General features: G+C 46.0%; 39 protein-coding genes and 2 pseudogenes. 26 read left to right on the top strand and 15 right to left on the bottom strand.

Annotation, left to right across the window (positions count from 1 at the left end; all coding sequences use genetic code 11):
- Nucleotides 1-14 precede the first annotated feature (14 nt).
- The 7 genes and pseudogenes from K2P83_RS10370 to purL all read right to left on the bottom strand — a co-directional run.
- Nucleotides 15-581: pseudogene (locus K2P83_RS10370) on the bottom strand (OsmC family protein); the annotation flags it as partial.
- Between the two features lie 173 nt (nucleotides 582-754).
- The gene (locus tag K2P83_RS10365; RefSeq protein ID WP_292928900.1) at nucleotides 755-1,603 is read right to left on the bottom strand and encodes a transposase; all 849 of its coding nucleotides are present in this window, start codon (nucleotides 1,601-1,603) and stop codon (nucleotides 755-757) included.
- A 77-nt stretch (nucleotides 1,604-1,680) separates the two neighbouring features.
- A complete protein-coding gene (locus K2P83_RS10360; RefSeq protein WP_292928898.1) occupies nucleotides 1,681-1,962 on the bottom strand; it encodes a DUF768 domain-containing protein in 282 nt (93 codons plus the stop codon).
- Between the two features lie 305 nt (nucleotides 1,963-2,267).
- Nucleotides 2,268-3,092: a DUF2971 domain-containing protein gene (locus K2P83_RS10355; RefSeq protein ID WP_292928896.1), complete on the bottom strand. Its 825-nt coding sequence runs from the start codon at nucleotides 3,090-3,092 to the stop codon at nucleotides 2,268-2,270.
- A 45-nt stretch (nucleotides 3,093-3,137) separates the two neighbouring features.
- The gene (locus K2P83_RS10350; protein ID WP_292928894.1) at nucleotides 3,138-5,222 is read right to left on the bottom strand and encodes a M1 family aminopeptidase; all 2,085 of its coding nucleotides are present in this window, start codon (nucleotides 5,220-5,222) and stop codon (nucleotides 3,138-3,140) included.
- Nucleotides 5,223-5,240: 18 nt separating this feature from the next.
- On the bottom strand, nucleotides 5,241-6,470 hold the full coding sequence (locus K2P83_RS10345) for a ChaN family lipoprotein (protein WP_292928892.1): 1,230 nt from the start codon (nucleotides 6,468-6,470) through the stop codon (nucleotides 5,241-5,243).
- A gap of 115 nt (nucleotides 6,471-6,585) precedes the next feature.
- Complete coding sequence (gene purL, locus K2P83_RS10340; protein ID WP_292928890.1) at nucleotides 6,586-10,599, bottom strand: phosphoribosylformylglycinamidine synthase; 4,014 nt, start codon at nucleotides 10,597-10,599, stop codon at nucleotides 6,586-6,588.
- 85 nt (nucleotides 10,600-10,684) lie between these two features.
- Between purL and K2P83_RS10335 the strand changes: the two genes are divergently transcribed.
- Nucleotides 10,685-12,199 (top strand): NAD(P)H-hydrate dehydratase, encoded by a 1,515-nt coding sequence (locus tag K2P83_RS10335; RefSeq protein ID WP_292928901.1) that lies wholly within the window; start codon nucleotides 10,685-10,687, stop codon nucleotides 12,197-12,199.
- Nucleotides 12,200-12,384: 185 nt separating this feature from the next.
- On the opposite strand, the gene K2P83_RS10330 is transcribed toward K2P83_RS10335, so the two are convergent.
- Together K2P83_RS10330 and K2P83_RS10325 are read right to left on the bottom strand one after the other, a co-directional pair.
- A complete protein-coding gene (locus tag K2P83_RS10330) occupies nucleotides 12,385-13,278 on the bottom strand; it encodes an ROK family protein (RefSeq protein WP_292928888.1) in 894 nt (297 codons plus the stop codon).
- 586 nt (nucleotides 13,279-13,864) lie between these two features.
- Entirely contained in the window at nucleotides 13,865-14,008 is a 144-nt protein-coding gene (locus tag K2P83_RS10325) for a PEP-CTERM sorting domain-containing protein (protein ID WP_292928886.1), read from the bottom strand.
- Nucleotides 14,009-14,227: 219 nt separating this feature from the next.
- On the opposite strand from K2P83_RS10325, the gene K2P83_RS10320 reads away from it, so the two are divergent.
- Complete coding sequence (locus K2P83_RS10320) at nucleotides 14,228-14,485, top strand: hypothetical protein (protein ID WP_292928884.1); 258 nt, start codon at nucleotides 14,228-14,230, stop codon at nucleotides 14,483-14,485.
- 319 nt (nucleotides 14,486-14,804) lie between these two features.
- Nucleotides 14,805-15,173, top strand: coding sequence for a DUF393 domain-containing protein (locus tag K2P83_RS10315; protein ID WP_292928882.1), 369 nt, complete (start codon nucleotides 14,805-14,807; stop codon nucleotides 15,171-15,173).
- A 38-nt stretch (nucleotides 15,174-15,211) separates the two neighbouring features.
- On the opposite strand, the gene pyrC is transcribed toward K2P83_RS10315, so the two are convergent.
- Nucleotides 15,212-16,249: a dihydroorotase gene (gene pyrC / locus K2P83_RS10310; RefSeq protein WP_292928880.1), complete on the bottom strand. Its 1,038-nt coding sequence runs from the start codon at nucleotides 16,247-16,249 to the stop codon at nucleotides 15,212-15,214.
- Nucleotides 16,250-16,300: 51 nt separating this feature from the next.
- Nucleotides 16,301-17,158, bottom strand: coding sequence for a 16S rRNA (cytidine(1402)-2'-O)-methyltransferase (gene rsmI / locus K2P83_RS10305; RefSeq protein WP_292928878.1), 858 nt, complete (start codon nucleotides 17,156-17,158; stop codon nucleotides 16,301-16,303).
- A gap of 10 nt (nucleotides 17,159-17,168) precedes the next feature.
- On the opposite strand from rsmI, the gene K2P83_RS10300 reads away from it, so the two are divergent.
- Both K2P83_RS10300 and K2P83_RS10295 read left to right on the top strand, forming a co-directional pair.
- Entirely contained in the window at nucleotides 17,169-18,287 is a 1,119-nt protein-coding gene (locus K2P83_RS10300; RefSeq protein WP_292928876.1) for a penicillin-binding protein activator, read from the top strand.
- Nucleotides 18,274-18,612, top strand: a complete 339-nt coding sequence (locus K2P83_RS10295; protein ID WP_292928874.1) for a YraN family protein — start codon at nucleotides 18,274-18,276, stop codon at nucleotides 18,610-18,612. The genes K2P83_RS10300 and K2P83_RS10295 overlap by 14 nt, the downstream gene beginning before the upstream one ends.
- A gap of 280 nt (nucleotides 18,613-18,892) precedes the next feature.
- Here K2P83_RS10295 and phoB read toward each other — a convergent pair whose 3' ends face one another.
- Nucleotides 18,893-19,621: a phosphate regulon transcriptional regulator PhoB gene (phoB, locus tag K2P83_RS10290; RefSeq protein WP_292928872.1), complete on the bottom strand. Its 729-nt coding sequence runs from the start codon at nucleotides 19,619-19,621 to the stop codon at nucleotides 18,893-18,895.
- 668 nt (nucleotides 19,622-20,289) lie between these two features.
- Between phoB and K2P83_RS10285 the strand changes: the two genes are divergently transcribed.
- The 13 genes from K2P83_RS10285 to pstB all read left to right on the top strand — a co-directional run bounded on the left by K2P83_RS10285 (nucleotide 20,290) and on the right by pstB (nucleotide 35,998).
- Nucleotides 20,290-21,060 (top strand): DUF3450 domain-containing protein, encoded by a 771-nt coding sequence (locus K2P83_RS10285; protein WP_292928870.1) that lies wholly within the window; start codon nucleotides 20,290-20,292, stop codon nucleotides 21,058-21,060.
- Nucleotides 21,057-22,544: a MotA/TolQ/ExbB proton channel family protein gene (locus K2P83_RS10280; protein ID WP_292928868.1), complete on the top strand. Its 1,488-nt coding sequence runs from the start codon at nucleotides 21,057-21,059 to the stop codon at nucleotides 22,542-22,544. Before K2P83_RS10285 ends, K2P83_RS10280 begins: the two co-directional genes overlap by 4 nt.
- 8 nt (nucleotides 22,545-22,552) lie before the next feature.
- On the top strand, nucleotides 22,553-23,164 hold the full coding sequence (locus K2P83_RS10275) for a MotA/TolQ/ExbB proton channel family protein (protein ID WP_292928866.1): 612 nt from the start codon (nucleotides 22,553-22,555) through the stop codon (nucleotides 23,162-23,164).
- Nucleotides 23,165-23,170: 6 nt separating this feature from the next.
- Nucleotides 23,171-23,575 (top strand): biopolymer transporter ExbD, encoded by a 405-nt coding sequence (locus K2P83_RS10270; RefSeq protein ID WP_292928864.1) that lies wholly within the window; start codon nucleotides 23,171-23,173, stop codon nucleotides 23,573-23,575.
- Between the two features lie 5 nt (nucleotides 23,576-23,580).
- Nucleotides 23,581-24,216 (top strand): energy transducer TonB, encoded by a 636-nt coding sequence (locus K2P83_RS10265; protein WP_292928862.1) that lies wholly within the window; start codon nucleotides 23,581-23,583, stop codon nucleotides 24,214-24,216.
- Nucleotides 24,217-24,251: 35 nt separating this feature from the next.
- Complete coding sequence (locus K2P83_RS10260) at nucleotides 24,252-25,427, top strand: tetratricopeptide repeat protein (protein WP_292928860.1); 1,176 nt, start codon at nucleotides 24,252-24,254, stop codon at nucleotides 25,425-25,427.
- Nucleotides 25,428-25,769: 342 nt separating this feature from the next.
- Nucleotides 25,770-28,928, top strand: a complete 3,159-nt coding sequence (locus tag K2P83_RS10255; protein WP_292928858.1) for a TonB-dependent receptor — start codon at nucleotides 25,770-25,772, stop codon at nucleotides 28,926-28,928.
- 434 nt (nucleotides 28,929-29,362) lie between these two features.
- The gene (locus tag K2P83_RS10250; protein WP_292928856.1) at nucleotides 29,363-30,946 is read left to right on the top strand and encodes a hypothetical protein; all 1,584 of its coding nucleotides are present in this window, start codon (nucleotides 29,363-29,365) and stop codon (nucleotides 30,944-30,946) included.
- A gap of 430 nt (nucleotides 30,947-31,376) precedes the next feature.
- Nucleotides 31,377-31,634, top strand: coding sequence for a hypothetical protein (locus K2P83_RS10245; RefSeq protein WP_292928854.1), 258 nt, complete (start codon nucleotides 31,377-31,379; stop codon nucleotides 31,632-31,634).
- 430 nt (nucleotides 31,635-32,064) lie between these two features.
- Nucleotides 32,065-33,117 carry a phosphate ABC transporter substrate-binding protein PstS gene (gene pstS, locus K2P83_RS10240; RefSeq protein WP_292928852.1) on the top strand — a complete coding sequence of 351 codons (1,053 nt, stop codon included), beginning with the start codon at nucleotides 32,065-32,067 and terminating at the stop codon, nucleotides 33,115-33,117.
- A gap of 118 nt (nucleotides 33,118-33,235) precedes the next feature.
- A complete protein-coding gene (gene pstC, locus K2P83_RS10235; protein ID WP_292928850.1) occupies nucleotides 33,236-34,198 on the top strand; it encodes a phosphate ABC transporter permease subunit PstC in 963 nt (320 codons plus the stop codon).
- A 9-nt stretch (nucleotides 34,199-34,207) separates the two neighbouring features.
- Nucleotides 34,208-35,053 (top strand): phosphate ABC transporter permease PstA, encoded by an 846-nt coding sequence (pstA, locus tag K2P83_RS10230; protein WP_292928848.1) that lies wholly within the window; start codon nucleotides 34,208-34,210, stop codon nucleotides 35,051-35,053.
- A gap of 165 nt (nucleotides 35,054-35,218) precedes the next feature.
- A complete protein-coding gene (pstB, locus tag K2P83_RS10225; protein WP_363279539.1) occupies nucleotides 35,219-35,998 on the top strand; it encodes a phosphate ABC transporter ATP-binding protein PstB in 780 nt (259 codons plus the stop codon).
- Between the two features lie 499 nt (nucleotides 35,999-36,497).
- Here pstB and K2P83_RS10220 read toward each other — a convergent pair whose 3' ends face one another.
- Entirely contained in the window at nucleotides 36,498-36,623 is a 126-nt protein-coding gene (locus tag K2P83_RS10220; RefSeq protein WP_292928844.1) for a hypothetical protein, read from the bottom strand.
- A gap of 67 nt (nucleotides 36,624-36,690) precedes the next feature.
- Between K2P83_RS10220 and K2P83_RS10215 the strand changes: the two genes are divergently transcribed.
- Both K2P83_RS10215 and K2P83_RS10210 read left to right on the top strand, forming a co-directional pair.
- Nucleotides 36,691-36,909 (top strand): hypothetical protein, encoded by a 219-nt coding sequence (locus tag K2P83_RS10215; RefSeq protein WP_292928842.1) that lies wholly within the window; start codon nucleotides 36,691-36,693, stop codon nucleotides 36,907-36,909.
- Between the two features lie 128 nt (nucleotides 36,910-37,037).
- Nucleotides 37,038-38,360 carry a glycerophosphodiester phosphodiesterase family protein gene (locus K2P83_RS10210; RefSeq protein ID WP_292928840.1) on the top strand — a complete coding sequence of 441 codons (1,323 nt, stop codon included), beginning with the start codon at nucleotides 37,038-37,040 and terminating at the stop codon, nucleotides 38,358-38,360.
- A 192-nt stretch (nucleotides 38,361-38,552) separates the two neighbouring features.
- Here K2P83_RS10210 and K2P83_RS10205 read toward each other — a convergent pair whose 3' ends face one another.
- Nucleotides 38,553-39,884, bottom strand: a complete 1,332-nt coding sequence (locus K2P83_RS10205) for a PhoH family protein (protein WP_292928838.1) — start codon at nucleotides 39,882-39,884, stop codon at nucleotides 38,553-38,555.
- 514 nt (nucleotides 39,885-40,398) lie between these two features.
- On the opposite strand from K2P83_RS10205, the gene K2P83_RS10200 reads away from it, so the two are divergent.
- From K2P83_RS10200 to K2P83_RS10190, 3 genes are all read left to right on the top strand, one after another.
- The gene (locus tag K2P83_RS10200; protein WP_292928836.1) at nucleotides 40,399-41,919 is read left to right on the top strand and encodes a CHAD domain-containing protein; all 1,521 of its coding nucleotides are present in this window, start codon (nucleotides 40,399-40,401) and stop codon (nucleotides 41,917-41,919) included.
- Nucleotides 41,916-42,668, top strand: coding sequence for an AAA family ATPase (locus K2P83_RS10195; RefSeq protein ID WP_292928834.1), 753 nt, complete (start codon nucleotides 41,916-41,918; stop codon nucleotides 42,666-42,668). The genes K2P83_RS10200 and K2P83_RS10195 overlap by 4 nt, the downstream gene beginning before the upstream one ends.
- A 342-nt stretch (nucleotides 42,669-43,010) precedes the next feature.
- Complete coding sequence (locus K2P83_RS10190; protein ID WP_292928832.1) at nucleotides 43,011-43,427, top strand: NUDIX domain-containing protein; 417 nt, start codon at nucleotides 43,011-43,013, stop codon at nucleotides 43,425-43,427.
- Nucleotides 43,428-43,503: 76 nt separating this feature from the next.
- Here the strand turns inward: K2P83_RS10190 and K2P83_RS10185 are convergent, their stop codons facing one another.
- Entirely contained in the window at nucleotides 43,504-44,367 is an 864-nt protein-coding gene (locus tag K2P83_RS10185; RefSeq protein WP_292928830.1) for a DNA adenine methylase, read from the bottom strand.
- A 472-nt stretch (nucleotides 44,368-44,839) separates the two neighbouring features.
- Between K2P83_RS10185 and K2P83_RS10180 the strand changes: the two genes are divergently transcribed.
- The 3 genes and pseudogenes from K2P83_RS10180 (at nucleotide 44,840) to K2P83_RS10170 (ending at nucleotide 49,114) form a co-directional block, all read left to right on the top strand.
- Entirely contained in the window at nucleotides 44,840-46,804 is a 1,965-nt protein-coding gene (locus K2P83_RS10180; protein ID WP_292928828.1) for an EAL domain-containing protein, read from the top strand.
- A 48-nt stretch (nucleotides 46,805-46,852) separates the two neighbouring features.
- Nucleotides 46,853-47,046: pseudogene (locus K2P83_RS10175) on the top strand (IS200/IS605 family transposase); the annotation flags it as partial.
- A 193-nt stretch (nucleotides 47,047-47,239) separates the two neighbouring features.
- Nucleotides 47,240-49,114 (top strand): pyruvate kinase, encoded by a 1,875-nt coding sequence (locus tag K2P83_RS10170; RefSeq protein ID WP_292928826.1) that lies wholly within the window; start codon nucleotides 47,240-47,242, stop codon nucleotides 49,112-49,114.
- The last annotated feature ends 326 nt before the right edge of the window (nucleotides 49,115-49,440 follow it).

The raw sequence follows: 49,440 nt of genomic DNA, 5'->3' as shown, positions 1-49,440 counted from the left end.
GCTCTTCCGATCTACACATTGGGCACGATATTGCGCCAAGAGGCAATCTCGATCTTCATGCCAAGGCCGGCCAAAATACCCGTCATGTTCGAGATGGTTTGTTCCAGTGACAGGTCTTTCCCTAAAATGTAAGTGCTGGAATCGCCTTCTGATCGACCCATCAGCAGGATTTGTGTGTCTTCGTCGAGGCTCTTAATCGGTTCGATTTTAAACTTAGGGCCAGTTTCCACTACTTTTTTCACTGTACAGCGGTCAATCGATCTTAAGATACCTTGGCGATCTTTATCAGAAATATTTTCTGGCAGCTCCACTTGGATTTGAAAGATTTGGTTATAACGATTTTCAGGATCAACAATATTGTTCTGCGACAGCCTGATGTTTTCAGTAGGAATGTCACGGGACAAACAATACACCCGCACAAAATAGCCCGCACAAAGGGCCGATGAAGCCAAGAAATAATCAAACGGACTGGGTGCTGAGCCATCCCCTTTGTAGCGAATAGGCTGATCAGTGATGACAGTGAAATCATCAAACTTAGCTTCAAGTCTGAGATTGTCGAGAAAATTAACTTTGATTTCCATTGAATAGTGTCCAGAATCGTGCGCCGCAATGCGGAAGCGTTTTAAACCTTTTTCTACGTTAGGTTTCCAGCGGCTGCCAACGGCGAGTTGATCTTAAATTAGAGGGATTATCTGGCTTTTCGCAGCAATCATCTTGGGTGTTGGGTAAATTACTAGGAAAAATGGTTCCAGAATCAAGAATCCTTATACTTACGAACAATAACTCCAATCGTCGTCGGGTGCAATTGATAGAATTCGCCGATTTCTCGTTGGCTGTATGCGCCGGTTTTGTAAGCGGCAATGATCGCTGCTGTGCGGTCTTCATGTTGCGCTGCAATCTCAGACAGAGGCTTTGCAATCGGCCGCTTTTGCTGCTGGGGTATATTTAAATCGTCTTTTTCCTTGCCGATTCTTTTTTGCATTTCAGTGACGAAAGCGGCATCCCCTAAATAAATTTGTCCCTTCAAATTCGACCAGATTTCAGGTTGATGTTGCACGCCTTTCAGGACAAATTGCCGATACCGCTCCATTGCAATTCTCCTTTGCTTCCCAAACAAAGACAAAATCCAGTCAGTTGTCAGCCATTCAGGTTTAGGAGCATCACCCGCCATCGCCGGATAACTGCTCCACGGCCAATCTTCAAGCCGTTTGACCATGCCTTTGGCTCTTAACGGATTCAGAACAACATAACGGGAAAGCTCAAGCAAATAGCAATCTTTATCCACTAGGATTGCTTTGTAACGTCCTTGAAAAAGATGACCGCCACGTCCATGCCGGCGATTCGATGCCTGGGTATAAACACCATTGAGCTGGCGCATACCTTTTGACAAATTGCCGTCAAGCGTTTCAATGATGAGATGATAATGGTTATCCATCAAACAATAACCATGGCACAGCCAGTTAAAATCAGATACAACCGTTCCAAGAATTTCTAAAAACCTTACCCGGTCATCATCATCTTCAAAAATGGCTTCGCGGCGATCTCCACGCGATGTGACGTGATACAGCGCATTCGGGAATTCTAAACGGAGTGGTCTTGTCATGGATGCAGTATACATCTACTTTCTTTGTTCGCGACCTGACCCCTTTCTGCCCTTTCTGCTCCGCCGGACGGCGGAGCTCAGTCGCCGTCTTCATTCTCCCTCGCCAGTTGCGACTTGAGTATATAGGCATCGACGTCGAAGTCGGTACTGTCCGCAACCGCAGTCTGGACTAGGGGCGGGATGCGCTCCCGTTCCTCCTCGGTCTCAAACTTTGAGAAGCCGGCCGCGGCCGCCTCGGCGAACAGTTTATCCGTCAGCCGCTCTGCCCGCGTCTCGTGACTCTCGATGTCGGGATTGGTGCCTGGAGGAATGTTTTCCTCGATCCAGGTCTCGACCCACCTTAGGAAGCGCTTGCTCATGACTGTCCACCCATCTCCTGCGTTGTATTCGGAGCCGCTTTCCCGGCCCACTGTGACCCACCCGATATTTCGATCCAAGTGAATGTAAGCCTACCACATAGCATTGACTGATTCAATTGCAGGTTGATGCATTGTAGAGAACAAACAAAAAACGGTGTCAGGTCTATAACCAAGAATTATTGTTCTTACGGCATTAAGGGTCTTGATAAATTAAAAATGCACGTATTAATTCGCGACCTGACCCCTGCAGTTCTGTTGCTTTGCTGCATTGCGGATGGGGCTGCGCTTATCCTCCTACCTTGCTTTCAAAATACAGGTGATGCTTTCATTGGCGACCAAAGCACTCGATCCTCAAGATCTGGAGCGATTCTTCGAACAACAGAACGCACAACATCGTAAAAGTACTCCGGCGCATATGGATCGACGTAGATTGCATCGACGATTGGCTCCAATGGCCAATCAACGGGAATGCCCGGTGGACAAAACTCGTGCGGCAATCCCCAATTGTCAGGAACCCTGATTTTTACAAGCCGCACTTCCTGCTCATGAGCGAAACTAACTCGCTTGTGCATGACAGGGTAGAAAAGATTGCCTGACGGAATCACCTGCGCATCGTAGTCAATGTATGTAACGCGCCCGATATAGAGTTCGGAATCTTGCGCAACCGATTCGACGAGTTTGCTATAGCTCGTTTGAATCGCAACACCGTTATTGTCGGGGCAATACAAGCGCCACATAGCTTCGGACTCTAGGTCTCCAAGGTACCAACAATTGACATAGAGTTGCCTGCGCTCCTTCTGATTCTTGATTCGCATTTGGCGATTTTGCTCAATGAACAAAGGCATTGCCGCTTGGAACTTCTTAGTACCCAAGTCGTCGCCAAACTCTCGGACTAGCTGATACCGATGCATGGCAAGTAATCGCTGATCCTCATATGTTGCCTGAACTCTTGGCGTAGAGCCTTCGTGCGGGTCGCTCAGCGAATCTAAACTCGCCAAATATAATCTTTGGTTATCCAGCAACCAAATGAACTTAGCGAGATCAAGGTATCTCCACGTCCGTACGGAGCCGTCTGCTGGCTGTGGGAAACACGTATGTTCGAGCTTATTCTTTTGCGTCGGTTCGGTCATTGCAAAAATCCGGGGTCACAAAAAAATCTGCGGTCAGGTCCAGAATCAAGAATAGCTAATCGTAATAACGTAATAACACAACCCCTTCACAATCTGGCACGCAGCCATCACCTGCTGCACCCGCATCGGCCAAATCCCTTTCTCAATCGCTTCCCGGCCATCGAACGCAATATAACTCTGCCGCCCATAATGCGGTAGCGGACGTATTAGCGTTTCGAGTGACGCGGCATCTTTTGCGGACACGATGGCCAGTGATGCGCCGTCGGCGCGAGCCAGTGTCCAGGCTTGCGCGGTGCCTTTTTTGTTGATTTCATCCGGTCTGGCTGGCAATTGTTTGGCGGCAAGCCAGGCATCGATTTCAGGTTGCAGGCCGATGACGAGTGTGGGCGCTGCGGAGAGTCGCTGATTGGCTGCGATGAGTTTGGGTACGCGCTGTTGCAGTTTGCTGGCGAGGGTCTCTGCGATTTTGCGGATTTCTCCTTTGTCAGTTAAAACAATAGTTTCGGTGGTGGGATTAACCATCACTTCGCGCAGGATGGGTGGCGCCTCATTAGGCGCTAATTGGCGAAACAAGCGTAAATCCGGATCGAGTGAGACGGATAACGGTTTATCCGGCAATGTCAGTGTGAATGTCTGCTGCTCTTGGTTTAAATCGAGCCATTGAATTTCTGTTTTTTCCTGACTCTGGATCGCAATCGAAACCCGAAGTTGATACGCCGGTTCGGATTGTTTCAGTGTGATTGATAGCCCATAGCCTGAATCCGCCGGAGTGTTTTTCGCTTCGCTGATAGTGATTTCCGGTGCGCCGGTACGTTCCAGCCATTGCGTGAAGAACGGTTGCAGATTTTTCCCTGAAATCATTTCAAACATTTTCTGCAGATGTTGCCAAGAAGTGACTTTGAAGCGCTGAACAGCCCACAATCCTTGTATGCCGAGATTAAATACCGTTTCACCCAATTCATCCCGTAGCATAAAGAAAAACATCGCCGCTTTGTTATACCCGACAATCTTCGATGCGCTATGCGTGCGTGAGGTAAATGCAGTCAGTGCTGCATCCTGTCCCGGCTGCAATGCGGCAAAGTCACGCAACCAGCCCAGGCGCATTTCACGCGCGGCTTCGCTGCTTTCCTGTTCTTTATACGCATAATCGGCCATGAAAGTAGTCAGTCCTTCCGACCAGTTGCCGCTCCTGTAATCCGGATAAACCCCATTGCCCCACCAGTTGTGCAGCACTTCGTGGCCAAGCGAGGTGTCGCGGATAAACGGCAGTTGCAGCACATTGATGCCGAGGTAGGTCAATGTCGGCATGCCAAAACCGGTCGGCGTGGGACTCGAGACAATGCTGAACTCGGTGTACGGGTACTCGCCTATCCATTTTTCATACAGGATCAGATAGCGTTTGACGGATTCCAGATAGTCGCGCGACAAATTGCTGATTTGCGGATGGAAGTAGGTGCGCAGTTGAATCGGCCGGTTGTTGATATTTGGGTACGTCTGCGTTTCAATTCCATACGGCCCGGCCATCAAATCAATTCCTTCGGCGGGATGAGAAAATTCAAAAGCGGCACGATAGCCTTGTGCCGACTCGCTCTCTTCAATTAACCGCCCTGCCACGAGGCCACGCTGCCCGGCAGGCAATTCCAGTGTGACTTTATAGCGCGCCAATCCGTCCGCAACGCGTGGATACCAACCGGATGCATCGGGTAAAAAGGTACCGGCTTCACCGCTGACTGCAACCGGTCTACCCAAAGTCTGCTGGTGATCGAGTGAGTCGTCCAGTTGCGCCAATTTCCCCCGCCAATGAATCTCAAACTGATGCTGTTGACTGAAATTAAAAGGGATCTTCCAAACATGCGGCTGATTGGCCTGTTCACGTCCGATGCCCAGTAAACTGCCATTAAATAGCGCTTCGGTGACTTCAAATGCCTGCCCCAGCACCAGGTTAATTTCCCTGGGATTTTTAACCGTGATGATGCTTTTGCCTTCGATGGTACGGGCGGTGGGGTCGATCCGTACTGTTATATCGTAATCAGTCTCGTTATATTGGACAGGGGCCGCAAAAGCAGTCTGTGCAACGCTGCCGATGAATAAAAAAATGAGGAAATTTCTGATGAATGTACGGCCTGTCATAAGATAATGGAATGTTGATTAATGTTTGAGTAATGGAAACTTGGCGATGATTTGCATTTCTTGATCATCTCTTTTTATTTTGAGTGGCATCCAGGTTCCCGGCGCCTGACGTTTCACGATGGTGACAACATCCTCGGTATTTTTAAGCGGTAGCCCGGCCATTTCAAGAATCACGTCCGAATCCTGCAACTTGGCAGCCTCGGCTATGCTATTTTTCTCAACTTGCAGCACCACAGCCCCGCCTCTGCCCATTTCAAAGCGGATACCCAGCCGCTGGAATTGCGGCTGAAAAGATTCGGAAACGTTGGGCAGAACGCCAAACACGGCATCTGCCACACCTTTCACCAGATTTTTACAGGATTTATCGCGGTCCCACGGCAACAACGCAGTAACATTCTGCACGCCCAAGTCATGCAACTGATGGGTAACACCAAAACCATGCAGCACATGGCCTGCACCCATGACACCGACAACCAACGGTTTTTCTGAACCGGTAGATTCCGCTAAAGCGCGGTGCAAAACCTGCGCCATGGCGCGATCCCACAATTGCTGTCCGGAAATAAAGCGTCTGAAATCCGGATCATCCTGCTTCATTTCCCCTTTCTGCTTATCTTTGCGATCATGCTGCTTATAAATCGGAAACAAATAATCCAAATAGGCTTGGCTTGGTTCGGCAGGCCGTGTCAATCCTTCACGTTGTTCTATTGAAACACCATAAAAACCCTTTTCCGACACCAGACGTCGCAAACTGGCTTCAATATTCAAAGCCCTCATTGGGATATGATTCATGCGCGCAAAATGAAATAAGGGCAGATACAAATTGGCATCGGTATTCCAAACCCGGTCCCATTCCGCCGCCCGCAGAAATTCTTTTTCTGTTAACTCACCCGCGACCCACTTGTCCAATACCGCCTGCACCCGGCGCGGAAACATTTCAAACCCGATCACCATATTCGGACGCACCGCATGTAAGGCAACCAGCGTTTGTAATTGCCAGCGGTGATGATCCGCATTGACATGCGTCTCACCCAGCAGCACCACTGAGGCTTTCGCCGCGCGCGAGATGACATCCTGCTGCGTGGTCGGACCGGAGCCTGGAATCACCCAATTCCCCAATGGTACGCAATCTTTCGGCGCGGGCTTTTTTGCCGGTGTAATGGCAGCCCAACTATTACTCCAGCACAAACTCAATAGCAATGCGGTCAAGCTCAAAATTCTGTTGCGGCGGCTTATACTAAAATTTGTCATTTCTGATCATCCTGTTAACAGATCAATTCCTAAGAAAACACCGTTGATTTCGTCCAAAGTTCGACAAGCCTATCACGAACGGAATGAACACATTGCCGTTCGCTTTGAGCTGTTGTTACCCTACCCACTTACGCGCATTTCTGAACAGGCGCATCCACGGGCCATCTTCAGTCGAGCCAAATCGCGCGTTGGGGTGCCAGGAATGTTGCGATACCCGGAACACCCGCTCCGGATGCGGCATCAGCACATTAAAACGTCCATCGGACGTGGTTAACCCGGTTATTCCCTGTAACGATCCATTCGGGTTATAAGGATAATTCTCGGTAACTTGCCCGTGATTATCCACAAAACGCACCGTCACTAACGACGCAGCATTCTCCGGTTGCGCGGAAGAAAATTCAACCCTGCCTTCACCATGCGCCACGGTAATCGGCATCCGGCTGCCTGCCATGCCATCAAAAAACAACGACGGGCTTTGCTGTATTTCCACCATCACAAAGCGCGCCTCAAATTGCTCCGACACATTGCGCTTAAAGCGCGGCCAAGCTTCAGCACCGGGAATGATTTCATGCAAATTGCTCATCATCTGACAGCCATTGCAAACTCCCAGCGCAAACGTATCGGTACGCTGGAAAAACGCCTCAAATTCATGACGTGCGCGGGAATTAAATAAAATCGACTTGGCCCAGCCTTCGCCTGCACCGAGTACATCACCATAGGAAAATCCGCCGCACGCGACGAATCCTTTGAAGTCTTTTAGCGACACACGCCCTGCGATGATATCGCTCATGTGCACATCGATCGCAGTAAAACCTGCCCGGTCAAAAGCCGCCGCCATTTCCACATGGCCATTCACACCTTGCTCGCGCAAGATCGCCATGCGGGGACGCACTCCGGTCTGAATGTACGGCGCGGCAATATCTTCATTCGCATCAAAACACAGTGCAACCTGCAGACCGGGATCAGCGGCATCCAGAATGCGATCATATTCCTGTTGCGCACAAACCGGATTGTCGCGCAGTTTTTGCATCTGATACGTGGTTTCTGACCAGGCACGCTGCAAATCGATCCGTTTTTCTGCCAGCACCGGTTTGTTATTGCGCATCAGGCGGATTTCATCGGTTGCATTCAGTTGTCCGATGACAAAACTGGCATCGCGTAACCCGGCTTCGGTTAACACCTGCATGACTTCCTGACGCTGCGCGGTTTTAATCTGCAAAACAACGCCCAATTCCTCATTGAACAGCACAGCAAACAAACGTTCCAGGAAGCGACCGCCCAATTGCTCGGGCCGCAATTCAGATCCGTCGATATCACTACACTGCGCGTCAAAACACAACTGATCCAGATTCACCGTCACTCCGGTATGCCCGGCAAACGCCATTTCGCACAACGTCACAAACAGACCGCCGTCGGAACGGTCATGGTAAGCCAATAGCTTGTGTTCCAGATTAAGCTGTTGGATCGCGGCAAACAGCGCCTTGAGTTTGGCGGCACCGGCTTCACCGTCGATATTCGGCGCGGCATTACCGACTTGTTTATACACTTGCGCCAGCGCTGAACCGCCCAGACGATTCTGCCCGTGACCCAGGTCTATCAGAATCAATTCGCTGTCACTGCAATCGGTGCGTAATTGCGGCGTCAAAGTTTTGCGCACATCGGTGACACTAGAAAATGCGGAAATGATCAGTGATAAGGGTGCGGTCACTTCTTTGCGGATCTTCGTATGCGTCTTTTGATCAGTCTCTTCCCAGGCGGTCTTCATCGACATCGAATCTTTCCCTACCGGGATGCTGATTCCCAGTTGCGGGCACAATTCCATGCCGACGGTATACACCGCATCATATAACCCGGCATCTTCACCCGGATGACCGGTCGCCGCCATCCAATTGGCTGAAAGCTTGATATTGCCGATCTCAGCAATCGCCGCAGCAGCGATATTGGTGATCGCTTCGCCAACTGCCATCCGCGCTGCCGCTGCGGGATCAATCAACGCCAGCGGCGTGCGCTCGCCGATGGCAAATGCCTCGCCGAGATCAGTCTGATACCCCATGCTGGTCACCGCGACGTCGGCGACCGGAATCTGCCACGGGCCGACCATTTGATCGCGAGCCGTCATGCCGCCGACACTGCGATCACCAATCGTGATTAGAAAAGTTTTATCGGCCACCGCAGGCAGACGCAAAACCCGGTAGGCGGCTTCGGTCAAATCCGTACCAGACCAATCGAGTGCCGGATGTATTCTGCCGCCGTGAACAACAGTGCGGGTCATTTTGGGCGGTTTTCCCAGCAATACCGACAACGCCATATCGACAGGCGGTATTGCAGACTCCTGATCAATCACCAGCAATTGTTCATCAGCGGTTGCCTCGCCCACGACTGAAAATGGGCAACGCTCGCGCGCGCAGATGCTTTGAAACAGCGGGAGCGATTCCGGTTTGATGGCCAGCACATAACGTTCCTGCGCTTCGTTACTCCAGATCTGCATCGGTGACATGCTGGATTCCTCGGAGGGAATATCCCGTAATTTAAAACGCCCGCCTCTGCCGGAGTCGTGCACCAATTCCGGAAATGCATTGGATAAACCACCCGCGCCAACATCATGGATGAATAAAATCGGATTGCCTGCACCGGTTCTTTCCAACTGCCAGCAACGGTCAATGACTTCCTGGGCGCGCCGTTCCATTTCCGGATTGCCGCGTTGCACCGAGTCAAAATCCAGTGCTTCCCGATTGGTACCGGTATCCATGCTGGAAGCCGCGCCACCGCCCAATCCAATCAGCATACCTGGCCCGCCCAGTTGAATCAGCAAGGTACCGGGCGGAAATTTTTCTTTGAGCACATGCCGGTCCGAAATCTGCCCGATACCGCCGGCCAGCATGATTGGTTTGTGATAACCGCGCATCTCGCCAGCAACCCGCTCCTCGAAGGTGCGGAAATAGCCCGCCAGATTAGGCCGCCCGAACTCGTTATTAAACGCCGCACCGCCGACCGGTCCTTCCAGCATGATCTGCAACGCAGAAGCAATGCGCCCGGGTTTGCCATACGTTGACTGGCCATCGGGATTGGAACGATCGTATTCCCACGGTTGCGCATAACCGGGAATATTCAAATTGGACACCGAGAAACCGGACAGACCGGCTTTCGGTTTGGCGCCACGGCCGGTTGCACCTTCATCGCGAATTTCTCCGCCGACACCGGTAGCAGCGCCGGGAAAAGGTGAAATAGCGGTTGGGTGGTTATGCGTTTCGACTTTCATCAATAGGTGTGTTTTTTCTTGGGCGTAACCATAAACCTGCTGGTTACCCGGATAAAAACGCGTTATCTCCGCCCCTTCGATAACGCTGGAATTATCGGCATACGCCACAATCGTGCCTTGCGGATGCGTTTGATGCGTGTTGCGGATCATCGCAAACAGCGATTTGTCTTGCGATTTGCCATCCACAATCCAATCCGCATTAAAAATTTTATGGCGGCAATGCTCAGAGTTCGCCTGGGCGAACATCATCAATTCCACATCCGTGGGATTGCGCGCAGCTCGCGTGGTGAAATGATACGCCAGATACTCAATTTCATCCGCCGACAGCGCCAATCCCATGGCTTGGTTCGCCTGCCGCAACGCCTCGACACCACCGTTCATCACGTCAATGGTGTTAAGGGGCTTCGGCGCAAAATGTTGAAATAACTTGGCCGCATCATCGAATGAACCAAATACGGCTTCCGTCATCCGGTCATGAATGAGTGGCGCGAGACGTGCCTTATCCGCTGCAGAAAGTTTTGTATGACACTGAATATAAAACGCGATACCCCGTTCAATGCGCTCAATGGCTGTTAATCCGCAGTGGAGCGCAATATCCGTCGCTTTACTCGACCAGGGAGAAATGGTTCCAGGGCGTGGCAATACTAAAAAGAACTCGCCGGGATACGGAGTATTCTCCTGCGCCGGATCATTGTTGAGTAACTTTCTCAGCGCACCGAGCTCATCATCCTGCAGGTTTCGTGTTACCGGACAAAAATGCCAGTATTCCGTATGGATCGCGGATACTGGCAAATTCAGTATCTTAATTTCTTTAAGTAATTTTTCCAGACGAAACGGAGAAAGCGCACGTCCACCACAAAATTGGAGCATCAGAGGAAATAAGCGATTATTTAAAGATTGCAATTTTACACGAGAAGAGGTACTTATCGTGGATCATCCAGCGATACTGAAAATTATGACCATTGCCGATCCGGTATTTTTAACCGCCGAAATACGCGACATTGAACATCAGACCGCGATGCTTCCCAAACCGCCGCGCTTGATGGAAAAAGCAGGTTTGGCCGCGGCGCAAATCGTCCGTGATCAATTGCACAAAAACCCAAACCATCACGTCCTGGTGCTCGCCGGCCCGGGCAATAACGGCGGCGATGCCTTTGTTGTAGCGCGTTATCTGAAAGAATGGGGCAACGCGGTCACCGTAGTATTCATCGGCGCCCCTAATCGTGTTCCGCCGGATGCCAAACAGGCAATCCAAGCCTGGTTCGACATCGGCGGAGAAATTTCTGCCGACATCCCCGACGGCGATCAAAACTGGGATGCGGTGATCGACGGGCTGTTTGGCATTGGTCTGGATCAATCCCAGAACCGGCCGATTGCGGGCACATACCGGAAATGGGTGGAGACCGTCAATCAACTGAATGTTCCGATCGTGGCGCTAGACATCCCATCCGGCCTGGGCAGCGACGATGGCTGCATTTATGGCACAGCAATCCGCGCCACCACTACCGTGACATTTATTGGCCTCAAACCCGGTTTATTCACCAATTTCGGTCCCGAATATTGCGGCACTGTTCTGCTGCGCGAACTGGATATTCAACTCAATTCACCATCCGCACCACACACCTGGTTGCTCAATCAGAAACTCGCGCAATCGCTACTGCCACCACCCCGTTCCGCCAATAGCCACAAAGGTTCTTTCGGCAGCGTTGCAATCCTCGGCGGTTCTACCGGCATGGTCGGCGCAGCGTTGCTGGCAGGGAGAGCAGCCTTGCATCTGGGCGCAGGGCGCGTCTATTTGGGCTTATTGGCACAGGCTGTGCCGCCGGTCGATTTCTCGCAACCGGAACTCATGCTGCGCTCCGCGTCTGAGCTGTTCACGTTAAAACCCTTGAATTGTCTGGTGGTTGGCCCCGGTCTCGGCAATACAGCGGAAGCATTGTCCTGGCTGGAGAGTGCACTGAATAGCGAAGTGACGCTGGTACTCGATGCCGATGCGCTCAACCTGATTGCACAGCACCCTCATTTGGGCATAAAACTTTGCCAGCGTAACGCTCACAGCATTTTGACACCGCACCCCGCCGAAGCCGCCCGCCTTTTGAACACTGATACTGCCGCCGTGCAAAGCAACCGCATGAATGCCGTGCATCAAATTGCGCAACAGTTCAATTGCTACGTAGTATTGAAAGGCGCTGGCAGCATTTGTTGTTTCCCGGATGGAAAACGTTACCTGAACACCAGCGGCAATCCCGGACTCAGCACCGCAGGCACCGGTGATGTGTTAGCGGGCATGATCGGCGCGCTGATTGCACAAGATTTGAATCCAGATCAGGCACTATTACTGGCGGTCTACTTGCACGGTGCCGCAGCGGATCATTTGTTGCTGCAGAATCATGGGCCATTGGGAATGGTTGCGTCGGAGGTTATAGTTACTGCGCGGTTATTGTTAAATGAGTGGATCTATCAGGGATAAATAATGCAATGGTGTACCAGAGAGTGAGGTGGGCACTATAAGCAGCGTGACTTTCCTTTAGGGAAGCTCTGATTAAGTCCTTCGACAAGCTCAGGACGAACGGCAATGGACGAACGGTAATGTATTGATTACGTTCGTGGTGAGCTTGTCGAACCATGAATGCAATCAACTTAATAAGAATTCCATTAGATTTCATCACTACGCCACAACTGCGCGGCACCCCGTACGCCGGAGCTGTCGCCATGAACGTTTTTCAAAATCGGGGTAATAAACTCATCATTAAAGACATAATGCGCTACCCGCGCACGTCCTTCAGAATAAAATCTCTCTACGTTGGAAAGTCCGCCACCCAGCACGATGACATCTGGATCAAGGATATTCACCACCATGGCCATGGCGCGGCCAAAATGATCAAAAAAACGTTGCAGTGCAGCCTCTGCTAAAGCATCGCCTTGTGCTGCCAGCGCCACGATATCTCTGGCTAGCAATACACTGTCCCCGCCGTGACGTTGAAAATCAGCGGCCAATCCAGGACCGGAAATCAGCGTTTCAACACAGCCTTTATGACCACAATAGCAATCCGGCCCATCCAGCTCCAGGATATTATGACCCCACTCGCCACCAAGATGTTGCTGGCCTTGATGCAATTGTCCGTTGAACACGATGCCTCCACCCACACCGGTACCCATAATCACGCCGAACACTACGCCATTCCCTTTCCCCGCGCCATCCAGAGCTTCGCTCAAAGTAAAGCAATTGGCATCATTGGCAATGCGTAGCGGCCGATGCAGCAGTGTTTGCAAATCCTCAAGCAATGGCCGCCCATTCAAGCAGACGGTATTAGAATTCTTCATGGTGCCCGTTACCGCCGAAATAGCGCCAGGGGTACCGATTCCAATCGAACATTTCTTGCCCATCTCAGCTTCAAGCTCGCCGACAAGTTGCTTCACTGTGTGCAAAATAGCCTGATAACCTTCAGATTGCCGTGTATCCTCACGTTTTCTCAGCAATTCATGGCCATCATGATCCAGCACCACGCCTTCTATTTTCGTACCCCCTAAATCAATACCGATGCGCATAAGTCAATTTCAACAGTTGTTTCAACGCAACAATTTTGCTGGATTGTTCATTGCTTTGCAAAAAAATAGACCGCTCCGCCACAAGTAACGGTGAATTAAGTCCGCAGAGATTAATTGCGATTTTTCGAACTATTGCCTTATTTGTTATAGGGTTTCATTGATTATCCACAATTCCTGTGGATAAGTTTGTGAATAACTACCTGGTTTAAACAATTAACTGATAAATCTTCAAAGATTTCCTTAGATTGATTAATTATTTAACATTTTAATTATGTTATATCTATCAAATAGTTAATTACATCCTATCACCCTAATATGAAACCACTCAAAGTAATCTCTATAACTTATTAAATCTGTGGATCATTTGAATTGTCAAGAAATAGATTTTGAATTTAATTGCAGAAAAATGGGATCAAATATTAGCGCATCGCGCCGATGAAATACGACAATCACTTCACATTATTTTCCGCGCTAACATAGAAAGAAAAAATTTTTGGCTACTGATAAAGATTCTCTCAAGCATGAGCCGCCTGATTTCTCATCAATTCTATTGACATAAATTGCGCTATGCCACACCAAACCTTTCTCACAAAAAAACAAAACCCAGCAATCCCAATCCGTCCAATAGCATGGCATAAGCTTCTGGTTCTGGAATAGGCAACCGGGAAGTTGATGCCATCAGCAGCGCCGCTTGCCGGAGCGCTAACACATCCGCAACCATCGGCATCATTTTTTTATCAGGATAAAAAATACTACAAACCGACCAGCATTTAGATTAGCCAGTGCTCTCGCATTCCCGCCCACATTGGAATCCACATCAGATCCAAACTTGTTGAAGCTATAAACTTTTCTGGCCACTCACCGTTAAATATTAAAAACTTCGGATCAAGGTTTTGATCTGAATCATCCTAAAAACCCATTACAAACTCCACTCGTCATAATTGAATAAATGTTTAAATTACGCTTAAAGATCATTAAACAAAAAGTAAAGAGTCACCCGTCTCATACCAGTGATTTTCTTCGCAACTCTGGCCGTCTAATTCAAGAGAAATTTGACACAATTTTGGATAACGATGCATTACCCTTAGTCATTGCGCCCGTTATTTTTATTGTCCTTGCAGGCTTGGAGTGGTGGCTCTGGAATCTGGAGATATCCTCACCTTCCCCAGTTATTTTAGCAACTATCGCATTTGGCTTAGGTGCCTAATGGTCCTACAAATTACTGGGATATGGAAAATACGTGGATAAGCAGAAAGACATTAATGCAACCACGAATCAGAACCCAAAACTACACGACAAAAATGTATCGAATATTTCATAATCCAAAAGCATTTAGCCCGGATATTGCATAAATTGCACACACAGTCAGGTGTATGAATAACTACACCGCTTCCTCGAAAAATCCCTTATGAAACCACTATCATGCGCGATCATCGTGCGAATTCATGCAATATCCGGGTTAGAATTTGAACCTAAACGGTTTATACTCCTGGTTCGTTTCCTGGAAAATAAACTTCAAAATCAAAATGCCCAGTAAAGTGTATTACAACAGCGCTTGCCCCGTTTGCAATGCAGGAATCAAAGATCAGCGCAAACGCATGCAGGACTGTGGGGTTAACAATATTGAATGGGTCGATGTGCATAACAACCCGGATGCGGTTTCAGAGGTGGAGAGTTCGCTGGAGCAAGTGCGCGAACGATTGTATGTCAAAGATGACAAGGGCCAGCTTAATATTGGTATTGATGCATTTATCCAGCTTTGGCAGCAAACACCGAATCAGCGCTTGCTAGCCAGATTGTTTCAATTGCCCGTCATCCGGTCACTCGCACGAGTAGCCTATAACGGCTTTGCCTGGCTGCTTTATCGCTGGAATCGGGCATTAAAGCACTGGTAGCCCCTTCTCAACCCTGTTTATTCAAGAATATTCTGACATTACACCATTTTCCAGCCCAGATTGGCCTCGGCATAGAGCGGTATCAATTTCTCGCCTGCAAACTCAAATTGCCCCGGAACAAACCATTCTTCTTTTCTGAGTGTGATATAGCCAGCGTTGCGCGGCAATTGATAAAAATCTGCGCCATAAAAGCTGGCGAATGCTTCCAGCTTATCCAGCGCATCGGCTTGCTCAAATGCTGTCGCATATAACTCAATGGCTGCATGCGCTGTAAAAATCCCTGCACAACCACAGGCATTTTCCTTATTTGCTTGCGAGTGGGGCGCACTATCCGTGCCAAGAAAAAATTTTGGATTACCGCTAACCGCTGCTTCCAGAAGAGCTTGTCGATGAATTTCACGTTTCAATACCGGCAAGCAAAAGTAGTGTGGACGGATGCCCCCTTGAAAGATTGCATTGCGATTCAGCAATAGATGATGTGCGGTAATGGTGGCCGCGACCCGCCGGGATGCTTCGCTTACAAATGCCACGGCATCACGGGTGGTGACATGCTCAAACACAATGCGTAAATCCGGGAAACGCTGCGTCAGCGGCGCAAGTATCCGGTCGATAAAAACTTTCTCTCTATCAAACACATCCACATCGGAATCCGTCACTTCACCGTGCACCAACAATGGCAGATTGTTCTTCTCCATTGCTTCCAGGGCGGCATAGCATTTGGCGAGATCGGTCACGCCGGCAGCCGAATTCGTCGTAGCACCCGCCGGATACAATTTCACACCCTGCACTACCCCGCTTGCTTTTGCCCGGATGATTTCTGCTGGCGGCGTATTGTCCGTTAGATAGAGCGTCATCAATGGCTCAAAACCGGATTGCAGGGTTGCCGGCAATGCTGCCAGTATTCGTGCGCGATACGCCAGCGCCATATCGGTCGTTACAACCGCTGGTTTAAGGTTCGGCATGATGATGGCGCGCGCAAATTGTTTTGCCGTATAAGGTAGCACGGCGCGCAGCTGCTCGCCGTCGCGCAAATGCAAATGCCAGTCATCAGGGCGAGTAATGGTTATGCTGGTCACGTTTTATCAGGTGTTATTTTGATTGATTGAATTATAACGCAGCCATTTCGGCTATTCACGATATCCTTTCGCCTTCAAATCCAGCGCCAATTGATAAAGTGTATTTTTGTTTTCGCCAGTAATCACTGTGGCCAGCTTAACTGCCTGCTTTAATGGCAATTCAGCGAGCAAACATTCTAATGTATGCCGGGCGTGTTCGCTGATCTCGGATTTATCCAAGATTTCTGCACCGGATAACAACAAAACAAACTCGCCTTTTTGCTGATTGGTATCTGCCTGGAGCCAGGCAAGTGTTTCTTCCAGCGTGCCCGTGTGGATCGTTTCAAATAGCTTGGTTAATTCCCGGGCGATGGTCAGTTGGCGTTGTGCCCCAAAGGTATCCATCATATCAGCCACGCATTCCAGAATACGATGAGGTGCTTCATAAAATATCAACGTGCAACACTGCGATTTTAATGCAGTCAATTCACGTTTACGCAATCCGGTTTTAGCGGGCAAAAAACCATAAAACAGAAAATGAGGATTCGTAATACCGGCTGCTGACATTGCACAAACAGCAGCATTAGCACCAGGAATCGGAATAACCGGATAACCCTGCTCCCGCACCTGTTTCACCAGAATCGCACCGGGATCGGAAATACCGGGAGTACCTGCGTCTGTCACCAAAGCAACACTTTTTCCGGATTTCAATAGTGTCAATATTTTGTCAGTAACTGCCGTTTCATTGTGTTGGTGCAAGCTGACCAGCTTTGCCGTGATGGAATGCGCTGTCAACAAATGTCTGGAATTTTGTATATGCTCAGCCGCTACCACATCCACTTTTGCCAGCACATCCAACGCACGCAAGCTGATATCGCTTAAATTTCCTATTGGTGTAGCAACCACATATAATGCACTTTTTTCCAGCATAATCCTCACTATGCAACGTTTTCTGACAATTGTTCTGGCGCTAATCTTTGCACTATACGGCAGCCAGATGGCAATGGCCACTCATCCGGAAGAACATTCTGAGCCGTACAGCGCATCCGAACCGCCACTAGTGCCGCATATTGCACTGCTACTACCGCTAGAGTCGCCAGCATTTGGAGTGGCTGCCAACATCGTAAAAGACGGCTTTGTGGCTGCCACAATGCGCGGACAACCACTACCATTGATCATCCGGATATATTCCACCACGGACGACCCGCTCGATACTCTCGTTACTTATTATGAAGCAGTAACTGCTGGCGCTGTATTCGTTGTGGGGCCACTTACCCGCGATGGTGTTTCGGCCACGGCTTCCAGCAGCCAGTTGAAAGTACCAACTTTAGCATTGAATACAGTCGATAATACTGCAACATTGCCACCAAAATTTTATTTGTTTGGCCTGCAAATGGAAACAGAAGCCAGTCAAATCGCGAAATGGGCGCAGAATAGTGACAGAAACCATGCCATCGTCATCAGCGATGACGGCCCGTTATCCAAACGCTTGCAGAATGCTTTCATACAACGATGGCAAAGTGAGGAAGGAAAAACCGCTGAATCATTCCGCTATTCCGAGGACCCAGCCAGACTGCAGCAATTTCGCAACTTGACAGCAGGCAACAATCATTTGGTTTTCCTGGCTCTGGATTCCGCCAAATCACGAGTGCTGCGGACATACCTTGACCCGGATGTGCCAGTGTATGCCACATCGCAGATTTTTACCGGCGCCAACAACTTCCTGCTCAATAATGACCTGAATGGCATACAGTTTCTCGATATGCCTTGGTTAATACAACCCGATCATCCTGCTGTCATGGCCTACCGCCACACCGACAAAGCCCAGAGTCCCGATATGGAAAGGCTTTATGCCTTGGGTATTGATGCGTTCCGCTTGATGACCTACCTACTGCAGCCACAATCCGTTGAAGAAATTTCTTTTGACGGTGTAACCGGGTATATTCATTTTGCACCACCCAATCAATTTGTCCGCGAAGCCGTTTCTGCTCAATTTGAGCAAGGAAAAATCCAACTTCTGGATGTACAAAAAAATTCCATTGAAAATGAAGGGCAGTGATGCCGAGCAAGTAGCCGTATCGTATCTGCAACGGCAACATCTGCTGCTGATTACAAAAAACTATCGTTGCCGTTTTGGAGAAATTGATCTGATTATGCGTGACGGCACCACTTTGGTTTTTATCGAAGTCCGCATGCGAGCCAATGAAATGTTCGGCGGCGCTGCGGCCAGTATCACACCGGCAAAACAGGCCAAACTACTGCGCACGGCACGGCATTATTTATCTGGATTGAACAACGAGCCGCCCTGCCGTTTTGATGCGTTACTGTTATCGGGTATGAATGGACAAGAGATTGAATGGATTAAGAATGCGTTTGGTGAGTGAATTATTAGTTTCTGAATGCCAGATTCTTAGTGAGAAACACAAAACCCAAGTTCGCCCGCCATGAAACGGGACATTACACTGCTGTCCCTTTAGCGAAAAGTGCTACGGCCCGATTCAGGCCTAATTGGCACAATAAGTTTTCACCTAACTTGCAAAACGAAGCGTGATATCGTGGAAAATATTTCTGAACAAGTTCATCGTTTTTAGCACCTGGGTAAGGCAAAACTAATTGGCTGGAAAATATAAAGTAGATGACTGGATAGGTTTTGGGTAAGCACTGCTACTCGATACTTTCTTTGTCGCACTCCACCGAAAACCGGTAACCAGTTCCCCGCACTGTTTGTACCAAATTCTCTTTATCTACCGCTTCAAGAATTTTTCGCAGCCTGCGAATATGGACATCCACTGTTCTGTCCTCGATAAAGACGTGATCGCCCCAAACGCGATCAAGCAGTTGTGAACGTGTATGAACACGTTCTTTATATGCCATCAAAAAATGCAACAAACGAAATTCTGTGGGGCCCAATGCAATTTCAGAGAGTTTCTCTGGCTCATTGATGGGATAAACATGCACTCGGTGCGTTGTTGGATCAAGTCTTAGTCCACCCATCTCAATAATCTCATCCGACATTTCAGGTAAGCGGCGGCGAAGTACCGCTTTAATCCGGGCAAGTAGTTCACGCGGTGAAAAAGGTTTGGTAATGTAGTCATCCGCGCCGGCTTCCAGTCCGGCAATTTTGTCACTTTCCTGAATGCGAGCGGTGAGCATGATAATTGGAATCGCTTTAGTACGATCTTCTCGCCGGAGCTTGCGTGCAAATTCAATTCCACTCATGTCGGGGAGCATCCAATCCAATAATACGAGATCAGGCAAAACGTTGCTAACCATTTTATTTGCTTGCTCAGCGCTAGCAGCACATAAGACCATATGCCCCGCTCTTTTCAGATTGAGTGCAATTAATTCCTGGATTGCAAGCTCATCTTCAACGATTAGTATTGTTACAGCCATGCACTACTCCAATTATATAAATGTAGCTAAAAGATATTGAGATAATATAAATAAAGCGTTACAAATTTATGACAGTATGATGAATATTGTGCTTTCTGCAATAAATGTGTGATTAATTGCCTTGAATAATCAGCCAAAACCTGTGAATTCGATGCTGAAGAGCGGATATGACTCAACCGAACATAATTTTTCCGTTGAGTCAGTCGATTGCATCAGGTGAAAAAAAGGGAAGCCATACGGGTAATGTCAGTACGGCAACTACCGAAATGTAATTGTACGGTGCGCGTGTGCCGATCTGTATCGGTTAACAGGAATGTGCTTTTTTAGCTATTGTTTGATTGATCATCTTCATCCTCCAGTCGCCGCGTAACAGGGAATCTCATCTTAGTGGTGCAATATAAACGTTCAATAGCATATTCGGTTTATATCACCTCTATTGAAGGCGCACCTTCATGAATTTTAAAATATTTATGACATTCACAACAAGTCAGTAAATATTCCAAGCGCTCATTTCAGTACTTTATCCATTTTGATTAAATCCAAATGACATCTAAATGTCATGAAATTGAAATATTCAGCTTGTAGTATGCACAGGCATTACTGATGAGGGATTGCTATCAGATTGGATGCTGTTTATTGCACTCAAATTACTTAATTCAATGGGATCTATGCATAAGTATTTTTCTAAAAAAATAATTTCATTCACCGGGATGGTATTGCTACTCCTTGTTACCTCTGTGGCGAAGGGGAATAGCCTGGAGAATCTGGCAAAAGCGCTGGCGAAGATCCGAGGTGAGGTCGAGACATTGCAAACACAACTGGATACCGAGAAGGATAAGCATGGCAGCAGAATGTCTGCGCTGACTTCGCAATTGGCAGATTTGAGTGTTGAGGAAAGAAGGCAAAAAATGAGTATCGAGAAACTACAGCACTCGATAGAAAAAATGACTGTTAACGCCAAGAAAGCGGAACAATCGGGAGAGAGTCTGAAACCCGTGTTATTAGCGATGCTAGCAGATTACCGGCAGCATATTCAGACAGGTTTTCCATTCAAGCCGGAAGATCGCATCAGGGCACTGGGAGACCTGGAGAGTAATGTTGTTAATCAGCTGATTGATCCTAATAAGGCAGTTAATCAGGCATGGTCGCTCATAGAGGATGAAATTCGTTTAAGTAAGGAAAATGGGATCTATCAACAAGTTATATTTCTAGATGGAGAAAATGTGCTGGTTGATATTGCAAAATTAGGCACCGTTTTTCTTTTCTTCCAAACCAGAGATAGCAGATTCGGGATGGCTAAACGATTGTCTGATGGTGGCTGGAAATATGAAACAGTTGATGACACGAACGATATTGAGCGTATCAAGAATTTATTTGATTCGTTGAAGAAACAAATACGCCAAGGTTATTTTGAATTACCTAATCCGTTGAGAAAATGAATAAAGTATTATTGATATCGTTACTGTTGTTTGCGATTGCAGATACAGTTTATGCCAAAGAAAATGAATCTACAGCTGCTTCAGAAGCTGTCTCCGTATCAGCACCCGAAGAAAAACCCAGTGTGGCTGCGCCCCCCAAGAAGCAGAATTCACCTAAGCAGGAAACAGTTAATCTGGAAACTGCTTACAAACGTGAATATGCTTTCCTGGAAGCGCAGAAGCGGGAATTGGTTGACCGGCTAAAAAACTATCAATCCAGCGCCAGTCGTGAGGAGCAAGCACTGAGCAGTAAGATTAATGGCCTTGAGAGGACTTCAGTTGAACGTTCAGCCAGAATTGATCAACTGAATGCACAACTGACAGAGGTTGAGCGTAAAGAAGCCTCTGTAACTGAGCGCAGTGATGCCTTGGAGACGACCTACCTGCAGGCAGAAGCGACCCTTGAAAATCATGGGATTGAGATACCGGCATCGATTAAAGAGACGCAAGGTAATGATCTCGTCAAAGTAGGGTATTTGTTTAGGCAAGCGCTATCTTTAATTCAGGGGCTTGGAGCGATTCAGTCAAAACCGGGGAATTTCTTTTTAGAGAGTGGCAAACAAACGCAAGGGACAATTATTCATTTAGGCAATATCGCTGCCTATGGTGTTAGCGATGAGGGAAGCGGTGGATTAGTACCCGCAGGCGGCGGCAATTTCAAAGTATGGAAAGATTCCGGTGCTGAGAATGCTGTCGCACTGAGTAAGAATGAGCAACCTGACCTATTAAAGCTATTTCTATTTGAGTCGCGCACTAACGCAATTGATGAAACCCGCGAAAAAACAATCCTAAGTATTATTGACTCAGGAGGGCCTATTGGCTGGGTCATCGTAATACTTGGCGGCGTTGCACTGTTTCTTATTCTCATCCGGGCTTTTTTGCTGCGCTCGAATGGCGCTAACACAAATAAGCTGACAGATCAGATCATTCAGCAGCTTGCTACAGGGGAGCTGGATGTCGCTAAAAAAAGCTGTGAAGACGATTCATCCGCTATTGGGCGGGTTCTGCACTATACCTTGCGTCATTTGAAAGATGACAGAGATCACATGGAAGGCATTGTATACGAGGCTATCCTGCAAGAATCCGGCCCGTTAGACCGGTTTGGGCCAGCCATTCTGGTGATTGCCTCGATTGCCCCGCTCCTTGGTTTATTGGGAACGGTGACAGGGATGATTGAAACTTTCGACATGATTACTGAGTTTGGTACCGGCGATCCCAAATTACTTTCTGAAGGCATATCGATCGCACTGGTCACCACCGAATTGGGATTGATTGTTGCAATCCCGACTTTGTTGTTGGGATCTATATTGTCTACCTGGGCAAGAAACATTAAGCGCGACATGGAGCATTCGGCACTTAGGATCATTAATGTTTTTCTGGGTGGCGGGCTTGAGTTGGATGAATCGAATGTAGCGGCTGTTGAAGAAAATTTCGCTGTTGTATAGCGCACGAAATGGATCCTACAGAACTCATTATATTGACCAAAGCGTTGTTTGTTGCAGGCGGGATAGTCATGCCGCCGTTGGTGCTTTGTATTTTGTTACTTTGGTACGGATTGGGTTATCGATTCTGGGTCATGAAAGAGCCCAGATCGATGGGAGTGCGCGATATGTTGAAATACTATCAGGAGCACAATGAAAAGCCAGCCAAAAATATTGTAGCGCGTGCGGTCAAGCAGGGATTAGCGTTTAAAAATAAAGGTGTCAAAAATCTGCGGCGCCACCTGGATGCGGCTTTTTATGAGTATGAAAGAGAGATTGGTAAATTCTCTGTGCTTATTCATGTAGTCATCCTTATTTCTCCGTTGCTGGGATTGTTGGGAACTGTCATTGGAATGATCGAGACATTTGATTCGCTGGCGACCATGACATTGCACTCTCAATCGGGTGGAATTGCCGGCGGGATTTCACAAGCCTTGTTTACTACGCAAATGGGGCTAACGGTTGCGATTCCCGGATTATTGGCGCATAGCATCCTCATTAGGAAGCAGCGCCAGATAGAGCAAGATCTTTCACAGGTGAAAGACCTATTGTGCCATCAAACAACTAAATCTAACGTGAAGTAATTAATTATGAGACCCAATGAGTCCAATGAGGTGGAAGCTACAATCGATATGGCGCCATTGATTGACATCGTGTTTATTTTGCTGATTTTCTTTATGGTTACGACGACCTTCGTAAAAGATATGAAATTGGAGCTAGAACGCCCCAAGGCAAGCAGTTCGACGGCCGCATCGAGCAAAGCCATTCGTTTGTTTATTGACCGGCATGGCGACACTTATCTGGATGGTGAGCCGGTTCGTTTGTGGCTGATACAAAGTAAATTGCGCGATTTATTGAGTACTGCTTCCAGCAAAGTAATTTTAGTAGTTACGGATGAAGGTGTTCCTGCGGGGAAATTGATTGAAGTAATCGATCAAGCACGCTTGTCGGGGGCAGAGAGTGTAGGTGTTGCAACTAAAAAAGAAGCGGGGTAAACGATATGGAAACGAAACAATTAAATCAACACGCGGCAGGGGCTGTGTCGATGTTATTGGGACTGATTTTAGTTTTCGGTCTGATAATAACGATGAATCATTACATGGGAAAGATCGAGAGAGCGCCTGCACAAGAAGTGACAGAAATCAGTATGACCAGAGAGATAAAACAAGAACCCAAGAAGGAAATTAAAAAAGTAGAGCCCAAGAAAGTTACTCGACCTCAGGCACCTGCGCCTTTCAAAGGGCTTGACACGGCTCTTTCTGGCATTGACTTGGGATCGTTGGGTTTGGATGATGGGCAAGGCAGAGGGCTGGATGATGGTCTGATCGGCAAAACAGGTAATGCCGTGATGACGGCAGACTTAGTGGATGTTCCACCGAAACCCGTCACCAGAGGGGCTTTCAGATATCCGCCCGCAGCCAAGAAGAATGGTGTGAAAGGCTATGTCCTCTTGTCGGTACTTGTCGAGATTGATGGTTCAGTCAATCAAGTACAAGTGTTAGAGTCGAATCCGTCTGGAATCTTTGATGCGGCTGCTGTGCAAGGTATCCGTGCTTGGCATTTCGAACCGGCAAAATATAAGGGAGATACGGTCAAAGTATGGGCAAAACAAAAGATTCGTTTTGATCTTTCCTAATGTTCTCGCTTAATGTTTAATCACGGCGAAATAAAATGAAATACCAGATCCGGATAGCCAAGCCAATTCAATACCTCATTGTTGTTTTTATCCTTGGATATTGCAGTAGCGCTGCATGGGCAACCGAGAAGAAAGTACAACCTACAGATTTTATTGAGCTGGCTGCGGTCATGCTGAAAGATGGCCATAGCGATCGTGCGTTATTGGCATTGCAAAGTGTTGATCTGGAAAATAAGAAAACAGACTTGGTAAGATTCTATACGCTGCAAGGTCTTGCTTATATGAATCTAAATGACCTAGAGGCAGCCAAGGATAGTTTGCAGCAGGCTGTTAAAAATGGACAGAAAGACCCAGCGATTTTTATCTATTTGGCGCAAGTTTATTTTGGATTGAAAGATTATAAGCAAACGATTCAGGCCATTGTCAAAGCGGGTGATCAGGCCAATAAAGATGCTGCTTTAATCAGTTTAAAAGCGGAGTCCTATTGGCACTTGAAAGAAACCGATGCGGCCATTAATGCTTTAAATGAGGGGCAGAAAATTTTCCCAGGAGATTTTCGCTTTCTGAAGCGCAAAGTTTTCTATTTTGTTGAACTGGGGCTATACCAGGAAGCCACGAATCTCGGCAGAGAATACCTTAAGCGATCTAAAGCGGCGGCGGCCGATTATATCGCTCTCGGAAATGCGCTGAGACTCAGTAGAGAATACTCAGAAGCATTGAGTATTCTGGAAATTGCCCGATTGCAGTTTCCGCAGGATGAAATGATTGCAAAATTGCTCGCACATACCTATTTGGATCAAGGAAAATTTAATTCAGCGGCATTCATTCTTGAACAAGCCGCGTTACTGAATCCAGCCTTGCAGGCGGAGGCAGCAGAGATTTATCGGCGTGCGGGTCGTTTTCATAAGGCATTAACGTTGAATGAAAGTATCGGCGATCAAAAAATTAAGCTGAAGCAGCGGTTATCTATTCTTCTGGCATTGAAGCAGTTCGAGCGTGCGGCCAATATGGAATCCAGTTTGTATCGCACTGGGTTATTGGAAGATCAAGATGTGCGCTATGCGCTGGCCTATGCCTTATTTTCAAGCGGGCGCTTTCCCGAAGCGAACAAGCACTTGGATCATTTAAAAAATGCTGAGCTATTTAGAAAAGGAACAGAGCTTCGTCGTTTGATGGAAGTATGTAAAGCAGAGCCTTGGCAATGTACGTAATACCGTTACTTACAATTCAAGCATCGTGCAGCGGGTATTTACTATCACGGTCTGTAACCAATCAGCCGGCTGAAAACCCCGAGCGGAAGACATCATCGTCTGTTGTATTTTTGTTTATACCGCCTTAGCGCCTATCTAACTTATACCCTTAATTGACTAACTCTAATTTATCTTCATGAGCAATCAGATTGCAGGTGAAGAGAGGGCTTTTTACGCCAAATGAACACTCAATTTTACAAATTTTTCCGGTCTTGTGTTTTGCGAACAATTGTTGACTATCAATCTGCTTCTAATTCTCAAAGCGGGAACCGTCGAAATATCCTGACGCACTATTTACTATTTTTGCTCGTTTTTATTGCAGTAGGCTTGGTAAGTCCTTCTGCTTGGGGAGACACGGAAAAAGCCGAATTCTCAATCCACCTATTCCAGGATGGACTGCCGATTGAAGATGCTGAGTTGTCCATTAGCAGCGAAGTATATGAGAGATCGAATCCTAAAATGATCTTTGAGGTCATTCCATCAACGTTTAGTTGGCGAGCAGATGGGGATTCTTCCATTAAGACCAATGCGAATGGCAGTGTGGCTGGGAGATTACCTCCCGGCTTTTATCATATGACGATCAAGACGAAAGATCAGGTGTTTAATTTTGATCTGCCACTGCGTCCGGCAGAGAACACGCAAGTCCTGATCACTTTCTATCCGAATAAAAAGAAACCATTACTGAATATTGAAAGTTCATTGTCTGGCATTATCGGGCCAGATATCGCTGCGGAAAAGCCGCGAGATCAAGGCGAGGGCACAGTCAATGTACAAGTAATCTCTGCAGAAACGCAAAAACCAGTCAAAGATGTGCAAGTTTTTCTGAGTGGATCGAAACAGAAATTAAGAACCGATGAGCAGGGGCGAATCGCTGCGACGGTACCCGCAGGCAGTTACAGCGTGTCGTTATTACACAGCGCTTATAGCAGTCAAGCGCAGGATGATGTGAAAATTGAGAATGGGAAAAATACTGATTTAAGTTTTAAATTGACGCCCGCAGGTGTTGAATTGGCTGAATATGTGGTGTTGGAGCCCCATCTCGCCGGAACGGTTGCTTCCATTATCGAAGAACAAAGAAAATCAACGGCTGTAGCAACTGTGATAGGTGCTGAACAATTTAGCCGGGCGGGTGATGGGGATGCCGCCAGTGCGCTAAGAAGGGCATCCGGACTCACGCTGGTAGGGGGGCAATTTATTTTTATCCGTGGACTGGGCGAGCGATTTTCAACCACGCTGGTAAATGGCGCAGCAGTCCCTAGCCCAGATCCGACGCGACGCGTTGTCCCTATGGATCTTTTTCCGACTAATATTCTTGAGAGTGTGATGGTGCAAAAGACTTATTCAGCAGATCGACCGGCTGAATTTGCAGGCGGTACAGTGGAGTTGCGCACACGCGGCATTCCCGATGCATTTTTCTTCAATTTAAATTTGCAAACGGGTATGAACGATAATACGACTTTTCAGGATGGTTTGGCTTATAAAGGAGGAGGAACTGACTTTACCAGTTATGACGATGGGGCACGCGCATTGCCTGATGCACTGGCAGATGCGACCAAGAATGGGAATCTGCAACCAGCATCTGTTTTTAATCCAAATGGTGTGACACCTGCGCAACTTGAGAAATTGGGTGAAGGCTTATCAGGCGTGTGGGATGTGAATAAGAAGAAACGTGGGCCAGATACTGGCTTTCAAGCATCAATGGGAGATAGCTTCTCGTTTGGAGACTTTAGGTTGGGATATATTGCCGCAGCAGGCTGGAAACGGGAATTCAGAAACCAAAATGAAGTCAACCGTGAATTTAGTGCAACTACTTCCGGCATTAAGCAAATCCAGGATTTAGATGTACAAAGATCGCTGAGTGAAGTGCAAGTGACCGGTTATGCCGCGACGGAACTGGAATACAAGGATAAACACCGTTTATTTGCCAAGACCATGTTTCTCCGTCAGTCATTTGACGAAGCCAGGATTTCTCAAGGCTTTGCCGATGCGGAAACGACCGATATTCGCAGAACGCGGATGAGATTCTTTTCTAATCAATTATTAATGAATCAATTTGGTGGTGAACATCGATTTGACTGGTTGAAAGATTTTTCCATCAACTGGTTATATACCGACGCGACTGCTAACAGGGATGAGCCTAAAACAAGGGATTACCGCTATGATGTGAGTCCACAGACTGGCAATTATAATTTATCTCAGCGAGCGGATAGTAATTTGCTTACGTATTCAGATCTGATCGATAAAGACCAAAGTTGGCGGGTAGATGGAAAATTACCTATGCAGTTAACACCGAGTCATAAGGTGACTTTCAGTAGTGGATTTATTACGCAGAGCAAAACTAGGGACGCCAATGCGCAGCGCTTTAGTTACTTTAGATTTGGTCCTGATGCATCTAGGCAAGATGTTCTTGGACAACAATCGCTAGAAGGTATTTTACAGCCTCAATATATTGGTCCTAATGGATTTCAACTTCGCGATGTGTCACGTAAAAGCGATCAATATACCGCTTCTCAGAACTTACTGGCTTACTATGGAAAGCTTGATCTGTTGTCTTATGACAGGCTTAATATTAGCGGGGGGTTGCGTTGGGAGGATAATGATCAGAAAGTAAATACATTTCTGAGAAACCAGCCATCAACAGCACGGCTAAATCGAGTTGATATGTTGCCATCGGCGACGGCAACATTATTTCTTACCGACAATCAACAACTGCGTGCAGGATTCAGTCAAACGTTGTCGCGGCCGGATTTCAGGGAATTATCGTCAGCTCCTTTTATTGATATTAATACCAACCAGGAAACCGTGGGTAATCCATTATTGAGACAAACGGCCATTACTAACTGGGATTTACGTTGGGAATATTACTTATCGCCGACCGAAAATATATTTGCTGGTTTTTTCTGGAAAGATTTAACTAATCCCATTGAATTGGTTGCTCAGCCAGGAACCGGTGCCTTGAATACTTTTCAGAATGCTGATAAAGCAACGGTCTACGGATTCGAGTGGGAGCTGCTAAAGAAATTGGATGTAGTGCATCCGCTGTTGCAGAATTTTTATGTTGGCGGAAACTATACGTGGTCTCAATCCAATGTTCAATTGAACGCTCAAAACCTTACAGCCCAAACGACGAATAATCGGCAATTGCAAGGGCATTCCGAACACATTGTAAATTTTCAGATTGGGTATGACAATCCTATTTGGAAAACACAAGCCACCCTGCTATACAACGTCTCCAGTGAACGTATCGTAGCTGCTGGACAATTGACTGCGCCAGATAAATATGAGAAACCCTTTCATCAACTAGATTTTGTATTTAGCCAGAATTTGTATAGAGGATTATCGATGCAAGCTAGTATGCAAAATTTGCTGGATGATGATGTGCGCGTTATGCAAGGCGATGAAATTAGTCGTCAATTCCGCCGTGGGCGATTTTTTAATCTGAGTGTTCGTTTAGCCTATTGATATTGTATCAACGCTATTTCCTGTTTCATTGGCAGTGCTCATCCCCTGCATTCACCGGGTTATATGCGAACGTCCGCCCCCGATTCCTGTCGATACTTGAATGTCGTCAATACACCTTGTTGTAGATAAACCCCCGGGCTTGTTCAGCCCTAGATTAAACAGGAGCCTGGATCTATAAAGATCGGTACAGCCATCGTTTCATCATCGAAAGCAGACCAATTTCCGCAGATCAGTGGACAAGGTTTTAGCGGATCGGCATCACTCTGGATGTGCTTCCAGGGGAAACATTTTTTTATTTCAATTCACTCCATGACAGGTGTTTTACATACTAATGTAATATGCCTGTCATGTTCGCCTGTTAGATTGGCCCTACCCTAATAAAACTTGGAGGTGGGCAATTTATGTTTAAATCAAATTGTATAAAAGAAAGATTAATGGCTGCGTCAGCAGTTCTATTGAGCACCGTCACATTAAATGGCTATGCAGCAACAGCGACCTTCGATCCGTCAGCGGGGGTTGTCGATCTCCCGGTCGTTGAAGTGCTGAGTGGTGGGTCATCTGCATTCTACAGTGCTCAATTACAACTCAGTGGAAATGAGTTGCAGTTGGTTTCTGCCAGTCCTATATCCGCAACGACAGGACAGCGTAATGTTTTTGATTCTGACACGGGTGCAGTTCATGTTGCTTCAGTTGGAGTCGGTGCAGATGAATATTACGCTAAATTGAAATTAGTGCCTGGGTCTAATCCATTGCGTTTTGAAGTCGATCAATTGGCAAATAATGCGTTCCAAAGATGCCCGGATTTTGCACAACCTGGAGCCACATCAAATTCTTGCGTCTTAAGTGGTACGATTACGACAAATGCCACCTTGACAAAAGACATTGTGTGGGTTTTAGATGGTCCTGTCTATGTGGGTGGTGATAATACACAAAGTGCTACTCTGACCATTAATCCAGGTACCAGAATCATTGGTGTAGGTGGTCAGGGAGATCAAGCAGCTTATTTATGGATCAGGCGTGGTTCAAAAATTATGGCGGAAGGCACGCCGGATAACCCGATTGTCATGACCGGTCCCAGTGAAGCATCAGCTGGAGAATGGGGTGGCTTGCTTATTTCTGGCAATGCACCGGTAAATGGCTGTAATGAGGGTGTGCCTGTTTGTGAAGTTCCTTTTGAGGCCGTTGTTAGTGAGTTTTATGGCGGAAATAATCCAACCGATAATAGTGGTGTACTCAAGTATACACAAATCCGGTTTGCTGGAAGTGCTGTGCGCCAGGATGAAGAACTCAATGGCTTGACACTGAATGGTGTTGGTTCAGGAACAGTTATTGATTATGTACAAGTTCACGAAGGTTTAGATGATGGTATCGAAGTCTTTGGCGGCACGGTACAGATGAAGCATCTGGTGTTGACTAACATTCAGGATGACTCTTTGGACTGGACCAATGGCTGGCAAGGACGTGCGCAATTTATTTTAATTAAACAGACTGCAGCAATTGGTGATCGTGGTATCGAAGCTGATAATAACGAAAAGAATCAAGATAGCAGTCCGCGTGCTCAACCGATTCTGTCCAATATCACAATTATTGGTCGCGCAGGGGATACAGCTACCCAAGGCATTTTGTTACGTCGCGGAACTGGTGCAAATTTCTTTAACACAGTCGTTACTGGCTCTCCAGCTTGTTTAATGATCGATAGCGCTTCGACCTTCGAGAATGCCGGCTCACCGGGTAGTTTGACGGGCGAATTAACTATGGTAAATTCTTTTGTGCAATGTGCTAGTAACTACAAAGATGGCACAGATGCGACATTTACAGTAGCCGACTGGTTTACGTCTCAATCCGGGAACAAGGCAGAAGATCCTCTCTTGAGTGGCTATTTGCCGGCTACCGGATCGCCGCTGATACTGGGTGGTGCTGCTGTTCCCGATTCTTTCTTTACTGTCGTGGATTACGTTGGCGCGTTCAAGGATGCGAATGACAACTGGACCGAAGAATGGACTTTTCCATTTAACTAAACTGTTATTAAAAAAGTATGTTGCTTATGCATTAAGTAGCAAAGCTTTTGATCAATTCAACTAATCTCCTTCTGTTGAATATAAGAATCGCTGGGTTTGGTTTTATCAGCCCAGCGATTCTTTCTTTTAAAAGCCGTACAGATTCGTTTTGAAAATTCTATCTTTACTCTGTTTCCAGTATTTCTGCATTGAAATACTTTGTTCACTGTTCTTCTAAGATTCCGGACTGAAAGAGCAGTATTCCGGGATAAACACGAAATCATCGACATAAAATAGTCATCAAAAATTCATTCTGCTGACATCAGCGGTTAATGTTGGGGTTATAAAGTGACAGCGGTTAGTGCGGCTTATTCCATCGGATCGTCTTTAAGCATGACTAACGATTTGTGTTGATACGGAAAGATGAATATTTTTTGAGGAGTATAAAGCCATGAGCGACAATATTTTTATGATCGTGTCAGTGGGTGTTTGCTTTGTTATATTAAGTATTACCTGCGGCATTGTAATTTATGGCATGGCGTTAGATTGGGATAGTATTTCACGCGTCATTCTAGGAATTTATCTCTATCAGGCTTACCTCTTGCTCAGAATTGTCTGGAACAACCCCAGCAATCAGAAGCAATCTTCACAAGGAAAGGCTTCCGTAATGGTATCCAAGGAATCTTATAGGCCTCTGGCCACCCGATAGTCATTCTACCCTCCCCTCTAGCTAGGAGGCTGTCCAAGAATAGTGATCGTAGCGAGGAAAAGCTATTTTGAGACAGATTTTTCGATTATTTGGGGCGAATAGTAATTCTATTTAACGAGAATAATCGGAAAATATGGCCAAAATAGCTTTTCTGCAGTAGATCGCTCTATTCTCGGACAGCCTCCTAGGTAGAAAAACCGCTTAACCCAAGCATTCTGTAGCTAGGAGTGTCACAACGATCCAGGAGATCGGGGGCGTTTTGAATTGGGTTCTATGTTTGCTTTGTTTCATTATCTCAAACCGCACCTCCCAGTCAGCTAACTGCTGACAGTCGTTGGGAGGATTAACCTACCTGTCATAATTCTGCAACATCATCTGATTATGATCTCATCTCACTCAAGTTCCATTTCTTCCGATAGGAGATTTCTAGATGAAGCTGCAATTTTTTCTTGCGCTGCTTGCTACCACTGCAGCATTGATCGTTACTCCTGGTATTTATGCCGCCGATATTACCGGTGCTGGCGCAACCTTTCCTTATCCGGTTTATGCTAAATGGGCTGATGCCTATAAAAAACAAACCGGTGTTCGTATGAATTACCAATCCATTGGTTCCGGTGGCGGCATCAAACAAATCAAAGCCAAGACCGTTGATTTCGGGGCATCTGACAAACCCTTAACATTGGAAGAGCTAGAAATTAACGGACTGACCCAATTCCCGACAGTACTGGGGGGCGTGGTTCCAGTGATTAATATTGATGGCGTCAAACAAGGACAGATCCGATTAACCGGAACAGTTCTGGCTGATATTTTTCTCGGTAAAATCAAGCGCTGGAATGATCCTGCGATTGCTGGTCTAAATGCCGGTATTGATTTGCCAGCCAGTAACATTACCGTGGTGCATCGTGCGGATGGCTCAGGTACGACTTTCTTGTTTACCGACTACTTAAGCAAGGTCAGTCCGGAGTGGAAAGAAAAAGTCGGTGCGGATGTTTCCGTAGCCTGGCCTGTTGGTACCGGCGGTAAAGGTAACGAAGGCGTGGCTAATTTCGCAAAGCAGATCAAGAATTCGATTGGTTACGTCGAGGCAGCTTACGTGAAGCAAAGCAAGATGAACTATGTTCAATTGCAGAACCACGATGGTGCATACGTGATACCTACTGAGGATAGTTTCAAAGCTGCGGCTGCCAACACGCAGTGGGATAAGGCTCCCGGGTTTTACGAAATTCTTACCAACAAACCTGGCCAAAACAGTTGGCCGATTACCGGCGCTACCTTTGTCCTCATGCATAAGTCTCAAGTGAATCCTGCTCAGGCTTTAGCGGTTCTGAAATTCTTTGAATGGGCGTATGCCAGCGGTGATGAAATGGCACTGGAACTGGATTACATTCCGCTGCCGGATAGTGTGGTGCAGCTGATTGAGAGTTCCTGGGAAGCTAATATCAAAGGTAAAGATGGTAAAGCCATTTTCTCAGTTAAGCACTGATAAAAGTAAAAGGCCAGAAATCGTAGCGTGAGATATATTCAGTGCCACGCCTGGTGATCGCCAGGTGTAGCTACAAGAAATTAGTTCTAGTGCATTTTCAGCTAGGTGAAACAAAACAATGTCAAAAATACACTTTGCAGCAAAGCTAAAAAGGCAGCTTCTATTTGACCGGATATTTCATAAAGTCACTTGGTTCTTTACATTTGTCGTTTTCGCATTGCTGGCTGCACTTATTGGTTCACTAATAATTGGCAGTATTCCAACCATCAAAGCTTTTGGTTTCGATTTCCTTGTTAGTGCCGACTGGAATCCGGTTACTGAGAAATTTGGCGCATTGGTGCCTATCGTGGGTACGTTGATTACCTCAATGATTGCGCTGTCGATCGGTATTCCAGTCAGCTTTGGCATTGCATTGTTTCTTACGGAATTATCGCCGCCATGGTTACGCCGTCCGCTCGGGACGGCGATTGAGTTGCTGGCAGGAATTCCCAGCATCATTTATGGCATGTGGGGATTGTTCGTATTTGCACCGCTTTTTGCTCAATATATTCAGCCTTGGTTGCAGGATACACTAGGGCAAGTGCCAGGAATCGGCTTTCTTTTCGAAGGCTCTTTTATGGGTATCGGTATGCTGAGTGCCGGTATTATTTTGGCGATTATGGTGATTCCTTTCATTGCTGCAGTCATGCGTGACGTGTTCGAGATTGTGCCGCCCATGCTCAAGGAGTCAGCCTATGCCTTTGGTGCCACTACTTGGGAAGTGATCTGGCACGTGGTCCTCCCCTATACCAAGATCGGCGTAGTCGGCGCTATCATGCTCGGCCTTGGCCGTGCCTTGGGTGAAACCATGGCGGTTACTTTCGTGATCGGCAACGCGCACCAGTTACATACCTCACTATTCATGCCGGGAAACAGTATCGCTTCAGCGCTGGCCAATGAATTCACTGAGGCTGACGGCGAACTTTATACCTCGGCGCTGATTGAGCTGGGGTTGATTTTGTTTTTTATTACTTTTGTTGTGCTGGCTTTTTCCAAGATTCTGCTGGTGCAACTCAAGAAACGTGAAGGCACGGCCACCTAAAGGCGCATCATGATCTCAATTTACACGCGACGGCGCATCGTGAATGCCATTAACCTTACTTTCTCCATTCTGGCCATGGCTTTCGGTTTGTTCTGGCTATTCTGGATATTGTTTACCTTATTTGAGAAAGGGCTGGGCGGAATCAGCATCGCCACATTTACCCAGATGACACCAGCGCCGGGGAGCACAGGTGGTCTGCTCAATGCGATCGCCGGCAGCCTGGCGATGGTAACACTCGCCACCTTGATCGGCACGCCGGTCGGTATCATGGCGGGCACCTATTTGGCTGAATATGGCCAGCGCGGCTGGCTTGCTCCCGTCACGCGTTTCATTAACGACATCCTGCTGTCTGCGCCGTCAATCGTGATTGGTCTTTTTGTTTATACCGTCTATGTTGCGAAGATGGGGCATTTCTCCGGCTGGGCCGGGGCGCTGGCACTGTCGCTGATTGTCATTCCGGTCGTCGTGCGTACCACTGAGGATATGCTGCGGCTGATTCCGGATAGTTTGCGCGAAGCAGCCGCCGCTTTGGGCGCTCCACAATGGAAAATAGTGACGCTGGTCACTTGGCGCGCTTCCAAAGTCGGCATAATGACCGGTGTGCTGTTGGCCATTGCGCGCATCAGCGGAGAAACCGCACCGTTGCTTTTCACTTCACTTAACAACCAATTCTGGAATGCGGATATGAACCAACCTATGGCCAATCTGCCCGTCGTTATATTTCAGTTTGCTATGAGTCCATACGAGAACTGGCAGGAGCTGGCCTGGACTGGGGCTTTGCTGATCACACTGAGTGTTTTGGGGCTGAATATCGCAGCACGATTCTTTTTACGTAAACAAGCTTTGGCAAATTAGAGTGCTTCCGCCATTAAACTTATGAGTCACTGTAAATAATTCCAGGTTAACGTTTATAAGAGGATCATTAATATGAAAAACCAACAAATGCTTTTTTACAGCAAATTCATGGGATCGCATGATTACCAACAATCAACGATAAACGAACCAAAATTAAAAACTGAGATGAATATAATCCCTTCGCAATCGATTGCACCCAAAGTATCCATCAACGACTTAAACTTTTTCTACAATGGATGTCAGGCACTGAGGTCTATTAACATGAATATCTGGGAGAATAAGATAACTGCTTTCATCGGCCCTTCCGGATGTGGGAAATCCACACTACTGCGCACTTTCAACCGCATGTATCAACTCTATCCCAGCCAGGAAGCTCATGGTGAAATCATGATGGATGGCATGAACATTCTCGACAAGAAGCAGGATATCAATATGCTGCGCGCCAAAGTCGGTATGGTTTTTCAGAAACCTACCCCATTTCCGATGTCGATTTTCGATAATGTGGCGTTTGGCGTAAAACTGTATGAATCTTTAAATCGCAACGAACTGGAAGAGCGGGTGGAATGGGCACTACAGAAAGCTGCTTTATGGGAAGAGGTCAAAGATAAACTGAATCAAAGCGGCATCAGTCTCTCCGGCGGCCAGCAACAACGCCTGTGTATTGCACGCACGATTGCGGTGAAACCCGAAGTGGTGCTGCTGGATGAGCCGACCTCGGCGCTTGATCCGATTTCTACCGCGCGGATAGAAGACTTGATCTTTACGCTCAAGGAGGATTACACCATTGTTATAGTTACTCACAATATGCAACAAGCAGCGCGCGTTTCAGACTATACGGCGTACATGTACCTGGGCGAATTGATCGAGTTTGCGGATACCGATACAATCTTTACGAAACCCAAACAGAAAGCTACAGAGGATTATATTACTGGCAAATTTGGCTAGAACGGTAGGGTTCTCTCTATCCTCTTAAGAAACACCATATAACATTTTGATAAAAAATGATGAAATTTTACGATATTTTTGTGCTTCTTCGGGGCGATTTGCGGCTTCGGCCCGATTACTACGCTATTTATGCAATCCGGCATAATTAGTAATCATGTAACTGCTGAATTTAATTATCCAGAAATTAATTGATATGATTAAGCAGCAATCAACTTCATCAAGTTCTGGAAAGTCTTACCAAGTTTCTGGAGGAATTGGAGGGACTGGTCAAGCGAGTGGCCAATCAAGTTCATTAAGTTTTGCAGAACTTTATCCTTCCCACTACCTTAGGCTGTAGCGCAGGAATATGCGATTGTCGCAGTAGAAGCGGAAAGCAGTTGGGACTTGAAATTGCGGGCATTCAACCGTAGGGTAGAGACCAGACCAGGCTCTCAACGGCCTTCCTTCATCAAGCCGTGCGTGTGGTTTTCCCGCACACGGCTTTCCGATGTTCTTCACGCTAGGCATGCGCAGATTTCCAGCCTGCCGTTGTCGGAAACTTATATAGACCATAGCGCGTATAAAACCATTGGCTCGGGAAACGGCCAAGGCCTATCCCGCGATCCTTTACCTTGTGGCGCTTCATCAGGTGTATGCGCGCGCTCTTCTGCGTGCGTTTTTACCTTCCCCAATAAGACACTGGAATTGCGATAATGGAAGTATTTCGCTCACCCGAGAAGGATGACGTTCATGTTCCGGGCAATATCTTTCAGCCTAATTTCCTCAGTTGGAAGATAATTTTTTCGGTTCCGGCGCCTCCAGCCAACAAGAAGCTGTTTGCTTCAGCCATAAAAACCGGTGGCAACCAGTTTTATAATGAAGGTCTTGACAAAGAGGCTTTCAAATCTGCTCACAAGATCAATTCATCCTAAATTTACTTAAACTTCATCAAATAATCATATGCCTGAAATGTTTGTTCAATAACATAGAGCATGGATACCGATGCGATATCCAATGAAAGAGAGTCTATGAGTATACGAATAACTCACAGGAGGTATGTATGAGTAAAATAATGTTGATTGGTACAACCATGATTGGCTCAGCTGCAATTGCTTTTTCACTATCCACAGCAAGTTGGGCTGGCAATGAAGATGAATCCGGAAGAAATTACCATCAAGGTAAGAATCACAGCATTCAGTTAGGTCCACGCCCCTTTTTTTTAATCAATGATATGGACGATGGCCCACTTAAGAAAAAACTGGAAAGTTGCGAAACAGGTCCATTCAAACGAACTGATTTTTCTATTGGACATCGCGGAGCGGCACTACAATTTCCAGAACATACTCAAGAATCCTATCAAGCAGCAGCGAAAATGGGCGCGGGCATTATGGAATGTGATGTCACCTTTACCCAGGATAAAGAATTAGTATGCCGCCATTCTCAATGTGATCTGCATACCACAACCAATATTCTTGAAACTGCCTTAGCTGAACGTTGCTCCGTACCATTTCAACCTGCAGTTTTTGATAACAACGGCAATCTGGTCAGTGCCGCCACCGCGCAGTGCTGTACCAGCGACATCACTTTAGCTGAATTTAAATCTTTGAAAGGCAAAATGGATGGTTTTGATCCATTAGCAACTACGGTGAGTGACTTTATGGCAGGGACGCCAAATTGGCGAACCGATCTTTATGCCAGTCGCGGAACCTTGTTAACTCATAAGGAAAGCATTGCGCTATTCCGGAAACTGGGAGTAAAAATGACTCCGGAGCTTAAGTCTCCCAGTGTGCCTATGCCATTCAATGGATTTTCGCAAAGAGATTATGCGCAGAAAATGATTAATGAGTATAAAGAGGCTGGTATTCCAGCTTCTAAAGTGTGGGCACAGTCATTTGATATCAATGATATTTTATACTGGATACAGAGCGAGCCTGAATTTGGGAAACAGGCTGTTTATTTGGATGGCCGTTATGAAGATCCTGCCTTCGACCACCGTAACCCTGCAACCTGGTCACCTTCTATGGAGCAATTGGCATCTAATGGTGTAAAGATTATCGCGCCGCCGATGTGGATGTTGCTGGAGCTTGAAGAGGGCGAAATTGTTCCTTCACTGTATGCAAACCGAGCTAAGAAAGCAGGACTGGATATTATCGCTTGGACATTTGAACGATCTGGCCCGCTGGCAACGGGGGGTGGCTTCTACTATCAAACACTTAACGGTGAGAACCAAAATCCAAGCCATATTGAGAACAGCGTGATCAATAATGATGGGGATATGTTTAATGCCTTACATGTATTGGCAAAAGATGTTCGTATATTAGGAATATTTTCTGACTGGCCAGCAACCGTCACTTACTATGCTAATTGCATGAATCTTAAATAATCACTGTCTTTTCAAAAGAGCTGGTCAAATGAGCTCAGCTCATTTAAGCTGGCTCTCTTGCAAATTAAGCTGGCTCTTTTGCAAACTTAAAGACTTTAGTTTCTGATATTCCACTCGTCATCTGTAGCTCTTTGATTTAACCCGCTCGGGTTATTAGCCGAGTGAGATTCCAACATAAACAAGCCCCAAATTTTATAGCAATTGGTTAGCCAAGTTAGCCAGATTTGACCGTTCCCCCTTTTCTAACCGCACATGTGCATAGATTTCATGATGCTTAATTTTATCAATGAGATAAGACAATCCATTACTCTGGGAATCAAGATAAGGGGTATCTATCTGATAAATATCCCCGGTAAATATAATTTTGGTGTTTTCACCTGCGCGAGTAATAATGGTTTTTACTTCGTGGGGGGTCAGATTCTGCGCTTCATCCACAATAAAAAAGACATTTGAAATGCTCCTGCCCCTGATATAAGCCAAAGGGGTGATTTTTAACTTTTCCTGATCGACTGCATCAGTAATCTTTTTATATTCTTTGTCTTTCTCATTAAACTGACTTTTAATGAATTTAAGGTTATCCCACAGCGGCTCCATATACGGATTGAGCTTTGATATGATGTCACCCGGTAAAAAACCAATGTCTTTATTGCTTAGTGGTACGATAGGTCGTGCCAAATATATCTGCTTGAAATGCCTTTTCTGGTCAAGCGCACCAGCCAATGCCAACAACGTTTTTCCCGTCCCTGCGACGCCCTGCAAAGTGACCAGTTTTATATTCGGATTAATGATCGCATGCAAAGCAAAAACTTGTTCTGCATTTCTCGGTGCAATCCGGTAGGCGGATTTTTTTTCAATGCGCTCGATTCTTTGCGATATAGGGTTATAAAATACTAAAACAGAAGTTTTACTGTTCTTCAGGATAAAGTAGTGATTGGGAACAGGATCTTTGATGCCAACATCTCCCGGCATACAAAAATCATTCGTGTAGATGCTGTCAATAATCTCTTTAGGCAACCCCTCTATAACCGTCTTACCGGTATACAAGGACTCCAGGTCTTTGATTTTCCCAGTTTTAAAATCTTCAGCAGCAATATTAAGAGATTTTGCCTTAAGTCGTAAGTTAATATCCTTGGTTACCAAGATTATTTTGTTTTTTGGATATTCTGCACTCAAAGAAATGACCGCATTCAGAATGCGATGGTCTGCATTGTTTTGTCCGAATATTTTTGTAGCATCCAGTCCATTTATCTGTTCCTGCATAATCACTTTAAATTGACCGTGATTCGGTTGGCCAATGGGAATCCAATTTTGCAATGAGTGATTTGCCGACAGTTTATCCATAATGCGTATGAATTCCCTTGTCTCAAAGTTCTTTGTCTCATTACCCTTCTTAAAATGATCAAGTTCTTCAAGTACGGTGATTGGAATGGCTACATTATTTTCTTCAAAGCTATAGATTGCGTTGTGGTTGTATAAAATAACTGAGGTATCAAGAACATATATCTTCTTTTGCTTTCGCGGCATGAATAGCTAATTTGTTTTATAAAATGAAAATACTAGTCATTAATTATTACAGTATCGTGTAAGTCATTTATTGAATACTGCATACTTATCCGATTGCCCCCTATCGACGTACTTAAGTAGGACGATTTGCCTTTCCACGTTTTCTGCCGGAATTTCAGCACTATTTTCTGAATGAGGCAGTTTGCGAATACCAGTCTTACTGCCGCACCGTCATGGCTTACATAGCCGTCTGTGAACTCCAAGACATTCTAATTGGGAGCAATATTGCAGCGTATCGTCAAATCGGCGAACATGAGATGTAGAACTATCGCCCCGGCTACTCAATACTTGTTGATTGGTACTCAAATTAAACTGAAAGCGGTATAGAGGCATATTCTGTTATGTGTTCGTAAGATTCTGTCGCTACAGAGAATCCCCTGCTTTTTTATACTCTCTTAAATTAGGAAAAGAAACTCCTTGTTACGCTTAGAAAGCAATATACTTAAGTATTTAAACAATAACACCAAATTTAAAAATGAATTCATTGCCAGAAAATACCTGGGAATTAAATGAGGTGGCCAGGAACACCGACATTCTCTCGGAAATATCCTCTGAGTTTGATATTGAGGCTAATCCGGGCACAACCTCTAATCTACAATTTTACGATGACTTTGATTCTCATCTGTGGAAGGCGAATTATCTGCTTTGCCAAGTGAATAAACAGCAATTCCAACTCATTGATCCTTCTGGCTGTATGGGCGAAGTTGGCGCATCAAGTGGAGCCAGATTCTGGTGGGAATTTTCAGGGAATCAAGTTAAAGACAAATTGCAAAGTTTAGTTGGTTTGCGCGCGGTATTACCTATCGCATCCATAAACTTGCTTGAGACGGATTTTTCATTGCGCAATGACGATCAAAAAATAGTGGTGAGAGGTCGTTTAACACAAACGATGGTTGGCAACAAAATTGGCCTTTATCTCACGCTACAAGCGCTACGTGGTTATACAAAATACTATACCCGGGCTGCACAGCTACTCAGGCCCTTCATTAAGGCAGAAATTAATCATTTTGGATTGAGATTTCTGTTAATGGGTCAAAATATCCAGGCCCTCGAACCAAAACAAAGCACTCTACTATCTCTGACGGAGGATATGCGGACAGAGCAAGCGGTACGAGCAATGGCCACTGCTATGTTTGATCAGACAAAGCTTTATGTCGGTGGTGTGATTGCAGATACAGACACCGAGTTTTTGCATCAATTTCGAGTTAATGTTCGAAAACTAAGATCATTAATCAGTTTGTTAAAACAAGCATTGCCGACATCAATGCTTGACACGCTAAAACCTAGACTATCCTCAATTGCATGTAAAACGAATAAGCTTCGGGATCTAGACGTATTTATACTGGCTCAAGACAGTTATCGTGCGATGTTGCCAGCAAATTTTGAAAGTGGCTTAAACGAGCTATATCGCTTAATTGAAAAACAGCGCAAGCAAGAAAAAGATAAATTAGCTAGATATTTGTCCTCTACCGAGTATAAGAACGATGTCACTGCTTGTGCAGCAGAATTATCTCAGAGCTCTGCTTTTCAAACACCCATGGCATCAAAACCAGTATTGCAAGCTGTAAAAAAATTATTGTTAAAACGCTATCATAAAATGTTAGCAATGGGCGCGGCTATTAATAGCCAGTCAGCAGATGAAAAAATTCATGAATTACGCATTGAATTTAAAAAGCTACGCTACTTGATCGAATTTTTTGTTGATTTGCTGCCAAAGAAACGTACAGGTAAAATAGTCAGTGAAATTAAAAAGATACAAACAGTATTGGGTGACTACAATGATTATTGTATCCAGATCGAGTTTTTAAACAGTTATATTGATGATACCCGGATTGAGATGTCAAAAGCCTTAAGTGGTTTGATAGCAATTTTGTATCAAAAGAAAACAGAAGAACGTCCGAAAGTTGAAGTCGCATTAACGGATTTTTTCACAGAAAATATGGCCATTGAATTTGATTTGGTATTTGGGGCAGCTGAGCCAGGAGATTCAAAATGAAAGTGATTGCTTGCTACAGCATGAAAGGAGGTGTCGGAAAAACGGCTACTGCGGTCAATCTTGCCTACTGGGCTGCTAAATCCGGGTTAAAAACATTACTAATTGACTTGGACCCTCAAGGTGCCTCGTCCTTTTATTTCAGGATAAAGCCATCCTCAAAAAAATGGGCAAAGCGCTTTTTTAATGCGTATGAAAACTTGGTAAAACACATTAAAGCGAGTGACTTTGAGAATCTGGATATTATTCCGGCACACTTGAGTTTTCGTAACTTTGATACACTGTTGGCAGGCTTCAAAAAACGCAAAAATCGTTTGAAGCGCGTATTAAAAGGCTTCAATAAAGAATATGACTTGGTGATATTAGACTGTCCGCCATCCATTAGCTATCTGTCGGAATCTATATTTATCGCATCTAATTTGGTTCTGGTGCCTGTTATTCCTACCCCGCTTTCAGAACGGACTTTTGAGCAGCTGATGGCATTTTTTGAGGAAAATGATTATCCGCAGAATAAGATCGTGCCTTTTTTCTCAATGGTTCAGGGACAAAAGTCACTGCACAAAGCAACAATGGAAGCCATGTCTGCAAGATACAAAATGTTTCTGAATACAACCATTCCATATTCATCAGATATCGAGAAAATGGGCGTACACAAAGCACCTGTCGATGTTTTTGCTAAATCCCAGCAAGCTAATTACGCTTATATCAAACTTTGGAAAGAAGTTTCAGAAACCGAGAGAAAGTGTGGATAAGTTAGAGCAATTGAGATGGGATGAAAATTCTATTTAATTGAGAAAGAATCGGACCTGCGCCGGAAAGAGTCTGGGTTTTTTATGAGGAAGTATCGAATTTTCTATCATCCCTGACCAAGGAAGTGCAGCTGGAAAAATCACGTTATAGTTTTATTCCGAATGGTCATCGACTTGAGTAGGGTATTTATAATGAATCACACAGACCTTTGATATTATCAGAAGTAGGGTTTTAATCTAAAGTGGAAGCTGTTACCTTTACACCGCCGGAGTTTGCAGCTTTAGGGATGATTGAAAATAAACGCTATCAGAGTGCCCATCCAGTCAAGGAAGGTAAACGGGATTATGGCTAGCAAGCAACATCATAAGAAAAAGCGAATCGCAGTAGTCCCTGTCGTCATGAGAAAAACTAGGCTTAAGGTATATCTGGTCACCAGTCGTGAGGAACGAAAGTGGATTATACCCACAGGGAAATTGGAGAAGAAGCTCAATAACAGGCAGGTGGCGGCACTGGAAGCGTTTGAAGAGGCTGGTATTCTCGGTAAGCTTGATAAACATTTCAGAGAGCAAGTGTTACTGCAAAGCCCCAATGGCAAGCACAAGCGCAAAACAACAGTTTTTTTGCTCTACGTCAAGCGTATTTTAAAGTGCTGGCCGGAAATTCATGACCGCAAGCGTAAACTGGTAAGTTTGAAAAAATATTTAAAGTCAGTTTCCAATAAAAAGCTAAAACGAGAGTTAGCAAAAAATATATATGCCTAGCATTTAATAATGCTTCCCGTTTTGCGTATTACTTTAATTTCTTGGATTACTAGACATAGATGAGAGGGATCATCCGTTAAGCAGACTTTAGATTTAACGGATTCTTTAAGCTAGGAATGATTAGTTTTTTGCTGAAAAACATAACCTTAGAGTCTTTGCTGTGATGTCGTACGTTGTGATTGAAATCACAGATTGTGGTCGGATAACCTTTGTACATCTCAATAATTTCCGGATTGTTGTCGCATGAAACTATCCAGTGCTGAGTGATATGCTCCTTGACCAGTTCTGCAATACTTATGTGATCATTATGCAAATTGTGGTTTTCATAAAGCCGGCGTCCTTTGACAAAGGAAGGGAGGTCAATATAAATAAGTGTTTTGACGGGAAGTACTGGTAATACGGTTTTAATAAAATCAGCCGCATTTTGGTTATATAGGTGAATCTGTGAGCGGTACAGCGCAATCCATTCAATCCGGCGAATTAAGTCAACCTTGTCAAAGCGTGCATCAAGCTTCCAATGACAATCTTGGTTTACTCCATCGGCAGATCCTCCCCAGAGGATTCCTAGGCGATTAATTCGATTTAGAAAAAAAATTGAGAATCCCACTTCAAGTGAACTGTGATCCGCAGGGAAATTTAGAATAGCAATCTGCCGTTGCCATTCTTTCATTGTTATTTCTACATCGTGAATCGCTCTGCAAAGTGCTTCCGGTTGATTGATAACACTTTGCCAGAAAGCGTATATAGCAGGATTCGCATCGTTCAAATGGATGCAGGATGCATAGCCGCGGGTTAGTAAATTTATTGCTATCCCCGCACCGCCTGCGTATGGCTCAACATAATGTCCATCGAACAGATTATTTTGCTCAAAAATCAACTTAATGAATCCTGATAATTTGTTTTTTCCGCCTGGGTAACGTAAAGGAGTATTGAGTTTCATCGGATATTCCATTGTGAATTAGGCACGATATTAGCAACCATTCTAACGTAAAACTGGAATCTATTTTTTTCATTATATATTTGATGGAAATGCATTATCCAAAATTTTATCGCGAGTTTTATTTGTACACTTGAGAGTATTGATTAAGTAATCTCGAATAGAAATTTTTACTTAACCTCTAACGCTAAAATAAGCAACAATAATAAGTAATTCGATATACCCATGATTAATCTCTAGTTCGCTAATTTTAGAATTAATAGATGCAGTTGTTGATTTGTAATATTTCTGCAATAAATTCTTCTTATTATTCATACAAATACCTCTTATATGTCGCTAAAGGATTATGTGTCTGACCCGTTAACGACTACTTCAAACACGATGCAATTCCAATTAATTCATTTATCAAATCAATATGAATCGACTCGCACGCTACTCTTCGATAATCGTTCTGTTTACAATGATACTGGCGACTATGATGCTAGGCTATTTCTATCACTTGTTTGCCGAGGAATCGCTAATTGATGGCCAGAGGCAGGTAAGCTTGATGCTCACAAAATCATACGCAAACTCCATGTGGCCCAGCCATGCGGGTTTCGTACAGAGCGCAGCATCCCTCAACCGTGAAGAGCTACAAAGCAGCGATGAGATACGCCATATTCACCGCGATCTGCGCATGTTGTTGCGCGGTGTCAACGTAGTCAATGTAACTCTTCTTGATATGAACGGTCTCGTCGTCTATTCCACCAACGCGGAGCAGATTGGTGATCTTCAATTCGCAGATGCGCACTATCGTAGTGCACGCAATGGCAAGGTGATAAGCACGCTTGCATACCACGACGTCTATAAAACAAACCGCGGCGAGTTGCAAGAGCGTCACATCGTGACTAGCTACGTACCTATCCGGATTCTTGATGCTGCACCAGTTGAAGGCATCATTGCCATTGATTCCGATACGACGCACTTAATAAGCGCCATGTATACACAGCAGATCCGCTCTATCGGCTGGTTAATTCTTCTTATGTCGCTTATCTATATGCTTATGTGGGTGTTCACAAAACGATCTGATCGTCTAATCCATGAGCAGCAATTGCAACGCGAAAAGGATTTAGAACATATGCGCCATCTAGCCTATCACGATCCCCTGACTGGATTTCTTAACCGTGCGAGTTTTACTGAGCATACTGAGGAAGCGGTGCGCCGCGCAAAGCGCGTAGGCTGGACAATGGCGGTAATGTTTCTTGATCTCGACCGTTTCAAGTTGATCAATGATAGTCTCGGTCACGATGCTGGAGATCAGTTGCTTTGCCTAACTGCACAGCGAATTCGGGACGCATTACGTGAAAGTGATATCCTGTTTCGTATGGGGGGTGACGAATTCACGGTGATTCTCGAAGACGTAAAAATTCCCGAACAAGCGGCAGATGTTGCACAACGCATACTCGCCGTAATTGGCAAGCCAATAGAGTTGAAGGGAGAAGAGTTCACGATATCCGCAAGTGTCGGCATGGCCGTTTACCCTCGGGACGGGGAATCTGCTGATTATCTCGTGAAATGTGCCGACACCGCTATGTATCGCGCGAAAGAGCTGGGTGGCAGTTGCTTCAGTTTTTTTTCGCTTGAGATGAACGAACGGGTCGAAAACCAACTCCAGATGGAGACGGCATTGCGTCGCGCGGTGGCGAATTCAGAGTTCTTTCTCCAATACCAGCCGCGGGTGTGTGCTCGCACGCAGCAGGTAATCGGGGTCGAAGCATTGTTGCGCTGGAAACACCCTGAATGGGGCATCGTACCTCCGAGCCGCTTTATTTCTCAACTCGAAGAATCTGGGCTTATCGTACCGGTCGGTGCCTGGGTAATCAGGGAGGCGTGCCGCCAGAACAAATCGTGGCAGGATATGGGACTCTCGCCGATATGCGTGTCGGTGAACCTCTCTTCGCGGCAATTCCGTAGCGAATCACTGGTAAACACCGTACGCATGGCCCTGGCGGAAACCGGGCTCGATCCATCCTATCTTGAAATGGAGCTAACAGAAAGCCTATTGGTGGATAACACCGAGAATGCCATTTCGCTCATGCATGCTCTGAAGGGGCTCGGTGTCGCTCTGTCAATCGATGACTTTGGAACCGGCTACTCGTCTCTCAGTTATCTCAAGAGATTTCCAATCGACTGTCTCAAAATCGATCGTAGTTTCATCACGGATCTTGCCAACAACACCAAGGATGCTGCGATTGTAGAGGCCATTTCAGCGCTTGCGCACAGTCTGGGCATCGGACTTGTTGCGGAGGGCGTGGAAGATGCTCATCAGGCACGGCTGTTGCAGGGATATGGATGCACTGAAATGCAGGGTTATTTTTACAGCCGACCAATCGATGCAGGCCACTTGGCCGAAATGATCGCTCGGACGAGTGCCTCTGCGATCACGGAGAAAGTGGCCTAATTTATACGCCAGGATAATGTATTAGCACAAGTAATAGCAATATTTAGTTTTATTAAAGGTAAAAGTGCGATATCAATAGCGCGCCAATTGGGTTGTAGAGGAAGGAATTTCACGGGATAGAGTTTTCGGGTTCGTGGGTATTTTGTATCGACGGTTGGACTGGACGAGGAAATTGTCAGTGCGTATATCCGAGATTAAAAAAGGAAGATGAGCATTATGATCAATTGAAACTGAGAATATAGGTGCCGCTTTAGCGGCTCGCAAACTGCCTTTTTGAGGAGCTTCAGCGATAAGTATCCGGCTCTGCCGGAGTTAATTTAACGTGAGCTAACTTTCAAATAGGTATGTGCAACTGGTGGTTCGTCATATAGATGTAATATTATTTTTTTATAATTTATAAAATTACTTCTCGTATCCCTGAAAATTGTTGGGATTATGATTAAACAGAAACCGGGTTCGCGCAAATCTGAAGAACTGCATCCCTATGCCAGCTTGCTGAATGAACTGGAAGGGTTGCGGAGTGAACTATTGGAACTTGAGTACTCATCTTCGACAACACTGCAGAATATAAATCCTTCCCATCTATTCAGTGCCGTTAATCTGATTCACTATCTTGGCTTGAGGCGACGGGATATACGGTCGCTGCAAGAAAGATTGGCGGCAGTGGGTCTCTCATCGTTAGGCCGCATGGAATCGCATGTCTTCGCCAATCTCAATGCGATCATTGATCTTTTGTGTTGCGCATTAGGGAAGAAATCAGCTGACAAAATATCGCCTACCGCCTCTGGGGGAGGCGCGACGCAGCTTGAAAGCAACACCAATCAGTTATTTGGCAAGCCTCCTTCGCATCGCCGAGCCCGGGTCATGGTCACGATGCCAGGCGGAGTGGCGGACGATTATTCGTTGATCAAAGACATGCTTATCCATGGTATGGATTGCGCCCGCATCAATTGTGCGCATGATACACCTGAAATATGGAACCGCATGATTGCGCATATCAATTTGGCGCGTCGTGAAACCGGCAGGCCTTGCCGTATCCTAATGGATTTGGGTGGTCCTAAGTTGCGCACTGGCGAAATTGCCCCAGGTCCGGCTGTACTTAAATGGAAGCCACAGCGAGATCTCTATGGCAACGTGATTGCACCCGCGCGAATATGGTTGCATCCCGAAAGCGATACTTCTCCCAGCCCGGCTCCTGCAGATGCTTGTCTGCCTGTACAGGGAGATTGGCTGGCAAAATTTACATCGCGCGATATCATTGAGTTTACTGACGCGCGGGGTTCCTCCCGTAGCGTGCAATTGGTTGGTCAAATTGGAACAGGCTTTTGGGGCGAATCCAATCAAACCACCTATATCACGCCTGGTATAGCACTCAATCGCCTGCGGGTACCTGTGTCCGGGCACCCACGTCGTACGGGTTGTACCGGCATTGTCGGAACGCTATCGCCAGTACCTGAATTGATCCGATTACACATTGAAGACAATCTGAATATCACATCTGAACCTTTGCCGGGTACGCCAGCCCAGTTCGATGCGGGAGGACGATTGCTGCATGCAGCCAGTATTGCCTGTTCCTTGCCGGAAGTATTTCTAAACGTCCAGCCAGGTGAACGTATCCTGATTGATGATGGCAGAATCGGTGGCGTAATTCGCAGTGTCTGTAAAAATAAATTAGTCGTTGAAATCACGCAAGCCCGCGAAGGTGGAGAGAAACTGCTCGCGAATAAAGGCATCAACTTACCGGATAGCCGACTTGAGTTGAATGGTCTGACGGAACAAGACATAGAGCACCTGGAGTTTGTCGTGAAACATGCAGATATGGTCGGACTTTCATTTGTCAGAAGGCCTGCTGACATTCTGTTATTACAAAAGCATTTGAAACGGTTGAAAGCTGAAAAATTGGGGATCGTGCTGAAAATCGAAACGCGCGCTGCGTTTGAGAATCTACCGGAACTGTTGTTGACTTTGCTGCGATCATCAAATGTCGGTGTAATGATTGCGCGTGGTGATCTGGCGGTGGAATGCGGCTATGAAAGATTGGCGGAATTACAGGAAGAAATTCTTTGGTTGGCTGAGGCGGCGCGTTTACCGGTGATATGGGCTACGCAGGTATTGGAGGGATTATCCAAGAGCGGCAAACCCAGTCGCGCTGAAATAACCGATGCGGCGATGGGTGTGCGTGCCGAATGCGTTATGCTGAACAAAGGATCACATATTATCGAGGCAATCCAGTCATTGGACGACATCCTGCATCGCATGCAATCCCATCAGAATAAGAAGATATCGCTGTTGCGGCGCCTGCATTGGTGAGCCATCGCTGGGAGAAAGTAAGTTTTTCTTCTGATTCATAAGGAGCCTCTAAGAATTCAGAGCTCATCCAAAAAGTTTTATAGATCAATCTCCTCAGGGTTCAATGTCAGTAATGGCCAAGATTGCGAAAAGTGCAGATTCAAAGCTATCAAGGGCACTTCTAAAAATTCAAAGTTCTAAACAAAACGAGGCACGAGAAAAAAATGGTTACGCAGCATATGCATGATATGTAAGGAAACATTTTTTTCGAGTAACAAAGTGTTGTGACGAAATTTGGATTTTTAGAAGTGACCTCGTGTTAATTGCAAGATTCCTCACTATGTTCG

Origin of the sequence: Nitrosomonas sp. (genome assembly GCF_019752415.1) — a bacterium.
In the GTDB taxonomy this organism is placed as follows: domain Bacteria; phylum Pseudomonadota; class Gammaproteobacteria; order Burkholderiales; family Nitrosomonadaceae; genus Nitrosomonas.
The sequence above is the reverse complement of the archived record's forward strand: the minus strand, read 5'-3'. Positions and strand labels throughout refer to the sequence as shown.

Bases quoted from the DNA above. Each gene is read 5' to 3' on its own strand.
- K2P83_RS10355 (WP_292928896.1), bottom strand. From the start codon at position 3,092: ATGACCGAACCGACGCAAAAGAATAAGCTCGAACATACGTGTTTCCCA.
- K2P83_RS10365 (WP_292928900.1), bottom strand. From the start codon at position 1,603: ATGACAAGACCACTCCGTTTAGAATTCCCGAATGCGCTGTATCACGTC.
- K2P83_RS10170 (WP_292928826.1), top strand. From the start codon at position 47,240: ATGATTAAACAGAAACCGGGTTCGCGCAAATCTGAAGAACTGCATCCC.
- K2P83_RS10295 (WP_292928874.1), top strand. From the start codon at position 18,274: ATGAAGGGCAGTGATGCCGAGCAAGTAGCCGTATCGTATCTGCAACGG.
- K2P83_RS10320 (WP_292928884.1), top strand. From the start codon at position 14,228: ATGTTTAAATTACGCTTAAAGATCATTAAACAAAAAGTAAAGAGTCAC.
- pstC (WP_292928850.1), top strand. From the start codon at position 33,236: ATGTCAAAAATACACTTTGCAGCAAAGCTAAAAAGGCAGCTTCTATTT.
- K2P83_RS10210 (WP_292928840.1), top strand. From the start codon at position 37,038: ATGAGTAAAATAATGTTGATTGGTACAACCATGATTGGCTCAGCTGCA.
- K2P83_RS10190 (WP_292928832.1), top strand. From the start codon at position 43,011: ATGGCTAGCAAGCAACATCATAAGAAAAAGCGAATCGCAGTAGTCCCT.
- K2P83_RS10315 (WP_292928882.1), top strand. From the start codon at position 14,805: ATGCCCAGTAAAGTGTATTACAACAGCGCTTGCCCCGTTTGCAATGCA.
- K2P83_RS10300 (WP_292928876.1), top strand. From the start codon at position 17,169: ATGCAACGTTTTCTGACAATTGTTCTGGCGCTAATCTTTGCACTATAC.
- pstA (WP_292928848.1), top strand. From the start codon at position 34,208: ATGATCTCAATTTACACGCGACGGCGCATCGTGAATGCCATTAACCTT.
- K2P83_RS10280 (WP_292928868.1), top strand. From the start codon at position 21,057: ATGAATAAAGTATTATTGATATCGTTACTGTTGTTTGCGATTGCAGAT.
- purL (WP_292928890.1), bottom strand. From the start codon at position 10,599: ATGCTCCAATTTTGTGGTGGACGTGCGCTTTCTCCGTTTCGTCTGGAA.
- K2P83_RS10220 (WP_292928844.1), bottom strand. From the start codon at position 36,623: ATGAAGCGCCACAAGGTAAAGGATCGCGGGATAGGCCTTGGCCGTTTC.
- K2P83_RS10285 (WP_292928870.1), top strand. From the start codon at position 20,290: ATGCATAAGTATTTTTCTAAAAAAATAATTTCATTCACCGGGATGGTA.
- K2P83_RS10270 (WP_292928864.1), top strand. From the start codon at position 23,171: ATGAGACCCAATGAGTCCAATGAGGTGGAAGCTACAATCGATATGGCG.
- pstS (WP_292928852.1), top strand. From the start codon at position 32,065: ATGAAGCTGCAATTTTTTCTTGCGCTGCTTGCTACCACTGCAGCATTG.
- K2P83_RS10275 (WP_292928866.1), top strand. From the start codon at position 22,553: ATGGATCCTACAGAACTCATTATATTGACCAAAGCGTTGTTTGTTGCA.
- K2P83_RS10360 (WP_292928898.1), bottom strand. From the start codon at position 1,962: ATGAGCAAGCGCTTCCTAAGGTGGGTCGAGACCTGGATCGAGGAAAAC.
- K2P83_RS10345 (WP_292928892.1), bottom strand. From the start codon at position 6,470: ATGACAAATTTTAGTATAAGCCGCCGCAACAGAATTTTGAGCTTGACC.
- K2P83_RS10265 (WP_292928862.1), top strand. From the start codon at position 23,581: ATGGAAACGAAACAATTAAATCAACACGCGGCAGGGGCTGTGTCGATG.
- K2P83_RS10195 (WP_292928834.1), top strand. From the start codon at position 41,916: ATGAAAGTGATTGCTTGCTACAGCATGAAAGGAGGTGTCGGAAAAACG.
- pstB (WP_363279539.1), top strand. From the start codon at position 35,219: ATGAATATAATCCCTTCGCAATCGATTGCACCCAAAGTATCCATCAAC.
- K2P83_RS10350 (WP_292928894.1), bottom strand. From the start codon at position 5,222: ATGACAGGCCGTACATTCATCAGAAATTTCCTCATTTTTTTATTCATC.
- K2P83_RS10245 (WP_292928854.1), top strand. From the start codon at position 31,377: ATGAGCGACAATATTTTTATGATCGTGTCAGTGGGTGTTTGCTTTGTT.
- rsmI (WP_292928878.1), bottom strand. From the start codon at position 17,158: ATGCTGGAAAAAAGTGCATTATATGTGGTTGCTACACCAATAGGAAAT.
- K2P83_RS10185 (WP_292928830.1), bottom strand. From the start codon at position 44,367: ATGAAACTCAATACTCCTTTACGTTACCCAGGCGGAAAAAACAAATTA.
- K2P83_RS10180 (WP_292928828.1), top strand. From the start codon at position 44,840: ATGATGCTAGGCTATTTCTATCACTTGTTTGCCGAGGAATCGCTAATT.
- K2P83_RS10200 (WP_292928836.1), top strand. From the start codon at position 40,399: ATGAATTCATTGCCAGAAAATACCTGGGAATTAAATGAGGTGGCCAGG.
- K2P83_RS10330 (WP_292928888.1), bottom strand. From the start codon at position 13,278: ATGCGCATCGGTATTGATTTAGGGGGTACGAAAATAGAAGGCGTGGTG.
- K2P83_RS10215 (WP_292928842.1), top strand. From the start codon at position 36,691: ATGGAAGTATTTCGCTCACCCGAGAAGGATGACGTTCATGTTCCGGGC.
- K2P83_RS10260 (WP_292928860.1), top strand. From the start codon at position 24,252: ATGAAATACCAGATCCGGATAGCCAAGCCAATTCAATACCTCATTGTT.
- K2P83_RS10205 (WP_292928838.1), bottom strand. From the start codon at position 39,884: ATGCCGCGAAAGCAAAAGAAGATATATGTTCTTGATACCTCAGTTATT.
- K2P83_RS10250 (WP_292928856.1), top strand. From the start codon at position 29,363: ATGGCTGCGTCAGCAGTTCTATTGAGCACCGTCACATTAAATGGCTAT.
- K2P83_RS10335 (WP_292928901.1), top strand. From the start codon at position 10,685: ATGACCATTGCCGATCCGGTATTTTTAACCGCCGAAATACGCGACATT.
- K2P83_RS10325 (WP_292928886.1), bottom strand. From the start codon at position 14,008: ATGATGCCGATGGTTGCGGATGTGTTAGCGCTCCGGCAAGCGGCGCTG.
- phoB (WP_292928872.1), bottom strand. From the start codon at position 19,621: ATGGCTGTAACAATACTAATCGTTGAAGATGAGCTTGCAATCCAGGAA.